This window comes from Hymenobacter glaciei, from assembly GCF_039539585.1.
GTDB lineage: Bacteria > Bacteroidota > Bacteroidia > Cytophagales > Hymenobacteraceae > Hymenobacter > Hymenobacter glaciei.
In genome coordinates this window covers 391774-449444 of the sequence record NZ_BAABDK010000010.1, presented here as the reverse complement: position 1 = coordinate 449444, position 57671 = coordinate 391774, and the positions used below count along the sequence as shown (strand labels likewise).

At 62.5% G+C, this 57671-nt stretch carries 46 protein-coding genes (1 of these 46 running past the window's edge); 24 read left to right on the top strand and 22 right to left on the bottom strand.

Features of this window, described 5'->3' with window-relative positions:
• Window positions 1–709: the 5' portion of a J domain-containing protein gene (locus ABD837_RS06705; RefSeq protein ID WP_345051913.1), read on the bottom strand. 29 nt of this gene lie to the left of the window's left edge; only the first 709 of its 738 coding nucleotides appear in the window; its start codon is at window positions 707–709; its stop codon lies beyond the left edge, outside the window.
• 139 nt (window positions 710–848) lie between these two features.
• Between ABD837_RS06705 and ABD837_RS06700 the strand changes: the two genes are divergently transcribed.
• On the top strand, window positions 849–1037 hold the full coding sequence (locus ABD837_RS06700) for a hypothetical protein (protein ID WP_345051911.1): 189 nt from the start codon (window positions 849–851) through the stop codon (window positions 1035–1037).
• Window positions 1038–1191: 154 nt separating this feature from the next.
• Here the strand turns inward: ABD837_RS06700 and ABD837_RS06695 are convergent, their stop codons facing one another.
• Entirely contained in the window at window positions 1192–3609 is a 2418-nt protein-coding gene (locus ABD837_RS06695) for a TonB-dependent receptor (RefSeq protein ID WP_345051908.1), read from the bottom strand.
• A 209-nt stretch (window positions 3610–3818) separates the two neighbouring features.
• On the opposite strand from ABD837_RS06695, the gene ABD837_RS06690 reads away from it, so the two are divergent.
• Both ABD837_RS06690 and ABD837_RS06685 read left to right on the top strand, forming a co-directional pair.
• Window positions 3819–4844 (top strand): sensor histidine kinase, encoded by a 1026-nt coding sequence (locus ABD837_RS06690; protein WP_345051905.1) that lies wholly within the window; start codon window positions 3819–3821, stop codon window positions 4842–4844.
• A 175-nt stretch (window positions 4845–5019) separates the two neighbouring features.
• A complete protein-coding gene (locus tag ABD837_RS06685) occupies window positions 5020–5754 on the top strand; it encodes a LytR/AlgR family response regulator transcription factor (RefSeq protein ID WP_345051903.1) in 735 nt (244 codons plus the stop codon).
• A 146-nt stretch (window positions 5755–5900) separates the two neighbouring features.
• Here ABD837_RS06685 and ABD837_RS06680 read toward each other — a convergent pair whose 3' ends face one another.
• The 6 genes from ABD837_RS06680 to ABD837_RS06655 form a co-directional block, all read right to left on the bottom strand.
• Window positions 5901–6290, bottom strand: coding sequence for a hypothetical protein (locus ABD837_RS06680; protein WP_345051988.1), 390 nt, complete (start codon window positions 6288–6290; stop codon window positions 5901–5903).
• A gap of 40 nt (window positions 6291–6330) precedes the next feature.
• Window positions 6331–6759, bottom strand: a complete 429-nt coding sequence (locus tag ABD837_RS06675; protein WP_345051900.1) for a hypothetical protein — start codon at window positions 6757–6759, stop codon at window positions 6331–6333.
• Window positions 6760–6770: 11 nt separating this feature from the next.
• Entirely contained in the window at window positions 6771–7079 is a 309-nt protein-coding gene (ureB, locus tag ABD837_RS06670; RefSeq protein WP_425554304.1) for an urease subunit beta, read from the bottom strand.
• A gap of 74 nt (window positions 7080–7153) precedes the next feature.
• Entirely contained in the window at window positions 7154–7492 is a 339-nt protein-coding gene (ureA, locus tag ABD837_RS06665; protein ID WP_345051898.1) for an urease subunit gamma, read from the bottom strand.
• Window positions 7493–7643: 151 nt separating this feature from the next.
• Window positions 7644–7952, bottom strand: a complete 309-nt coding sequence (locus ABD837_RS06660) for a hypothetical protein (RefSeq protein WP_345051895.1) — start codon at window positions 7950–7952, stop codon at window positions 7644–7646.
• An 18-nt stretch (window positions 7953–7970) separates the two neighbouring features.
• Window positions 7971–8252: a hypothetical protein gene (locus ABD837_RS06655; protein WP_345051892.1), complete on the bottom strand. Its 282-nt coding sequence runs from the start codon at window positions 8250–8252 to the stop codon at window positions 7971–7973.
• Between the two features lie 561 nt (window positions 8253–8813).
• Between ABD837_RS06655 and gltB the strand changes: the two genes are divergently transcribed.
• The 3 genes from gltB to ABD837_RS06640 all read left to right on the top strand — a co-directional run bounded on the left by gltB (window position 8814) and on the right by ABD837_RS06640 (window position 15465).
• Window positions 8814–13334, top strand: coding sequence for a glutamate synthase large subunit (gene gltB, locus ABD837_RS06650; RefSeq protein ID WP_345051889.1), 4521 nt, complete (start codon window positions 8814–8816; stop codon window positions 13332–13334).
• 145 nt (window positions 13335–13479) lie between these two features.
• The gene (locus tag ABD837_RS06645; protein WP_345051886.1) at window positions 13480–13773 is read left to right on the top strand and encodes a GIY-YIG nuclease family protein; all 294 of its coding nucleotides are present in this window, start codon (window positions 13480–13482) and stop codon (window positions 13771–13773) included.
• Window positions 13774–13995: 222 nt separating this feature from the next.
• Window positions 13996–15465 (top strand): glutamate synthase subunit beta, encoded by a 1470-nt coding sequence (locus ABD837_RS06640; protein WP_345051884.1) that lies wholly within the window; start codon window positions 13996–13998, stop codon window positions 15463–15465.
• A 110-nt stretch (window positions 15466–15575) separates the two neighbouring features.
• Here ABD837_RS06640 and ABD837_RS06635 read toward each other — a convergent pair whose 3' ends face one another.
• A complete protein-coding gene (locus ABD837_RS06635) occupies window positions 15576–16589 on the bottom strand; it encodes a hypothetical protein (protein WP_345051881.1) in 1014 nt (337 codons plus the stop codon).
• A 382-nt stretch (window positions 16590–16971) separates the two neighbouring features.
• On the opposite strand from ABD837_RS06635, the gene ABD837_RS06630 reads away from it, so the two are divergent.
• Window positions 16972–18267: an amidohydrolase family protein gene (locus ABD837_RS06630; RefSeq protein ID WP_345051879.1), complete on the top strand. Its 1296-nt coding sequence runs from the start codon at window positions 16972–16974 to the stop codon at window positions 18265–18267.
• Window positions 18268–18544: 277 nt separating this feature from the next.
• On the opposite strand, the gene ABD837_RS06625 is transcribed toward ABD837_RS06630, so the two are convergent.
• Both ABD837_RS06625 and ABD837_RS06620 read right to left on the bottom strand, forming a co-directional pair.
• Window positions 18545–19351 carry a peptidoglycan recognition protein family protein gene (locus ABD837_RS06625; protein WP_345051876.1) on the bottom strand — a complete coding sequence of 269 codons (807 nt, stop codon included), beginning with the start codon at window positions 19349–19351 and terminating at the stop codon, window positions 18545–18547.
• Window positions 19352–19514: 163 nt separating this feature from the next.
• A complete protein-coding gene (locus ABD837_RS06620; RefSeq protein WP_345051873.1) occupies window positions 19515–20654 on the bottom strand; it encodes a patatin-like phospholipase family protein in 1140 nt (379 codons plus the stop codon).
• A gap of 302 nt (window positions 20655–20956) precedes the next feature.
• Here ABD837_RS06620 and ABD837_RS06615 point away from each other — a divergent pair, with 302 nt between their 5' ends.
• Window positions 20957–21706, top strand: a complete 750-nt coding sequence (locus ABD837_RS06615; RefSeq protein ID WP_345051870.1) for a hypothetical protein — start codon at window positions 20957–20959, stop codon at window positions 21704–21706.
• 16 nt (window positions 21707–21722) lie between these two features.
• On the opposite strand, the gene ABD837_RS06610 is transcribed toward ABD837_RS06615, so the two are convergent.
• A complete protein-coding gene (locus ABD837_RS06610; RefSeq protein WP_345051868.1) occupies window positions 21723–22886 on the bottom strand; it encodes an NAD(P)/FAD-dependent oxidoreductase in 1164 nt (387 codons plus the stop codon).
• 186 nt (window positions 22887–23072) lie between these two features.
• On the opposite strand from ABD837_RS06610, the gene ABD837_RS06605 reads away from it, so the two are divergent.
• The 5 genes from ABD837_RS06605 to ABD837_RS06585 all read left to right on the top strand — a co-directional run bounded on the left by ABD837_RS06605 (window position 23073) and on the right by ABD837_RS06585 (window position 28226).
• Entirely contained in the window at window positions 23073–23777 is a 705-nt protein-coding gene (locus tag ABD837_RS06605; RefSeq protein WP_345051865.1) for a GAF domain-containing protein, read from the top strand.
• A gap of 196 nt (window positions 23778–23973) precedes the next feature.
• Window positions 23974–24684, top strand: coding sequence for a GAF domain-containing protein (locus ABD837_RS06600; protein WP_345051863.1), 711 nt, complete (start codon window positions 23974–23976; stop codon window positions 24682–24684).
• A 155-nt stretch (window positions 24685–24839) separates the two neighbouring features.
• Window positions 24840–26006, top strand: a complete 1167-nt coding sequence (locus ABD837_RS06595; RefSeq protein ID WP_345051860.1) for a 1-deoxy-D-xylulose-5-phosphate reductoisomerase — start codon at window positions 24840–24842, stop codon at window positions 26004–26006.
• Between the two features lie 171 nt (window positions 26007–26177).
• Window positions 26178–27524 (top strand): RIP metalloprotease RseP, encoded by a 1347-nt coding sequence (gene rseP / locus ABD837_RS06590; RefSeq protein ID WP_345051858.1) that lies wholly within the window; start codon window positions 26178–26180, stop codon window positions 27522–27524.
• 198 nt (window positions 27525–27722) lie between these two features.
• On the top strand, window positions 27723–28226 hold the full coding sequence (locus ABD837_RS06585) for a DUF6702 family protein (RefSeq protein ID WP_345051855.1): 504 nt from the start codon (window positions 27723–27725) through the stop codon (window positions 28224–28226).
• 92 nt (window positions 28227–28318) lie between these two features.
• Here ABD837_RS06585 and ABD837_RS06580 read toward each other — a convergent pair whose 3' ends face one another.
• The gene (locus ABD837_RS06580) at window positions 28319–28978 is read right to left on the bottom strand and encodes a DUF2461 domain-containing protein (protein WP_345051852.1); all 660 of its coding nucleotides are present in this window, start codon (window positions 28976–28978) and stop codon (window positions 28319–28321) included.
• Between the two features lie 158 nt (window positions 28979–29136).
• Window positions 29137–31608 carry a beta-propeller fold lactonase family protein gene (locus ABD837_RS06575; protein WP_345051851.1) on the bottom strand — a complete coding sequence of 824 codons (2472 nt, stop codon included), beginning with the start codon at window positions 31606–31608 and terminating at the stop codon, window positions 29137–29139.
• Window positions 31609–32126: 518 nt separating this feature from the next.
• Here ABD837_RS06575 and ABD837_RS06570 point away from each other — a divergent pair.
• From ABD837_RS06570 to ABD837_RS06560, 3 genes are all read left to right on the top strand, one after another.
• On the top strand, window positions 32127–32855 hold the full coding sequence (locus tag ABD837_RS06570; protein ID WP_345051849.1) for a L,D-transpeptidase family protein: 729 nt from the start codon (window positions 32127–32129) through the stop codon (window positions 32853–32855).
• A gap of 81 nt (window positions 32856–32936) precedes the next feature.
• Complete coding sequence (locus ABD837_RS06565; protein ID WP_345051847.1) at window positions 32937–34256, top strand: glycosyltransferase family 87 protein; 1320 nt, start codon at window positions 32937–32939, stop codon at window positions 34254–34256.
• A gap of 182 nt (window positions 34257–34438) precedes the next feature.
• The gene (locus ABD837_RS06560; protein ID WP_345051844.1) at window positions 34439–35527 is read left to right on the top strand and encodes a WD40 repeat domain-containing protein; all 1089 of its coding nucleotides are present in this window, start codon (window positions 34439–34441) and stop codon (window positions 35525–35527) included.
• Between the two features lie 169 nt (window positions 35528–35696).
• On the opposite strand, the gene ABD837_RS06555 is transcribed toward ABD837_RS06560, so the two are convergent.
• Entirely contained in the window at window positions 35697–37118 is a 1422-nt protein-coding gene (locus ABD837_RS06555) for a DUF5723 family protein (RefSeq protein WP_345051842.1), read from the bottom strand.
• 174 nt (window positions 37119–37292) lie between these two features.
• Here ABD837_RS06555 and meaB point away from each other — a divergent pair, with 174 nt between their 5' ends.
• The 5 genes from meaB (at window position 37293) to ABD837_RS06530 (ending at window position 44698) form a co-directional block, all read left to right on the top strand.
• Window positions 37293–38273, top strand: coding sequence for a methylmalonyl Co-A mutase-associated GTPase MeaB (gene meaB, locus ABD837_RS06550; protein WP_345051839.1), 981 nt, complete (start codon window positions 37293–37295; stop codon window positions 38271–38273).
• 105 nt (window positions 38274–38378) lie between these two features.
• Complete coding sequence (locus tag ABD837_RS06545; protein WP_345051837.1) at window positions 38379–38957, top strand: tetratricopeptide repeat protein; 579 nt, start codon at window positions 38379–38381, stop codon at window positions 38955–38957.
• 168 nt (window positions 38958–39125) lie between these two features.
• Complete coding sequence (locus ABD837_RS06540) at window positions 39126–40742, top strand: S8 family peptidase (protein ID WP_345051834.1); 1617 nt, start codon at window positions 39126–39128, stop codon at window positions 40740–40742.
• Between the two features lie 189 nt (window positions 40743–40931).
• Complete coding sequence (locus ABD837_RS06535; protein WP_345051831.1) at window positions 40932–44258, top strand: PAS domain-containing sensor histidine kinase; 3327 nt, start codon at window positions 40932–40934, stop codon at window positions 44256–44258.
• Window positions 44259–44281: 23 nt separating this feature from the next.
• Window positions 44282–44698, top strand: a complete 417-nt coding sequence (locus ABD837_RS06530; protein WP_345051828.1) for a response regulator — start codon at window positions 44282–44284, stop codon at window positions 44696–44698.
• A gap of 160 nt (window positions 44699–44858) precedes the next feature.
• On the opposite strand, the gene ABD837_RS06525 is transcribed toward ABD837_RS06530, so the two are convergent.
• The 4 genes from ABD837_RS06525 to ABD837_RS06510 form a co-directional block, all read right to left on the bottom strand.
• On the bottom strand, window positions 44859–46166 hold the full coding sequence (locus ABD837_RS06525; RefSeq protein ID WP_345051825.1) for a gliding motility protein GldB-related protein: 1308 nt from the start codon (window positions 46164–46166) through the stop codon (window positions 44859–44861).
• A gap of 124 nt (window positions 46167–46290) precedes the next feature.
• Window positions 46291–48918, bottom strand: coding sequence for a DUF5916 domain-containing protein (locus tag ABD837_RS06520; protein WP_345051822.1), 2628 nt, complete (start codon window positions 48916–48918; stop codon window positions 46291–46293).
• Window positions 48919–49181: 263 nt separating this feature from the next.
• Entirely contained in the window at window positions 49182–52118 is a 2937-nt protein-coding gene (locus tag ABD837_RS06515; RefSeq protein ID WP_345051819.1) for a M56 family metallopeptidase, read from the bottom strand.
• Window positions 52105–52530, bottom strand: a complete 426-nt coding sequence (locus ABD837_RS06510) for a BlaI/MecI/CopY family transcriptional regulator (protein ID WP_345051817.1) — start codon at window positions 52528–52530, stop codon at window positions 52105–52107. Before ABD837_RS06510 ends, ABD837_RS06515 begins: the two co-directional genes overlap by 14 nt.
• 154 nt (window positions 52531–52684) lie before the next feature.
• Here ABD837_RS06510 and ABD837_RS06505 point away from each other — a divergent pair, with 154 nt between their 5' ends.
• On the top strand, window positions 52685–53389 hold the full coding sequence (locus ABD837_RS06505; RefSeq protein WP_345051814.1) for a hypothetical protein: 705 nt from the start codon (window positions 52685–52687) through the stop codon (window positions 53387–53389).
• A gap of 4 nt (window positions 53390–53393) precedes the next feature.
• On the opposite strand, the gene folB is transcribed toward ABD837_RS06505, so the two are convergent.
• From folB to ABD837_RS06490, 3 genes are all read right to left on the bottom strand, one after another.
• Complete coding sequence (folB, locus tag ABD837_RS06500; RefSeq protein WP_345051811.1) at window positions 53394–53762, bottom strand: dihydroneopterin aldolase; 369 nt, start codon at window positions 53760–53762, stop codon at window positions 53394–53396.
• A 185-nt stretch (window positions 53763–53947) separates the two neighbouring features.
• Window positions 53948–55009, bottom strand: coding sequence for a DivIVA domain-containing protein (locus tag ABD837_RS06495; protein ID WP_345051808.1), 1062 nt, complete (start codon window positions 55007–55009; stop codon window positions 53948–53950).
• A 94-nt stretch (window positions 55010–55103) separates the two neighbouring features.
• Entirely contained in the window at window positions 55104–56042 is a 939-nt protein-coding gene (locus ABD837_RS06490) for a WD40 repeat domain-containing protein (RefSeq protein WP_345051805.1), read from the bottom strand.
• 125 nt (window positions 56043–56167) lie between these two features.
• Between ABD837_RS06490 and ABD837_RS06485 the strand changes: the two genes are divergently transcribed.
• Complete coding sequence (locus ABD837_RS06485; RefSeq protein WP_345051803.1) at window positions 56168–56851, top strand: 4'-phosphopantetheinyl transferase superfamily protein; 684 nt, start codon at window positions 56168–56170, stop codon at window positions 56849–56851.
• A 43-nt stretch (window positions 56852–56894) separates the two neighbouring features.
• Entirely contained in the window at window positions 56895–57476 is a 582-nt protein-coding gene (locus ABD837_RS06480; RefSeq protein ID WP_345051800.1) for a redoxin domain-containing protein, read from the top strand.
• The last annotated feature ends 195 nt before the right edge of the window (window positions 57477–57671 follow it).

Sequence of the window (57671 nt, the reverse complement as noted above, 5' to 3'; positions counted from 1 at the left end):
GCAGCGCCAGCAGGGCGGCTACGCCGGCGGTGTTCACCACCAGCTCGGGCGAGCGGCCGGGCCAGCAACCCACGGCAACCACAGCGGCCAACAGCAGCGGCAACAAGGCAAACGTGCCGTAGATGGTGCCGTCGTAGGGCCGAAACGGAGCCGGGCCGTCGGGCGAGGCGGGCGCGCTGATGCGCTGCACTACCCCCAAAAAGGGCGTTTGCCACACGTGCAAAGCGTCGCCCTCGCGCACCCGGTAGCCAATGGCACTGGGCAGCCGGAAACTCGTGTGCGGGGTGTGCACGCGGTAAGCCAGCTGCGGGTCGGACAGCGACGACGATACCGCAATAGGAAAACGGCTTCGCACGATTTCCGACGGGTATTCGCGCAGCGGCAAGGCCCAATCCAAGCCCAGCAGCAGGCACAAGGCCAGCAGGGCCGCGTTCAGGCGGCGGGCCCAGGGGGCCAGCGCCAGCAGGCGGGCTTCCGAAGCCGGGGGCGGCGGGGCAGGTTGCTGGGCCAGGAGCTGGTCGTACATCACGCGGCGGCGCGGGTGGGCCAGAATGCCGTAGCCGGCCTCTACCTCGGCCAGGCGGTGGCGCAGGGCCGGGTCGGCGGTGGCACGGTGGTGCAGGCGGGCGCGCTGCCGGGTATAGGCTTGCTCAATTTGCGCGGGCGTGGCCGTGGGGCCGATGCCCAGAAGGCGGTAGTAGTTCAGCATAAACCCGGGCGTGGCGAAAGCCCTAAAATACGAGTCGGCCGCCGGTATTGGAAACGGCGCGGACGGCGACCATATTGCACAGGGCAGCCCGCTCCTGCCGCAAGCAAATAGTCGCGTCCGGCCCGTTCTTAGCGCCCCGATGACTACTCGCCCCGCTGCCCCGCTCCTGTCCGCTACGCCTGCTGCCAACGTTTCGGCTCATCAGGCACCACCAGACGCCCGCGAGTGGAGCGTGCTGGAAGTGGCGCAGGTGCGCGGGAGAATGTGGGGTACTGCGCGGCGGCGCGGAGCAGAATGGAGCTGCAGCCGCTGGGCGATGCGCTGCTAGCAGGACTGGTGGATGCGCGGCTGCTGGAATATAACCCGTTGGCAAGGAGGTATTAGAGCGGTTTCGTGGCCAGTGTACAGGCGGAACAATGTACGACCCCGCCCCTACATCCACCGACTTCGAAACCGCTCTAAGGCAGCGTGTAAGCTACCGACTAATTCCCTACGCGGCCTTCCTCATCGGAGCTGGCGGCGGCGCGGCGGGCCTGGGTTTTGCCGTTGCCGATTTTGCAGGTGAAGGCGAGCGTTACGCGGCGGCTTTCCCACTGGTTGTTCCAGGTCTGGTTCACGTTGTTGTAGTTGAGCGTGCTGCGGAAGCGGCTGGTGTTGAACACGTCGGCGACGCGCAGGCTGAAGGTGGCGCGCTCGGCCCAGAGCTGCTTTTTCAGGCCCAGGTTCAGGGCGCCGTTGGCTTTGGTGTGGTAAAGGCCCATCACGGCAGGCGAGTCGTAGCTGCCGCCTACTTGTAGCTTGTAGCTGCGGGGCAGGGTAAAGGTGTGGTTGGAACTGGCCGACCAGCTGTAGCTGGCCAGGCTCACGGGCTGGTCTTGGATGATGGTATTGACCTGCGTGTAGCTGCCGCTTAATTGGTTATCGACGCCCCAAAACTTGGTGATGTCGGTGTGGCCGCCCGAGCTCAGGGTGAGGGTGCTGGTTTTGGCCAGGTTCTGCGGGGTGCTGGTCGATACGTTGGTGTCGTCGTTCTGGGCTATTACGTTGTTCACGGAGTTGGTTTCGCGCAGGTAGCTCAGGCTCAGCACCTGGAAGTCTTTATGCAGGTAGTTAAGCACGAGGGATTGGGAGAGCGAAGGCGCCAGAAAGGGGTTGCCCTGCTGGGCCGTGTAGAAGTCGGAGTAGTTGAGGAAGGGGTTCAGGTTCTGGTAGGCGGGGCGGGTGATGCGGCGGCTCACCGAGGCACTCACTTGGTTGTTTCCATCGACTTTATAGCTGGCGAAAGCGCTGGGAAACAACTGGAAGTAATTGCGGGCAATGCGCGGGCCGATAGCCGGCGTGCCAGTGGTTTGGGTGAGCTCGCCGCGCAGGCCGGCTTTCAGCTCCAGGCGGTTAAGGGTAGTATTCACGCTCACGTAACCGGCGCTAATGTGCTCGTCGTAGGCGAACTGGTTGGTGCGCAGAGCATCGAGCTGCCAGCCGCTGTTCATCAGCTTATCGAATTGGATGGCGCTGCGCGAGGTAACCCAGCTGGTTTTAGCGCCTACTTCGGCCCGCCACTTGGTGCCGGCAAAGGGGTGTACGTAGTCGATTTTGGCGGCCCGGATGGTGGTTTCTGACGAGGCGTTGCTGCGTAGCTGCTCGGCCGGACGGCCCTGCTCGGCGTTGGGCGCAAACACCACGTTGTTGAAGCTTTGGGCTTTGGTGCTGGTGTAGCGCACGTAGTCAACATCGGCACTCAACTCGCGGCCGGTGCTGTCGAGGGCGTAGCGGTAGTAGAGGTTCAGGGCCTGGTTGGTGCCGTTGGTGGTTTGGGGGTTGGTCATCTGGCGACGGCCGCCGGGGTTGCCGGCCCGGTCGGTGGTTACGGAGTTGCTGGTGCTCACGGCGTCGGTTTGGTCGAAACCGCCGCGCAGCTGGACGCCGATGCTTTGCTTGGCGGTGAGGGCCACGTCGGCACCGGTAGTGTAGTTGGCGGTGTAAGTGAGGGGCCGCCACACGTTTTCCTGGTTGAAGATGCTGTCGCGGATGTTGCGAATCATCGTGAGGCGGTTGAAGGAGTTGTAGCGGCCGGCGTCTAGGCGGGCGAACAGGCGCACTTTGCCCACATTGTAGGCCAGGTTGGTGCCGGCCCAGCTTTTCTCGTAGCGCCCCTGGCCGAGGCCCAGGTTGTAGGTACCGCTCAGGCCCGGCAGCTGGCTGCGGCGCAGCTTGATGTTGAGCACGCCGGCGGTGCCGGCGGCGTCCATCGAAGCGGGCGGGTTGGGCATCAGCTCAATCTGGCTGATGGCCGAGGCAGGCAGGGATTTCAGGTAGCTGCTTAGCGCCGCACCGCTCATGTAGGTGAGCTTGCCATCAATCATCACGTTTACGCCGGCACTGCCGCGGTACACCACGTTATCGTCCTTGTCGAGGGTAACGCCAGGGGCTTTTTTGAGGATATCGAGGGCTGTTTCGCCGGCCGTGTTCAGGCGGGCCACGTTCACCACAGTGCGGTCGGCGTGCTGCTCAAGCATGGGCGTATTGCCCACTACGGTTACTTCTTTCAGCGCCGTAGCGGCGGGCGCCAGGCGCAGGGACGGCACCGCAACGGCCTCCTGGCTCACTATAAAGGCGGCGCTGCGGGCACTGGTGTAGCTCATCAATAGGGCCTTCACACAGTAGCGGCCGGTCTTTACGCCGCCGAAGGTGTAGGCGCCTTGCTCAGTGGTAGTTTGGGAGTTGACGATGGTGGAATCGGGCAAATGCAGCAACACGGCGGTGGCGAAAGGCAACGGCTGGCCGGTGCGGTTCAGCACGGTGCCGGTGGCAGTAGCTTGAGCAGCGGCCCGCTGCGAAAGGGCCGGCAAAGCCAGGAGCAGCAGAACGAAAAGGCGGCGGACGCAGGCGAAGGTGTTCATCGGAAAGGGCGTTGGCTGGTTGATGGCTCAAAGGTGAGCCGGGCCATTTTCAGGGTAAAAAACATTATTCCAACGCCTCGAAACCCGCTGCAACCGCCCGAAAACGTCCTTTTCTGATTTCACATCCCAAAACCGGCCTTTCGCATAAAAAAGGTGTGGGCGCTGGCGGGGGGCGGTAGTTTTGGCTCTGCATTACTCTTCGCGCTACCATGGCCAATCTGCTCACCAAATCCGCTCTTCGCTGGCACATACTGGGCTGGCTGCTGTATGGCGGCTACGAATTTCTGGGCGTGTTTCTGCATCACCGGGCCGGGATGCGCATCGGCCTGTGGCTCACGGGCTCCGTTCTCTTCATCCGTTTCATTGAGTTTTACCTGTGCTATCTGGTGGTGTATCCGCGCCTGCTGCGCTCGGGCCGCGCGCCGCAGCTGGCAGCGGCGCTGCTGGGCGTGCTGGCGCTCTACATCGGTGCCCGGGCCCTGATTGAGGAAGTGATTTACCCCGCCGTGCTGGGCTTCCACAACTACTCGCCCGACACGTCGGTGACGTACTACATTTTCGACAACATGTTTTTCGGCAGCCCCATGATTGTGCTCAGTGCCGCGCTCTGGGCCGGCAGCGCGGCCGTGCGCCGCGAGCGCGAAAACCGGCAATTGCGCGAGGAAAAGCGCATTGCCGAAGTGGCTTTTCTCAAAACCCAAATCAACCCGCACTTCCTCTACAACACCCTGAACATGCTCTTCAGCATGGCCTACCCCGTGGCCAAACCCGTGGCCAACGCCATCCTGAAACTCTCGGAGCTGATGCGCTACATGCTGCACGAGAGTCCCGACGGCCAGGTAGCGCTGGAAAAGGAAATCGAGTACCTGCACAACTACCTGGACCTTTACCGCCTGCGCTTCCCCGACAGCTTCCACGTCGATTTCCGCGTGAGCGGCGAGCCGGCCGGCCGCCGCGTGGCCCCGCTGGTGCTCATCCCCTTCGTGGAAAACGCCATCAAGCACGGCGTGCATGACGACCCCGAACATCCCGTGCACATTCGCCTGAATATCGACGGCGAGCAGTTGCTTTTCACAGTAAAAAACCAGCGCAGCGACGACCAGAAAGATGCCACCACCGGCATCGGTCTCCCCAACCTCGTTCGCCGCCTGGAGCTGCTGTACCCTGAGCGCCACACGCTAAAAGTGGATTCGGCGGGCGAACAGTTCACGACATCGTTGCGGCTGGTGGGGTAATGCTATCTGTCATCCTGAGCATAGCGAAGGACCTTATTACCGATGAACGAGGCGCATTAACCAACTGATTTACTGCAAACCGTTTATTGGTGATAAGGTCCTTCGCTCCGCTCAGGATGACAAACGACTTGTTGTCTGCCGTTCTTTAGCCCTACAAACCTCACTCACCCCGCCCATGATTCGCTGCCTCGCCGTTGATGACGAAGCCCCGGCCCTGCTCATCCTGGCCGATTACATTGGCCAGGTGCCTTTCTTCACGCTGGTGGGCACTACCACCAACCCCATTGAGGCGCTGACGATGGTGCAGCAGGGCCAGGTCGACGTGGTGTTCCTGGATATCCAGATGCCCAAACTCACGGGCCTGCAATTCCTCAAGCTGGCTGGCAATAAGTGCAAAGTCATCCTTACCACTGCCTACCCCGAATACGCCCTCGAAGGCTACGAAAACGACGTAGTCGACTACCTGCTCAAACCCATTTCCTTCGAGCGGTTCTTCAAAGCTGCGCAAAAAGCGCTGGCGCTGCTGCCGGGCCCACCACTGCCTACTGTGCTGGCGCCAATTGCAGCTTCAGTTTCGCCCGCGCTGCCTGTCGCCGACCACATGTTCGTGAAGGGTGAGAGCAAGAACAAGTTCCTGCGCATCAACTACGCCGACATCCTCTACATCGAGGGGCTGAGCAACTACGTGTCCATCCACCTGCCTACGCAGCGCGTGGTCACCTACCAAACGTTGAAGGAGCTGGCCGAAACGCTGCCGCAGCCGCCGTTTCTGCGGGTGCACAAGTCCTTCATCGTGTCGCTGGATAAGATTCGGATGGTCGATGGCAACACGATTTACTTGCAGGACAAAGAGATTCCGGTGAGCGACACGTACCGCGAGCAGCTGTATCGCCTGATTCGGGAGGCGTAGGGTGCGGGGCTTGCCCCCGCCCGTCGTTGAACGATTCAGTCATAAGCCGTTCAACGACGGGCGGGGGCAAGCCCCGCACCCTACCGCCGGTCTTCGTGCACGGCGGCCAGCGCCCGCGCCGTGGCGGGCGGAGTACATCCTGACAATCAAATTAACCCACGGATGCTGATGTGGCAGTCGATGCCGCCGGCTGTGAGCAGTTGGCCTTCGCCGGCAATGACGCCGAGCATGATGTGCGGGTTGCCGGCCTTGCCGATGCCCACGATGCGCCCGCCCTTGATGCCGATGTCGGCCTTGTAGATGCCGGTGTAGTCAACCACCAGCGCGTTGGTAATCACGAAGTCCAGCGCATCGGGCGGCCCGATGCCGGCGGCCTGGCCCATACCGTCGCGCAGCACCTTGCCGCCGCCGAACTTGCATTCCTCGCCGTACACGCAGTAGTCTTTTTCTACCTGAATCAGCAGGTCGGTATCGTCGAGGCGCACCCGGTCGCCGGTGGTGGGGCCGTACATGTCGGCATACGCGCGGCGGGAGATGGGGAGGGATATGGGTTGGGATTAGCTTTTACTCAGTGAACTAGTCCATTCCTAGGTAAATAAATTCACCAGTTTTCTTATTTATTACACCAAAAGGGCCTTGATGACCATTATATGATATTGAAATTACCTCATCGTCTTTTTTAGTCCAGCTATAATTTTTAGTCAAATCATAAGTAAGTATGTTCAATGAGAATACATCGATAGTAGGTTGTTTTGCGTGGGTACGGGTATTTGAAGAGAGGTATTTTCTCCAAGGATTTGTCTGCCATAATTGTTTGCCGCTACTATCAATAGCTGTTATGTTCGTGTGAGTGCTATCAAGCACGTATTTGGTGCGAGTAACTTTATCAATTAACGTCACTCTTTCAAGCACTTCCGAGGACGACATTTTTGAATTTTGCTTACTGAGCGAACAAGCAGAAACAAAGAGACTCAAAGCAGTTAGAGCCCATTTATAGGTTTTCATAAGGTTCTGTTTTAAACGGAAATTTTCTCCAGCGCCTGCTGCTTCTTGCCAGCATCCTCCAGCTTCCCATCAATCCAGCCATTGCCGCCGTACACGATGCGCTCGCCGCTGAGGGCCACTAAAGTAACGTGCTTGCGTTCGGCGGGCTCGAATCGTACTGCTGTGCCGGCCGGGATGTTGAGGCGGAACCCGTAAGCCGCCGCGCGGTCGAAGTGCAGCGCGGCGTTGGTTTCGAAGAAGGGGTAGTGCGAGCCGACCTGCACGGGCCGGTCGCCCAGGTTCACGACGTCCGCCTCGACGGTGGCGCGGGTTTCGTTGATGAGGATGTCGCCGTCGGCCAGCAGGTATTCGCCGGGCGGCGGGGGGCTGGCGGGCGCCGGGGCCGTGGCACAGCTCAGGCCGGAGCTGTAGAGGGCCAGCGCAGCATCGCCGGTTTCGCGGTAGTGGGGTGGTGCACGGTCACGAGCTTGGTGCCGTCGGGGAAGGTGCCTTCAATCTGGACTTCGTGGAGCAGGTCGGCCACGCCGGGCAGCACGTCGGCCAGGCCCAGCAGCTGCTTGTCCATGGGCACCGCCACCCGCTCGCCGTCGCGGATAAACTCCAGCAGCTGCGTGGCGATGAGGGCCAGGGCTTCGGGGTAGTTCAGGAGCAGGCCGCGGGCGTAGCGTTTCTGGGCCACCACGCCGGCCTGGTGGAGGAAGAGCTTGTCGAGGTCTTTGGGGGTTAGGTGCATCTGCGTTAGGGTATGGGGGTAGGCGGGGATGCCTGGGTTGTAGAGACGCGACCCTTCGCGTCTCGGCGTTCGCGCCTTCTGGATGTCCTTTAGGCGCAGGTCGTTCAACTTGGAGACGCGAAGGGTCGCGTCTCTACATCGTTTTGGCGGTTCACCATCGCACATTCCCATAAATCATCCACCCCCCGTATCCGATACACAGCAGCGACGACAGCGTAACGGCACTGAACTTCACCACCCGGCTAATCCGCATGCGCTTCGTGAATGGCACGCTGCACAGCCCGGCCACGATGAACATGCCCAGGATAGAGCCGATGCCAAACACCAAGAAGTACAGCACGCTCAGCCACGGGTCATGAATTTCGCTCATTACCAGCAGCACCAGCGCCCCGCTGCCGGCTAGGCCGTGCAGCAACCCCACGGCGTAGGCCGCCCGCGAAGGCGTCGCGCCGGGGCGCACTTTCGGGGCGGCGCGGCGCTAGTCGAGCGGCGGCTGATGCCCATCACGACGAGCATAAGGCCCACGGCGGCTTCGAAGTAGCCCGCGAGGTGAGGACGGTGACGCGGCCCAGCAGGATGATACTCCCACGACGACCAGCGTGGTGGTGTGCCCCAGGTCCCAATAGATGCCGTCGCGCAGGGCTTCGGCCAGGGTATTACGGCGCGAAATGAGGTTGCCTACGGCCAGCAGAGGGTCGGGTTCAAATATGCACCCCATTCCGGCTACGGAAGCAATCAAAATGGGCAACAGGCTCTGCATTTGATGGGGTATTTTGGGTTTATAACCACCGAAAACGTTTGTGGTGTTTATATTTTAGGTCATTTCGTATTTTTTTGAAAAATCAGTCTATTTTTCCTGATTAGCTACTGAATTCAGATGCAACCCTTGTAACTTACCGCTCTGCAGCCCCTACACCACTAGGCAAAGCACTCATTCACAACGATTTTAATATTACAGGCGGTGCAATTGACGCACCCAGCATGTGGTGCTGATGCTAGGAACTTATCCAAAGCCTGCACCAAGCACAGGCGAGGCCAGAAGAAGAATTTGGCCCGGGCGAAGTACCCCTGCGACACCGGACAAGGCCCCAAACTGCTGGTTTTAACATTGTACAAACTCTGCGCATAACTTATTCTCCATCAACATTCTACTAGGAAATAACGCCATGTGGAAATAATAGCGCAACCGATACCACTATTTTTTCCTGCCAACGCCGGCCCAGTACTTGTCAATAACTGCATGAAATTGACAGCCTTACAGGACTTCAATTGCTGACATTACCGCCGAACGGTGGCCCTTCTTCTGACCTCTAGAACCGCTATGAACCCCGACGACGCCCAAGGCCTGTACCGCCCCGAATTCGAACACGATGCCTGCGGAACCGGCTTCATCACCTACCTCAACGGCCGCAAAACGCACCAGACTGTAGCCGACGCGCTCACCATGCTCGAAAACATGGAGCACCGCGGGGCCTGCGGCTGCGACACCGAATCCGGCGACGGGGCCGGCCTGCTGCTGCAAATTCCGCACTGGTTTCTGCTTGAAGAGTGCACCGCCCTCAGCATTCGCCTACCCGAGCCGGGCAGCTACGGCGTGGGCACCACCTTTTTGCCGAAGGACGACGCGCTGCGCGCCGCCTGCCACGAAGTGATAAATGGCGCGGCGGCGCGGCTGGGCTTCCCGTTGCTGGGCTACCGGCCGGTGCCGGTGAACCCGGCCGGCATCGGCCCCACGGCGCTGGCCGCCGAGCCGGTGATGGAACAGGTGTTTTTCGGCCGTCCGGCCGGCATTACCAACCCCGAAGACTTCGAGCGCAAGCTCTACGTGCTGCGCCGGTTGATTTTCAAGACCGTGCGCGAGACGGTGCCGGCCGCGATGGACATGTTCTACTTCGCCTCGCTGTCGTGCAAAACCATCGTGTATAAGGGCCAGCTCACCACCTACCAGGTGCGCGGCTACTTCCCCGACCTCAGCGACGAGCGGGTGGTGTCGGCTTTCGGGCTGGTGCATTCGCGGTTTTCGACCAACACGTTTCCGAGCTGGAAGCTGGCCCAGCCCTTCCGCTTTCTGGCGCACAACGGCGAAATCAACACGCTGCGCGGGAATTTGAACTGGTTTTACGCGGGCTTGCGCAACTACGTGTCGCCCTACTTCTCGGCTGAGGAAATGGACATGCTGCTGCCGGTAGTCGATGCCGGGCAGTCGGATTCGGCCTGCCTGGATAACGTGGTGGAAATCCTGCTGCACTCGGGCCGCCCGCTCTCCCACGTGATGATGATGCTGGTGCCCGAAGCCTGGGACGGCAACACCCAGATGGACCCGCTCAAAAAGGCCTTCTACGAGTTCCACGCCACGTTTATGGAGCCCTGGGACGGCCCGGCGGCCCTTATTTTCACCGACGGCCAGCAGATTGGGGCCATGCTCGACCGCAACGGCCTGCGCCCGCTGCGCTACCTCGAAACCACCGACGGCCGCGTGCTCGTCGCCTCCGAGGCCGGCGTACTCGACATCGACCCCGCCACTATCGTGCAGAAAGGCCGCCTCCAGCCCGGCAAGATGCTGCTGGTGGACACCGTGGCCGGCCGCATCATTACGGATGCCGAGCTGAAGGCCCAGGCCGCCGGCCGCCAGCCCTACGGCGAGTGGCTGAACGAGTACCAGATTCGCCTCGAAGAGCTGCCCGAGCCGCGCCAGATGTTCACGGATTTGGCAGCGGATGCCGTGTTCAAGTACCATCAAGTGTTCGGCTACACCCGCGAGGACATTGATGTGCTCATCACGCCCATGGCCGTGGAGGGCAAGGAGCCCATCGGCTCGATGGGCGTGGACGTGCCGCTGGCGGTGCTTTCTGACCAGCCGCAGCACCTGAGCAGCTACTTCAAGCAGTTTTTCGCGCAGGTCACCAACCCGCCCATCGACCCGATTCGGGAGCGGCTGGTGATGAGCCTGGCCACTTTCCTGGGCAACAACGGCAACATCCTCGACGAGGACAAGCACCACTGCCACTGCGTGGCCCTGCGCCAGCCCATCCTCAGCAACCACGAGTTGGAAAAGCTGCGCAGCATCGACACCGGCATGTTCAATGCCAAGACCCTGCAAACCTATTTCAAGGCCGACGGACTGCCCGGCGCGCTGGAGCGCGGCCTGTCGCGCCTCTGCCGCTACGCCGAGGACGCGGTGAACGACGGCTTCGAGGTGCTGATTTTGTCGGACCGCGCCGTGGATTCCGAGCACGCGCCCATTCCGTCGCTGCTGGCCGTGTCGGCGGTGCATCACCACCTCATTAAACTCGGTTTCCGGGGCTCGGTGGGGCTGGTGGTGGAGGCCGGCGACGTGTGGGAAGTGCACCATTTCGCCTGTCTGCTCTCGTTCGGGGCCACGGCCATCAACCCCTACCTGGCGCTGTCCACCATCCGGACCATGCAGGAGGCCGGCCAGCTGCACACCGCCCTGGACTTTCCGAAGCTGACTTACAACTACATCAAGGCGGTGTGCGACGGGCTGCTCAAGATTTTCTCCAAGATGGGAATTTCGACCTTGCAGAGCTACCACGGCGCGCAGGTATTCGAGATTCTGGGGCTGAACCAAGCCGTAGTCGATGCGTATTTCTGCGGCGGCGTGACCCGCATCGGTGGGCTGGGGCTCGACGAAATTGCCCGCGAAACCCTGTATAAGCACGCCCAGGGCTTCCGGAGCAGCACGCCCGAGGAGCAGACCCTGCTGCCCGAAGGCGGCGTGTACGCCTGGCGTCGGCGCGGCGAAGGGCACACCTTCAACCCCGAAACGGTGCACCTGCTGCAGCTGGCCACCCGCACCAACAACTACGCCACCTACCAGCGCTACGCCAAGCTCATCAACGAGCAGCCGGAGCGCCTGTTTACGCTGCGCGGGCTGCTCGATTTCGCCCACCACCGCGAGGCCATTTCGATTGACGAGGTGGAGCCGGCCGAGGGCATCATGAAGCGCTTTGCCACCGGGGCTATGTCGTTTGGCTCGATTTCGCACGAAGCCCACAGCACCCTGGCCATTGCCATGAACCGCATCGGCGGCAAAAGCAACACCGGCGAGGGCGGCGAGGACCCCATGCGCTACGAGCGGATGGCCAATGGCGACTCCATGCGCTCGGCCATCAAGCAGGTGGCCTCGGCCCGCTTCGGCGTCACGGCCCAGTACCTGACCAATGCCGACGAGCTGCAAATCAAGATGGCCCAGGGCGCCAAGCCCGGCGAGGGCGGCCAGCTGCCCGGCCACAAGGTGGACGAGTGGATTGCCAAGGTGCGCCACGCCACGCCTGGCGTGGGCCTGATTTCGCCCCCACCCCACCACGACATCTACTCCATCGAAGACCTCGCGCAGCTGATTTTCGACCTGAAAAACGCCAATCGCGTCGCCCGTATCAACGTGAAACTGGTGAGCAAGGCGGGCGTGGGTACCATTGCGGCCGGCGTGGCCAAGGCCCACGCCGACGTGATTCTGATTGCCGGCTACGACGGCGGCACGGGCGCGTCGCCCATCAGCTCCATCAAGCACGCGGGCCTGCCCTGGGAGCTGGGCCTGGCCGAAGCCCACCAGACCCTGGTGCGCAACCAGCTGCGCAGCCGCGTGGTGCTGCAAACCGACGGCCAGCTCAAAACCGGCCGCGACTTGGCCGTGGCGGCGCTTTTGGGGGCCGAGGAATGGGGCGTGGCCACGGCCGCGCTGGTAGCGGGCGGCTGCATCATGATGCGCAAGTGCCACCTCAACACCTGCCCCGTGGGCGTGGCCACGCAGGACCCCGACCTGCGCAAGCTCTTCACCGGCCAGCCCGAGCACATCGTGAACCTGTTCCGCTTCCTGGCCGAGGAGCTGCGCGAAATCATGGCCGAGCTGGGCTTCCGCACGATAAATGAGATGGTGGGCCGCACCCAGTTTCTGAAGGTGCGCGAGGGCCTCACCCACTGGAAAGCCCGCCACCTGGACCTGTCCGGTCTCCTGCACCCGGCCTCGAACGCCTCGGGCGGCACCCTCTACCACAGCGAGGACCAGGACCACGGCCTGGCCAACATTCTGGACTGGAAGCTGCTCGAATGTGCCCAGCCGGCCCTGCGCGATGCCACGCCCGTCGAGGCTTCTTTCGAGGTGCACAACACCGACCGCACCATTGGTACGCTGCTTTCGAACGAGATTACCAAGCTTTACCACGGCGTGGGCCTGCCGCCCGACACCATCCGGTTCAATTTCCGCGGCTCGGCGGGGCAGAGCTTTGGCGCGTTCAGCGTGCGCGGGCTGTCGTTTTCGCTCGAAGGCGAGGCCAACGACTACGTGGGCAAGGGCCTGAGCGGCGCGCAGCTGGCCATTTTCCCGTCGGCGGAGGCCCGGTTCGTGCCCGAGCAGAACATCATCATCGGCAACGTGGCGCTGTACGGGGCCACCTCGGGCGCGCTGTTTGTGCGCGGGCAGGCCGGCGAGCGGTTCGCCGTCCGCAACTCTGGGGCCACCGCCGTGGTGGAGGGCGTGGGCGACCACGGCTGCGAGTACATGACGGGCGGCCGCGCCCTCATCCTGGGCCAGACGGGCCGCAACTTCGCCGCCGGCATGAGCGGCGGCATCGCCTGGGTGTACGACCCCAACGGCACCCTGCCCCAGAACTGCAACCCCGAAATGGTAGAGCTCGACCCACTCGACACCGCCGACGAAGACGAGATTCAGGCGCTGCTGCGGCAGCACGTGGCCCTCACGGGCAGCCAGGTCGCCAGCTTCCTGCTCGACAACTGGCAGGAGGAAGCCGGGAAGTTCGTGAAAGTGTTCCCAAGCGACTACAAGAAGGTGCTGCAAAAGGCGCGGTACGCGGAGGTGGGGTAAGAACGTCATGCAGAGCGCAGCGAAGCATCTCGCGTGCCACCACTAATTCATTTCTTGCGATTGATTACTTCCACACGCGAGATGCTTCGCTGCGCTCTGCATGACGTTTTGATACTACCCAAATTCATCCAGTATGTACGTGTATATGCTCACCAATCCCAACCGCACCGTGCTCTACATCGGCGTGACCAACGATTTGAATCGGCGTCTCGCCGAGCATAGCGACGCACTGGGAAGTAGCGGCAGATTCACTGGCCGTTACCAAGCCAATCTACTGGTCTATTTTGAAATTCTTCCCGACCCTACGCAGGCTATTGCCCGCGAAAAAGAACTAAAAGGCTGGAGCCGTGCTAAGAAGGAAAAACTGATTGTTGGTTTTAATCCCAACTGGGAAGCCATCGATTTGGAAACCTGGACCGGCCCAGCCAATGAAATTTAACATATCCAGCACGTCATGCAGTAATGCGTCATGTAGTACTTCATACAGCACGTCATGCAGAGCGCAGCGAAGCATCTCGCGTGTGGTAGTAATTCAATCGCAAGAAAAAATTAGTGGTGGCACGCGAGATGCTTCGCTGCGCTCTGCATGACGTGCCGCTGTTTAACGTGCTGCTGCCTGACGCACCGCTGCCTGACGTTCTAAATACCTTAACATCAAATCATGGCTAACCCCACCGGTTTCAAAGAATTTACCCGTGAGCTGCCGCTTAAGGCCGCGCCGCAGGAACGCCTGGCCCACAGCCGCGAGTTTGTGGGCACCTACTCCGAAGGCCAGCTCACCCAGCAGGCGTCGCGCTGCATGGACTGCGGCATTCCGTTCTGCCATTCCGGCTGCCCGCTGGGCAACATCATCCCCGAGTTCAACGACGCCGTGCGCGTGCACGACTGGGAGGCGGCCTACGAGATTCTGGCTTCCACCAACAACTTCCCGGAGTTCACGGGCCGCATCTGCCCCGCGCCGTGCGAGTCGGCCTGCGTGCTGGGCATCAACCGCGCGCCGGTGGCCATCGAGGAAATCGAGAAGCACATCATCGAAATTGCTTTTTCGAAAGGCTACGTGCAGCCCACGGCCCCGCTGCTGAAGTCGGGCAAAACGGTAGCCGTGGTGGGCTCCGGCCCCGCCGGGCTGGCCGCCGCCGCGCAGCTGGCCAAGGCCGGCCACTCGGTCACGGTATTCGAGCGCCAAGACCGGCCCGGCGGGCTGCTGCGCTACGGCATCCCCGATTTCAAGCTGGACAAGTGGGTGATTGACCGCCGCATCAAGCTGATGGAAGACGATGGCATCGTGTTCCGCTGCAACACCGAAATTGGCCGCGACCTCTCGGCCGAGGAGCTGACCAGCGGCTTCGACGCCGTGGTGCTGGCCGGCGGAGCCAGCATCCCGCGCAACCTCGACATTCCGGGCCGCGAGCTGCCCGGCATTCATTTCGCCATGGAATACCTCACCCAGCACAACCGCCGGGTGGGCCGCCTCGACCTGACCGAGGAGCCCATCGTGGCCGATGGGCAGGACGTGGTGGTCATTGGCGGGGGCGACACGGGCTCCGACTGCGTGGGCACGGCCAACCGCCAGGGTGCGGCCTCGGTCACGCAGTTCGAGCTGCTGGCCCAGCCGCCCCGGGAGCGCACCGCCCACATGCCCTGGCCCAACTACCCGATGGTGCTCAAAACCACTTCCTCGCACGAGGAAGGCTGCCAGCGCCACTGGGGCGTGAACACCAAGGAGTTTCTCGCCGACGACCTGGGCCAGCTCCGCGCCCTGCTCGTGAACGAGGTGACCTGGGAAACCGACATCATGGGCCGCCCCCTGCGCTTCGAAGCCGTGCCCGGCACCGACCGCGAAATCCCCTGCCAGCGCGTGCTGCTGGCCATGGGCTTCACGGGCCCCCGCACCACCGGCCTCATTGCCGACCTGGGCCTGGACCTGGACGAGCGCGGCAATGTGCGCGCCACCGAATCGGCGTACCGCACCAGCCGGCCCAACGTATTCGCCGCCGGCGACATGCGCCGCGGCCAGTCGCTGGTCGTCTGGGCCATCTCGGAAGGCCGCGAAGCCGCCCGGCAAGTCGATATGTTTCTAATGGGCAAGACGGCGCTGCCGAGCAAGAATGCGGTGGGGATGTTTGCCTGAAGCTCAGAGCTTAAGACTTACCCAAAAGCCCCAAATAAAAATCAGCCTGCTGCAGTCCACGCGTTAGGTGCGTGGTTAGCAGCAGGCTGATTTTGGCTTGACAAGCGCGACTAAAACACCGCCTTCACAATCTTAAACCGCGGCGAGGTAGCGGTGTACGGATACAGCACGTAGGCATCGGAGCCGCGCTTGGTGATGGTGGTAGGGCTGACGGCGCCCGTGGCAAAAGTGCCCGTGGAGCGCACAGTGGCCCACGCATCGGTGCTGCTGAGGCGGTACACGGTTCTTTGGCTGCCCGAAACGAGCAGCAGCGTTTGCGGGTCGGTGAGGAGCAGGCCATCGGCCCCGGTCAGGCTCAGGCCGGTGGCGGCGGCGACGGTGGTGAAACTGCCGGGATTGGCAATGGGCACTTTGAAGAGCGTGCCGGAATTGGCCTTGGCCACCAGCAGGTAGCCATCGGGGTGGTACACGATGCCGTTCAGCCCGAAGGCCGTGCCGGCGTCGAACTGCGCATTTTCCAGAAACACCGACGCCACCCCTTGCAGGTCGACTTTGTAGATGATGGGCGCGCTGCTGTCCGTTACATAGGCGTTTCCGTCTTTATCCACGGCGATGTCGTTGGCAAAATGGTTGAGGGCCGGGCGCAGGCCACCCAGGTCCACGTAGTTGAGCAGCGCGCCGCTGGTGGAGTTGAAAATGGCCAGCGCGGCCCGCTTGCGTAGGGTAGCCGCCGTGGTACGCGTCGTGTTGGCACCGTTGTCGGACACGGCCACCAGCACGCGGTTTCGGCCGGCATCGAGGTTGACGCCGATGGTGGAAATCAGGCGGGGGTCGTCGGCCAGTTGCGCGAAGGTGCTGTCGTCGCGAACGGTGCTGAGGACGCCCTTGGTGCGCGAGCTCACGATGAAGCGCTTGTTGGCCTCGTCGTATTGAATGCCTTCGGGATGCGTAGCGGCCTGGGGCACAGATATCATCTCGGGGTTGGGGACGGCCATCACGGGTTCGTCGTCGTCTTTCGAGCAGCCGGGCGGCACGCCCAGCAAGCCGGCCGCCAAGGCAGCTAGCAACACGAAGCGGGGCAGCAGCACGGGCCGGTTAGTGGCCGCAAGGAATGAATGGTGCATAAGAAGCAGGTTTATAATTCAAAGACTGAACTATCTGCTGTACGCACAGCCGGAAAGAAGCTGCCCAGAATTCAGATTAAAATCGCGTTAAAATTCTGGTAACTACCACTCAAGCGCCGGGTTCATGGTAGCATCCAGCAGCGCAGGGCGTCTTCTGAACTCTTACACGCATGCCCCACCCTATCGCCCGCTGCACCCACGGCTTCAACCCCGGTACCCGGGCCAGGCGCACGGCCGCGTTCACCAGCCACGCCTTGTTGCTCAGGAAGCGCATGAGGCGGCAGCTTTTGGCCAGTGGCTTGCGGCATTTGGGGTTGAAGTGGTACCGTCGCTTTCTGTGTAGGTTTGCGCGCAGCAAGCAGCTGTTCACCGCAAACTTTCTATGCGTTTATTCTTCGTTTTCTGGTTGGCTTTTGGGCTGTTGTGCAGCAGTGAAAGTTCGGCGCAGCGGGCAGCTTCCCTGGCCATCACAAACGTGAACGTGGTGCCGATGACGACCAACACGGTGCTGACTAAGCAAACCGTGCTCATCGAAAATGGTCAGATTCGGGCCATTGGCAGCACGGGCAAGGTGCGCGTACCAGCGGGAACAGTAGTGGTTGATGGGGCCAATAAGTACCTGCTGCCGGGCCTTATCGACATGCACGCGCACCTGCCGGGCGAGGAAGGCACCCGCCACCCGTTGAATGATTATTTCCGGCTCAACCTAGCCAATGGTGTGACGGGCCTGCGCAGCATGCGTGGCGACTCCACGCATCTGCGCTGGCGCGACAGCCTGCGTCGCACCCAGGCTCTGGCCCCGCACCTGTACCTGGGCTCGCCGGTGCTCACCCGCGACAAAGCGTATTCCAGCCGCAAGGGCGAGCAGCTACTACGCCGCTACAAAGCCAGCGGCTACGATTTTGCCAAGTACCTCGGCGGCATGACCCCGCCGCAATACGACTCGCTGCTACTGGCCGCGCGCGCTTTGGGCTTGCCGGTGGCCGGCCACGCGCCTCGTAGTGGCCTGCGCGGCGCGGTAGCCGCCCGCATGTCGTCCATCGAGCACATCGAAGCATTTATAGAAGCCTACCAGCAGGACTCGGTGCAGTTGAAACAGTTGGCCCGGCAGATGGCGGCCGACCATCTCTTCAACTGCCCCGATTTTTATTGGTACCAGATTACCTGGCTGCAATATTCGCCGGAACGCCTGCAAAGCCTGCCTGGCCTGGCTTACCTGGCCCCCGCCGTGCGCACCGAATGGACGAGCTGGCTGGAAGCCAGAACCAAGCAGCTGTCCCCCGCGAGCGGGCCCAACCCGGTCGCCGGCCAGCTCACCGCTTACTTTCGCGCCTACCGTCGGGCCTTCCGCATCCTGCACGAGGCCGGCGTTCAGTTCCTGGTAAGCCCCGGCGATGGACCGTTTGTGGTGCCCGGCTTCAGCATGGCCGAAGAGTTGGGACTGTTGACGGAACTGGGCCTGAGCCCGTACGAAGCAATGCGCGCGGCTACCACCAACGCGGCTACCTGGCTAGGCGAACAGCGGCAGCGCGGCACCATCGAAACCGGCAAGGCGGCCGACCTGGTTTTACTGGAGGCCAACCCGCTGACCAACGTAGCCAACGTGCGCCGCGTGAGCGGGGTAGTGCTGGATGGCCGCTGGGTGCCGGTAAGCAAACTGCTCCCGCCCCGGCGATAATGCGTTTGTTCCCGGTTCGCGGCGGTAAGTGGCCAGTTCCGCGCCAACAGTCCGCACCAATTGGTCCCGATACCAGATCAAAAAATTGGTAGGAAAATTTGCTGGCGAATGAAAAATCCTACCAAGAGTTGGTAGGATTTTTCATTCGCCAGCAAATTTTCCTACCAAGCGACCCCGCATTCCTGTTGCCTCCGGTGCGCGCTGGAGGGTTGTCGTTTCAGTAATGACAACCGGTGAGCGAGCCCGAATACTAGATTTCCGCTCTGCGGGCGCGGTTTCAAGCGGGCACCGCGGCTCCGCTCCAGCAAAACTCGTTGTCCGGCAGCGCGTACCAGCGGGCGTTTCCAAGCACGCGCTCGCCCGGCACCCTGCCCACAAAGGGCAGCCGGGTGCCGGCGGGCACCAGCCGAGCCGGGGCCCGCCGGAAGGGCTCGCCCTTGCGGATGTTGAGGGGCGCGCGGGCTACCACCACCCCCTGCACCTCAATTCCAGAAGCCGGCGGGGCCTGGGCTTTGCCCGTGTAGTAGTCGTAGGCGGCGGGCACGTCGAGCAGGAGTTGGCGGTAGGAACGGTAGCTGCGGGCCAGGCCGGTTTGGGGGTCGGTTTTGCGGCCGGCATCAAGCAGGTGGTGGCCCACGATGTCGCGGCCGGGGTCGAGTTCAAATTTCCAGCAGGCGTAGGCCAGCACCCACACGAAGCGTCGGTAAGCCTCGTCGGCGTTGATGTGGGGGCCGAAGCAGTATTCGAAACCAATGGCCGCGTCGTTGGCCTTGCAGCCGTAGCGGCGCTTGTCCTCGGTGGTGCTGTAGCGCACGTGCCAGGCCTTCTCGGGTGGGCCGGTCAGGGCCGGCACGCACTCCAGAATCTGGCGGTCATCCACAAACAAGTGGGCCGATGCGCTCATGGCATTGCGCGAGGTTTGGTAGTAGCTCACGTTGGCCGCGGCCGTCGAGCCGCTGTTGCCGGTATCGTGCACCACCAGAAACCGCACCTTCTGGCGCATCAGCAGGCCCGCCCGCCGCTTGCTGGGCGCGGTAAGGTAGCGGGGCGTGATGGCGTATTCAAGTTCGGGAAACAGGCGCATGGCTCCGGGGTCAGGGCAAAGAAGGGGGCATGATTAGGCCAGAAGCCCGTCATGCAGAGCGCAGCGAAGCATCTCGCGTGTCGCCACTAATTCTGAAGAGTTGAATTACTACTCCACGCGAGATGCTTCGCTACGCTCTGCATGACGGACCAAGAAAGCATGCTTAACTCCCTAGAAAACCCTCGAAATGCGCCATATCAACCTCGCGGGCCACGGCCTGGCCCACCTGCTGCAATTGCGCGATGTACTTCACCGAATCCATCTGCTGCACGTCTTCGGGCTCGATGTTCTGCAGGCCCAGGGCGTCGAGGCCTTTGCGGGAGAGGTCGGCATTGTAGCGCAGGTAGGTGAAGAGCTTGCCCGGCAGCGAGCCCAGTCCGATGTCGCCTTTCAGGTCCAGTACTTCGTTGTCGAGCGTGGCCCCGTGCAGGCATTTGCCAAACACGCGGCAGAGCATGTCCTGCTCATTAGAAGCCGCAAACATCAGCGCCGAGGGGATGGAGCTGGCGTTGTAGAGCAGGTTCATCTCGTTGGGAGCCAGCTCGGCGTTGGCATTCGCGGCCGCGCCGGTACCGATGGATACGAGCAGCATCTGGTCGGTGCCGGTGGGCCATTCCAACTGGTAGGGCTTGAGCGTGGCCATGAGGAAAAGCTGAAACGCGGGGTTGTTGTACATGGTCACGCCGCCGTCCACGAATACGTACTCCTTGTCGCCCAGCGCCACCACCTCGGGCGGGAAGTAGGTGGGCGCGGCCGTGCTGGCCCGCACCAGCTGCCAGAGCGGCAGCTCGAGGTTGCTGTCGTGGCGGGTCAGGTCGTTGTACTTGGCCTGGGGGTTATTCGAGAGCGGCCAGGCCGAATCGGTGGTGGCATTGCGCAGAATCAGGAGCAGGTAGGTTCTCAGGGCCTGGCTGCCCAGCTTGGCCTCGGGCTCGCCGGTTTGCTGCCCAATTACTTCCCGCAGCTTCTCGGCCAGCTGCGTGTCCTTGTATTTGGCACGAAACCGTTTCAGCAGGCTGGCTTTGTCGAACATGGCCGGGCCGCTGTCCAGGTAAAACTTCCGCACATCGGCCACGCGCATGCCCAGGCTCAGGCAGGTCGCAATGATGGCCCCGGTGCTGGTGCCGGCCATGTAGTCGAAGTAGTTGGCCAGCACGAAGCCCGGCCCGGCTTTCAGCTGCTCCTGCAAGCTGGTTTCGAGCTTGGCCAGTATTTCCAGGGTGATAGTGCCACGGATGCCGCCACCGTCGAGGGCCAGCAGCTTACGCGGGCCGGTGAGCGCGTTTTTGTCTTGAATGGACATGCGAAAAAGAAGAAAGGAAACGCGGACAGCAAAATCAGCCTGGGCAGCGCGCAACCTGCAAAAAGCAGCCGCAACGGGGGTAGATGCCTAGACGGTAGTTGTCCAATGAGTCGCCAAGTAACAGGTTTAATTCAGCACGCCCAAACCAAAAGGAATAATTTCGCTATACCATAGTATAGCAATTGGTCACAATCCAGTTAAAATGCCGTGCTATGTCCCGGGCACCGCCTCCGAACGTATTGGAGAAACCAATTAGCTCGTCGGTCAGCGCATTCGTTTTTGACTGCGCTACTGCTTCCTCAATGAAAAGAATCACCTTACCCCTCCAAAGCCAGCCAGCCACGGCGTTATTTCCTTCCCAACACGCCAGCGCGGCTGAAATCAGCACCGCCCTGGGCCTGCCAACGCACAAGGCCGTGTTGCTGGTAGTGGGAGCCGCCGGCACCCTCAACCCGCTGCTTCGGCCGCAGCTCGCGCCGCTCTTCGATGAGGTAGCGCGGGTGGCCCGCGAGGCGGAAGCCATCCTGCTCGACGGCGGCACGCAGGCCGGCGTGATGGCGCTGCTGGGCGAAGCAGTGGCTCGCCAGGGCAACCACTCGGCCCTGGTTGGCGTGGTCCCGGCGGCCCTGGTAGCACACCCCGAAAACCCGGCCGCGCATGCCCCCCTGGAGCCGCACCACTCGCATTTTGTGCTGGTCGAGGGCCAGGAATGGGGCAATGAAACGGCCATGCTGTTGGCCCTTACCACCGCACTGGCCGCCGCGCCCGCCGGGCAGCTGCCGGTAGTAGTGCTGCTGGCCGGCGGGGGCAGCATCGCCCGCAACGAAATCGTGCAGGCAGTACGGCACCACTTGCCGGTGCTGGTACTAGCCGGCACCGGCGGGCTGGCCGATGAGCTGGCCGCTGCCTGGCCCACGCGTCAAACTCCGCCTGAAGAGCCAAAAATGGCCGAAATGCTGGCCGGTGGCAAGCTCCGGTTCTTCCCGCTCGATGGCTCAGCCGCTGCCCTGGGCCAGGAGCTGCGGCAATTGCTGGCAGTGCCTCAGCGCTAGGTTCTGCCTGTAGTCGCTAACCAATAGCTTGCTGCACCCACGGCTTAAGGCCCGGCACGCGGGCCAGGCGCACGGCCGCGTTCACCAGCCACGCCTTGTTGCTGAGGAAGCACATGAGGCGGTAGCTTTTGGCCAGCTTCCGGCCTATTTTGTGGGCTACCTCCGCGTCGTACTGCTGCATGCATTCGGCGCTGAAGTCCTGCTGCGCGAAGCAAGCCGCCGCCTGCGCCCCGGCCATAATTCCGCTCTGAATGGCCGTATCGATGCCGTGGCCCTGCAAGGGGTCAATCAGCGAAGCCGCATCGCCGCAAAGCATAAACCGGTGCCCGCTGATGGGCCGTTCGCGCCCACCGCCCAGCGGCAGGCCGAACCCCACAATGGGCCCAAGCTGCCGTGCCCCGGCGAAGCGGCCCGCCAGCTCGGGGTGGGTAGCCAGCACCCGCGTCAGAGTTTCCTTGAGGTCGACTTTATGCTTAGAAACGATTTCCGACAGCATGCCCAGGCCCACGTTGTAGCGCCCGTCGCCCACCGGAAACAGCCACACGTAGCCCGCCAGGTAGTCGCTGCTCAGGAAAAACTCGGTGGTGCCGCTGCTGGCTCCAGCCACGTTTTCGTAGTAGGCCCGCACCCCCGCGCAGTGGTGGGCGCGGTCGAGCGGCGCGGGCAGCAGCTTGCGGCCCACGGCCGAGTTGGCCCCGTCGCAACCAATAACCAGCCGGGCGGTGATTTCGCGGCCGTCGGTGGTGGTCAGGCGCGCGCAGTCGGCTTCAATGTGCAGGGTTTTAAGGCCGGTGTTTTCGAGAATTTCGGTGGTTGAATGCTGCTGCACCAGTTCCAGCAAGGCCGCATCAAACGTTTCGCGGGGGCTGTTGAAACTGGGCAGCTTCCATTGCAGCGTGAGGCTGGTCCCGCTAGGCGCCACCAGGCGAGAGTCGCGCACGTCGTCGCGCGGCTGCAGCTGCCAGAGCTGCTCCACGAAGCGGGGGTCGAGCTGGCGCAGGGCCTTGAAGGCCTGGCCAGGAATGGCATCGCCGCACACCTTATCGCGCGGAAACCGGGCCTTATCCAACAGCGCCACGCGCAGACCACGCTGGCGCAGGGCCAGCGCGCAGGCCGCCCCGGCCGGCCCGGCACCTACAATGGCGACGTCATAATCAAGAGCAGGCGGAACTGGCAACACAACTCAAAGGTAACGGGCGGCGCGGGTGCGAACGAAATGAGCTCGGGGGCCCGCGCCGGCGACACATCTTTATCGCAAGGCCACCGTAACATCATTCGAGATTCTATATATTACGCTACTGCAACGCGTGCTGCCCGCCTTGGCCAGGCTCCTGCCGTGGCGGTCCTACCCTACCCCTTCCCGGCTGTGAATACGCTGCCTCCCACCCTGCTTCCCGCCGACGATGCCGACCGACTGCGCGCCCTCGGCCGCTACCAGCTGCTCGATGCCCGCCGCGAAGCCATTCTCGACGAAGTGGTGGCCGCCACGGCCAAGCTGTTTCGGGTGCGCAACGCCATGCTCAGCATTGTGGAAGGAACTACCGTGCTGCTCAAAGCGCCTTATAACCTGCCGCCCGATTTTGAGCGGCTGCCGCGCCAGCAGAGCATGTGCTCGGCCACCATCATGCAAAACGATACGGCCGTGTTCGAAGACCTGCTGCAGAACAGTGCACCCGGCGTCGATATATCCGTGGTTCTGCAAATGGGCCTGCATTTTTACGCCGGCCACAACCTGCGCACCGCCGACGGCCACAACATTGGTACCCTGTGCCTGTTCGATGGCCCACCCCGCCAGTTCCCGTCCGCCGAGCGCCACCTGCTGGGCCAGCTGGCTGGCCTCACCATGCGCCTTTTGGAGCTGCGCCGCACGCTGGGGCCGCATTCCGGCCTCACGGCCCTGCTGTGGGAAACCATCTATCGGGGCATGGGCGAGCAGCTCGCCCGTCTTGCGGCCCTCACCGAGCGGGCCGGGGCCGCTAGTGGCTGCCTCAGCCCTGCCGTAGCCGAAGAGGCCGGCAGCCTCGTAGCGAGCCTCGACCAGTTGGTAACCGCCACGCTGCGGCGAAAGTGATGCCCGCATCAGGGCCACTCTAGACGCCGGCCTGCCAGGCCGGGAATTTGGGCCAAAGCCTGCGGCTGCCACAGCCTTCCGGCAACCTTGCTGCCCTGCTCACGGTACAAGCAGCAGGCTATTCCCCAGCCCTGCCGGCAGCCACTCTCGGGCCCGGTGCAGGCGGTGTTAGCCGCTTCTTCCTCAGCAAGCTATTGTGGTTAATAATTTTACTTCTCTGATACCGGCCAACGACGCGGCCCGGCTGCAGGCCCTCGCTGGCTACCAGCTGCTGGATGCGCGCAGCGAAAAAGTGCTCGATGACGTGGTAGCCGCCACCGCCCGGTTATTCGGCGTTTCCAACGCCATGCTTTCCATTGTGGAGAAAGACGAGGTGCTGGTGAAAGCGCCCTACAACCTGCCGGTAGCCATCGAGCGCATTCCGCGCGGGCAAAGCCTGTGCTCGGCGACCATTCTACAGGAGGATACGGCCGTGTTCGAAAACCTGAACCACGCCAGTGCGCCTGGCGTCGATATTTCCCTGCTGCAACAGCTGGGCCTGAGCTTTTACGCCGGCCACAACCTGCGCACGCCCGACGGCTACAACCTCGGTTCGCTGTGCGTATACGACGGGCCACCCCGCCAATTTTCGGCCATCGAGCGCTCCGTGCTTGCCACCCTGGCCGGCTTGGTGATGCGCCTGCTGGAGCTGCGCCGCACCCTCGGGGCCCACGCCGACAGCACCGCCGTGTTCTGGGAGCCCGTGTACCGGGCTATTGGCGGGCAGCTGGCTCGCCTGAGCGCTTTGGCGGAGCGCACCGCCGCCGCTGCCAGCCCCCCGGCCCTCACCGAAGCCGTGGCAGCCGAAGTGCAGACCATTGCCACCGCGGTCGACCAGTTTGTGGCCGCCACCCTCAAGCGGATATAGTCAATCGTCTTTCCCACGCAGGCAGAAGAATAACCGTCCGCGGGCTTTCCTCGGATTTCTCCTGTGTCGGGACGACAACCGGCTAAGCGGCCCGGGTGCAAACCAGTGAGCCCGGGGCCGGCGTACTTTTGCGCCGTTTCCGTGTTAGTCGCATTATGCTTGAAGAAAAGAAGGTAAAGACCCTGGCGCTGCTCGGCGCCACGGGCTCCATTGGCACCCAGGCCCTGGAAGTGGTGCGGCAGCAGCCCGGCCGCTTTCGGGTGGCCGTGCTGAGCGCCCAGCGGCAGTGGGAGCTGCTGGCGCAACAGGCCCGCGAGTTTCGGCCCGCCGTGGTGGTTATTGGCGACGACAGCCTGTATCAAAACCTGAAAGCGGCCCTGGCCGACCAGCCCGAAACCCAGGTGTTGGCCGGCACCGCCGCGCTGGCCGAAGTGGTAATGCGGCCCGAAATCGACATCGTACTTACGGCGCTAGTAGGCTACGCCGGGCTGCTGCCCACGGTGGCCGCCATCCGGGCGGGCAAAGACATTGCCCTGGCCAACAAGGAAACCCTGGTAGTGGCCGGCGAGCTCATCACCGGCCTCATCAAGCAGCACAACGTCCGGCTGCTACCCGTCGACTCCGAGCACTCGGCTATTTTCCAGTGCCTGGTAGGCGAGGAGCAGAACCCGATTGAAAAAATCATCCTCACGGCTTCGGGTGGCCCTTTCCGCGGCCGCTCGGCCCAGCAGATGGAAGCCGTAACCAAAGCCCAGGCCCTGAAGCACCCCAACTGGGACATGGGCGCCAAAATCACCATCGACTCGGCCTCGCTGATGAACAAAGGCCTCGAAGTGATTGAGGCCAAGTGGCTGTTCGGCCTCACCAACGAGCAGATTGACGTGGTGGTGCACCCGCAAAGCATCGTGCACTCGCTGGTGCAGTTCGCCGATGGCTCGCTGAAGGCCCAGCTCGGCCTGCCCGACATGAAGCTGCCCATTCAGTACGCGCTGGGTTACCCACAGCGGCTGGCCAATACGTTTCCGCGCTTCTCGTTTCTCGACTACCCCACGCTCACCTTCGAAGCGCCCGACCGGGTGGCATTTCCCAACCTGGAGCTGGCTTTTGGGGCCATGCGGCGGGGCGGCAACGCGCCGTGCGTGCTCAACGCGGCCAATGAAGTGGCCGTGGCTGCCTTTTTGCGGGACCAGGTGGGCTTCCGCCAGATGTCGGATTTGGTGGCCGAATGCCTGGCGCGGGTATCGTACCTTGCAGAGCCGATATTGGCCGACCTGGTGGCGACCGACGCGGAAACTCGCCGATTAGCCGAAACACTTGTGTAGCGTAATTGAAGCGTCATGCTGAGCGTAGTCGAAGCATCTCTACCGCGCAATGCAATCCATTCGTTTGATTTACTGTTGCGGTAGAGATGCTTCGGACTCTGCTTAATGCGCAGAATGCTCAGCATGACGGTCTGCCACCTTATTATTTCCCTTTAACTTCCCTCGTTTCCCTTGGCTATCCTCACCATGATTGGCCAGCTTGTGCTGGCCCTTTCCATCCTAGTTGGCTTGCACGAATTCGGCCATTTCGCCTTCGCCAAGCTTTTTAAAATCCGGGTCGATAAGTTCTATATCTTCTTCGACTTCCTGTTTCCGATGCCCAACGTGGCCAACTTCGCGCTGGTCAAAAAGAAGATTGGCGAGACGGAATACGGCATCGGCTGGTTCCCACTGGGCGGCTACGTGCAAATTCACGGCATGATTGACGAGACGCAGGACGCCTCGGCCCTGGCCGGCCCGCCAAAGCCCGACGAATTCCGGGGCAAGCCCGCCTGGCAGCGCCTGCTGGTCATGCTCGGCGGCATCATCATGAACGTGCTGCTGGGCATCACCATTTTCGCGGCCATGACGGCGTACTACGGCGAAACGTTCCTGCCGGCTTCGTCGGTGAAGTACGGCGTGCTGCCCAACGGGCTGGCCCGCCAGATTGGCTTCCAGACCGGCGACAAGGTGGTGAAAATTAACGGCCGCCCCTTCAAGGATTTCGACGATATCTACCAGCCCGACGTACTGCTTGGCGACAACACCTACTTCACCGTAGAGCGCGGCACCCAGCTGGCCGACGTGAAAATGCCCGCCAACTTCCTCGACCTGTCGAGCACCCAAACCGAGGACAGTGTGCTGCTGCGCCCGCGCGAAACCTTCGCCGTGGACCGCGTGACCCCGGGCGGTAATGCCTCAAAAGCTGGCCTGCTGGCCGGCGATGCGATTACAACGGTAGCGGGCCAGCCCGTGCATTTCTTCGATGAGTTACAGGGCGTGCTGCTCGCCAACAAAGGCAAAACGGTACCGGTACTGGTGCAGCGCACTGGTGCGGCCCAGCCGATGACGTTGAACATCCCGGTGGATGCAGAAGGCCGCATCGGCTTCGAGCGGAAGTCGACGCTGGACATTGGCACGCGCACGTACTCGCTGGCCGAGTCGCTGCCGCGCGGGGCCAAAAAGGCCTTTTCCATTGTGTGGGTGCAGGCCCGGGCTTTCGGTAAAATCTTCACCGGCAAGGCTTCGGCCAAAAACCTGGGCGGCCCGGTCGAGATTGCGCAGCAGTTTGGCGGCGTCTGGGACTGGCAGCACTTCTGGGGCCTGGCCGGCATTCTTAGCATGGTGCTCGCCTTCATGAACCTACTGCCGGTTCCGGCCCTCGACGGCGGCCACGTGGTGTTCCTGCTCTATGAGATGATTCTGCGCCGCAAGCCGTCGGATGCTTTCCTGGAGGGCGCGCAGCGCGTGGGCACGGTGCTGATTCTGGCGCTGATGGCTTATGTCATCGTTATCAAGCAGGTGCTGAAGTTCTTCTAGGCACCGAATTTGTTGAGGCGTAAAAGAACGTCATGCTGAGCATTCTGCGCATTAAGCAGAGTCCGAAGCATCTCTACCGCATTTGTAAGCCAGTTGGGTTACGTTGCGCGGCAGAGATGCTTCGACAAGCTCAGCATGACGTGCTTTAGTGTTTAGCCATTCCCGGTTTTCTATCCTATATCCCTTATTCCCTGCCTTATGCGCCTCCTCGCCCCCCTCGCCGCTGCGCTGCTGTTGTTTCCGCTGGCCGGGGCGCGGCCGGCGCGCCATGCCTACCACTCCACCCTCACGGAGCTGCGCTACAACGCTGCCAAAAAGCAGTTGGAGCTATCGGTGAAGGTGTTTGCGGATGACTTTGAGAAGGCGATTTCGCAAGGCCAGCCCACCCACGTCAACCTGACGGATGCGGGCCCGCGCCCGCTGGTGCTGGCCGATGCCTACTTCCAGCGCACGCTGCAAATCAGTACCGTGGCCGGGGCGCGGCTGCCCATGCAGGTGCTGGGCATGCAGGCCGAGAACGACGGCTACTGGTTCTACTGCAAGGTGCCGCTGCCGGGGCCAATAGCAGGCATAAAGCTCCGCCACGCCGTGCTTATTGACGCCTTTGCTGATGAGATGAACATCGTGAACGTGGAGGCCAATGGCCAAAAGCAGAGCGCGCTTTTCCGTGCCGGCCACGAAGAGGAATTGCTGAAATGGTAGTGTAGGCCGCAGCCTTTGCTGCGTCGGGCGGCAGCGCGAACTGTAGCCGCTTCAACAATCCCTCGCGCGCCCGACGCAGCAAAGGCTGCGTCCTACACCGCATTGCGCAGGAACTGGCAGAAGGGTACCATGGCGGCGAATACCTTCGGCACATGGGCTCGGAAGTCGGCATGGCTCAGCACTTCTGCGTCGCTGAGCGTGTGGCTGGCGGTGAAGCTTTTGTGCTTGAGCAGCTCGATTTCGGGGTGCGTAACGTCGTAGGCGGCGGGCGACTTTTTGAGCTTGTCGCCGCCCATCGTCCCGAAGTAGCGCTGGAAATCCGGCGCGGCGATAATGGCTTTCAGGTCGGCGGCATTGTAGTCGATTTCCTGGCGAATGGCGGCCAGCTGGTTTTTATCGGGCATGTACCAGCCGCCGCCGATGAGGGTGTTGCCGTTGGGCCCCACCTGCACGTAGTAGCCGGGCGTTTCAGTGTCCTTGCCGCTGGCGGTGAAGTAGGCCGAGAAGTGCAGCTTGTACGGGTCTTTGTTGTTGCTGAAGCGCACGTCGCGGTAGATGCGGAAAATGCTTTTGCGGCCCAGCGGCCCGGCCAGCGCAGGGTCGAGCTTCTGCAGCTCCTGGTACCAGAACTCGGCGTCTTCCTCAAACTGCTTGCGCAACTGGTCGTAGGTCGGCTTGCGCTCCTGAAACCAGGCGCGGTCGTTGTGCTTGGTGAGGGCGGTGAGAAAGGTGAAGAGCGGTTTAAGCTGCATGGGATGTGTTGAGAGTATACTAGTTTTTACATTGAATGTCATGCCGAGCGCAGCCGAGGCATCTCGCGTGTGGCAGTAATTCAATCGCTAGAGAAAGGAGTAGTGGTGGCACGCGAGATGCCTCGGCTGCGCTCGGCATGACCCTCCGTTCCATTCGTTCAATCCTCCCCTTCCTCCTCCTCACGCTCGGCCTTGGCCTCGCGCACGGCGGCGCTGCGACGTGGGGCAGGCATACGGCTGTGCTCGCCCCGCACAGCCTGCCAGATGTTCTCGTTGAAGGCCAAATCGGGCGCGGCGTCTTCGCGGCTCATATCAAACCGTTCGGCGCGACGGGCGGGGCCATTGTAGGCAGTGTTGCGCACGTCCTGCGGGGTGGTGGCAGGCCGCAGGGCATAGGGCCGGAAATCGGGCTTGGCGGTGAAGCAGGCCCAGAGCGGCAGCGCGGCGGCGTCGTACTGGCTCATGGGCGGCAGGCCGAGGATGAGCTCCAGGGTGCGCAGCATGCCCGAGGTGGTGTAGGCTGTGTGCACCACCGCGTGGCGACGGATGTAGGGCCCAACGAGGTAGGCCGTGGAGCGGTGCGCGTCGATGTGGTCGGGGCCGTTTTGGGCGTCGTCTTCCACTATCATCACCACCGATTCTTTCCAGACGGGGCTTTGGGAAAGGTGCTCAATCATGCGGCCCAGGGCCAGGTCGTTGTCGGCGGCGTAGCTCAGGGGGTTGAGCTCGCCTTTGCGGGCCCCGTAGGTATGGTCGTTGGGCAGGCGGAGGATGCTAAGGTCGGGAAGCTGGTTGGCGGCCACGAGGCGGTCGAAATCCTGCTCCCAGATGCGCTCCCGGTCCACGTCTTTCACGTGCAGGTCGAATCCGGCGTAGGGCTCGCAAAAGTGGCCCTCAATGGCCGGCAGACTGGCTTTGCCCTTGTACACGAACTCGCCGTAGCTGCGGTAGCTGCGGCCGGCACGGCGGCAATAGTCCCACAGGAAACCGTCTTTGGGTTCGGCCACTTCGCCCCGGTTGCCCTCAAAGTCGTACTCGCCGCCCCGGCCGCTGTAGTTGCTAGGCCAGCTTTTCTCCACAAAATCGTTGGCGTAGGCGGCCGTGCTCCAGTTGTGGCCATCGGCGCTCACCTCGGCATCGACGTAGAAATTATCGAGCAGCACAAACTCCCGGGTGAGGGCGTGGTGGTTGGGCGTCACCTTTTCGGGGAACAGGCAGAGGCTGGCGTCGCCATTGCCAGCCGGCACATCGCCCAATACCTGGTCGTAGGTGCGGTTTTCTTTGATGATGTAGAAGACGTGCTTGATGGGCGACTTCTCGCCCACGCGCTGGGGCACGGGGTTGCCGGCCGCTACTTCGGGCGCGGCCTCCCGGGTTTTGCTGAAGGGCGTGTTGGCGTACACCTGCGCCGAATAGGCCGCCAGGGCTTTTTCGTCGGGCAGCGGCAGGCGCGAGAGCGAGCCCGGCAGCAACCCGCCGATGTAGCCTTTGCCGACTTCGCCCACGTCGCGCCCCGGGTTGGGGCCGTTGGGGTTGGCTTTGGAAGTTGTGCCTTTGCCATTGGCGACCAGCAGCTGGCTGCCCACCACGCGCACCGCCGTGGGGTACCAGCCGGTGGGCACGAAGCCCAGCGGCCGGCTGGTGGCCGGGTCGCGCACGTCGAACACGGCCAGGCAGTTGTTGTCGGCGTTGGCAATGAAGAGCTGGCTGTCGTCGGCGCTCAGGGCGAGGCCGTCGGGGGTGCTACCGGCGGGCGAGGCCGGATACAGGGCCGTATTTAGGGTTTCGGTGACGAGGCCGGCGCGGGTATCAATCACGGAAACCGAGTTGCTGTTGGCGTTGGCCACGAACAGCCGGCGGCCGTCGCGGGTGATGGCGAGGTCGTTGGGGTGGCTCTCGACAGCAATACTGGCCAGCAACTGCTGCTTCTCGATGTCATACACCGCTACCGCGTGGCCACCCCAGAGGCTGATGTAGAGCCGGGCGCCGTCGGGGCTGAGCAGGGCATCGTAGGCCTCGGCCGGCAGCTTGAGGGTGCGCAGGATGCGGCGCGTTTTCAGGTCGAAGGTGTAAAGTGAATTGTCTTCGCGCGTGACGGCGTAGAGCACTTGGCGGCGGCCATCGACGGCGAGGCCAGCCACGCCAATTTTCTGTTTTGGCCATTTCTGGCCCAGCACAAACGCGCTGTCGGGCTGCAGCTGCTGGCCTTCAACTTTGAAGGAGTGGATGCGGTTGTGCTGCCCGCCCGAGGCATAGAGCGTGTGGCCATCGGGCGCCCAGGCAAGGCCGGCCCAGGCGGCCGGTACCACGCGGGTGTCGAGCAAGCGGCCGGTGGCGGCGTCGAGCAGCTGCACCGAGTTTTCGCCCCAGCCGCCGTTGGTGACGGCCGCCAGGCGGCCGTCGGGGCTGATTTCCAGGCTCAGGGGCAGGTCGCCGAGCGGGGTGGCGGTGCCGGCGGGGCTCAGTTTCCAGCCGTTGGGCAGTTGGGTTTGGGTGGTGCCGGCAATGGGGCCGGGCAGCACGCCCGGCGCTTCGGCCACCGGCTGGGAACCGGGGTTGCCCGAGCAGCTGAGCAGCGCCAGCAGCGGCAGGAATAGCGCGAGGCGGGAAGTTGTTGTTGAGAAAAGCATGGGAAACGAGGCGGTGCAGGGCCAAGCATAGGCTATGCGAAGGTAGCGGGCGGCAGCGGCAGCAGTAGGTACGGCCGCATGAGGGTGGCGCACGGCGGCCATGCGGCCGGGCACGGGGCTGCCCGGGCAAATGGCCGCTTTCGAGCTTAAGCAAGAGCGGGGGAAGCCAGCCAATTAGACTTTACCAAGACGAGAGGTGCGCGGGCGACTTTTGTGCCGTGTATAGTAGGTGTATACTTTGTTCGGACTCGGCTTATAGTAGGCCGCTAGCTGAAAATTGGACGCGAGCGGGAAAGCTCCCGGGAGTTGTCGGCCACCGGCAGGAACGTCCGTCGAGCCACGCCGCTTTGGGCCGGGCCAGCCGCCAGGCAACGGACACGCATTCGCAGAGCCGCCATATCCATCCAACTCCCGGGAGCTTTCCCCGGCCAGCCAAAATATTACTACCCACATACCGTTGTACGCGCATTCTCCATCGTTTCAAAAGATGCCCCATGCTGCGCCGTTTGCCGTGTTATTTGCTGTTGTTGTTTTCCGGGGGGCCACTGCTGGCCCAGTCCTGTACCACCCCCGCTCCCGTAGATAGCAGCGCGGCTTTCTGGCGGCAGCAGCTGCGGTTTCCGCGGGTGCGGGCGGCGCAGGCCACGGCCGGGCCGGTGGTAGCCGGCCGGCTGCGCCGCCGCTACCTCAACCCCGACCGGCTCGAAATCATGTTTCGCCTGCTGAAAACCCACCGCGAGCTGGAAGTGTGGGCACGCAACCGCAACGGCGGGCCGTTTGAGCTACTGCATGCCTACCCGCTGGCCGCTACTTCGGGCACGCTCGGGCCCAAGCGCCGGGCCGGCGACGGCCAGGTGCCGGAAGGATTCTACGAAATCGACCGCTTCAACCCGAAAAGTAATTTTCACCTCTCGCTGGGCCTCAACTACCCCACCGCCGCCGAGCGTACCCTCGGCGAACCCGACCCTGGCGGCGATATTTTTATTCACGGCGGGGAGGTAACCATCGGCTGCATGCCCATCACCGACGCCGGCATCGAGGAAGTGTACCTGCTGGCTGTGCTGGCCCGCGCCGCGGGGCAAGCAGCCATTCCGGTGCACATCTTTCCCTTCCCGATAACTGATGAGGAACTGGCCAAACGGGCCGGCAGCCCCCACCTGGACTACTGGCGCGGGCTGCAGCCGGGCTACGCGTATTTCGAGCAGCACCACGAACCAGCAGCGCCGTCAGCACTGGCGACGCAGTAATGCGAACGTACCGCACCAGGTAGCACGAGCGCAGCGAGTGAACTGCGAGGACGGGGTTGGCCCCGCATAGTCGCTACGCTCGTGTACGCAGCAAAGGCTGCGTGCTACGTGGCGCGCTACTACCTTGCCGGCGTGCCGCGCCTGCTCCTGCTGTTTTTGCTACTGATTGCCGCTTTCCACGCCAGCCGGGTGCTGCGCGAGCCCCGGCCCGGGCCAGACCGGCCCATGGATTTTCGCACCTGTTACGTGGGGCAGCATGTGCTGCGCCACGGCGAAAACCCCTACGACGACGCCACGCTGAAAGCCGGCTGGCAGCGCATTGCCCGGCGCGAGCACCTCGCCAGCCGCACCCAGCCGGGCCTGCCCAACCTGCCGTTCTTGTATCCGCCGTGGGCGGCGGCGCTGTTTGGCGTGTCCGTCGGCCAGGTGCCGTACGCGGTTGCCTGGCCCCTGTGGTACGCCCTGGCGCTGCTGAGCCTGGGGCTGCTGGCAAAGCTTTGGCCCCGAGTGTTGCGGCCTGAAAACGCGCCGGCGGTGCTCTGGTGGGAGTTTCTGCTATTCGCGCTGGCCCTCAAGGGCACGGTGCCGGCCCTGCTTACGGGGCAGCCCACGTTTGCAGCGCTGGCGTTGGGCGTGGGGGCGCTGGCAGTGGCGGGCGGCTCCTGGAAGGCCAACGTAACCGCAGGCAATGCCGCAACGCCGCTGCCCCGGTGGCGGCCGGTGGTGGCGGGGCTGTTGCTAGGGCTGGCTGCTTTTAAAGTCACACTGCTGCTGCCATTCGTGGCGTGGTTTCTTTGGCAGAAGCAATGGCGCGCACTGGTCGTGGCCGCCGCCGTAGTAGGGCTGCTGAGTGCGCTGGCCTGGCATTGGGCTGCCTTTCCTACTGACTTATTGCCGACCTACCAGCACCTGCTGGCGCAGGTACGCGCCCAGTCCTTCGACCCCGCCGACCCCGACTATCCCCTCACCCAGGGCCTGACCCTGCGGCTGGAGCTCGGCAACGTGTTGGAATGGCTGCGGCCTGGCAGCAGCGCCTGGCACCCGTGGCTGCACGGGGCGCTGTGGCTGGCCGCGTTGGGCTGGCTGGCCCGCCAGTGGCAGCGAGGCCAGCGGCTGGCTGGCTGGTATATGTTTCTGGTGGCGGGCACGCTCACGCTGCTTACCACCTACCACCTGTATTACGATGCCGTGCTGCTACTGCCGCTGCTGGCGTTTGCGCGGCATTTATCCCGGCGCGAACAGGGGCTGTTGCTGCTGGCGTTGCTGCCGCTGCTGCTGCCGCTTAATGGGGTTGCGCTGGCGCTCGGCAACCCGGTGGGGCTGCAGTTTCTGTATTTTCTGCCGCCGCTGGGGCTACTGGGCGTGCTGGCACTGCTGCTGGCGCGGCCGGTCAATGGTTAGTTGTCAAAGCGTCATGCTGAGCTTGCCGAAGCATCTCTACCGCAATAGTAAATCTGATTACTTGCGCGGTAGAGATGCTTCGGCAAGCTCAGCATGACGCTCTGACGATGACCTTGTGTCTCTGGACACCGCACGGCACGGTTTTTTCGTTAACCCGCCACATCACCTGTTTTGCTTACCCTATGAAACGCCTGCTCCTTGTCCTGTTGCCGCTACTACTCACCGTAGCCGCCCGTGCCCAGCGCCCCAATGATATCTGGTATTTCGGCCAGCAAGCCGGCCTGACTTTCGGCGAGGGCACGCCCAAGCCCCTGAACGACGGTAAGATGAGCACCTACGAGGGCAGCGCCGTGGCTACTACGGGCAAAGGCGAGCTGCTCTTTTATACCAACGGCGAAACCGTGTGGAACCGCCAGCACCGGGCCATGCCCAACGGCGTGCACCTCATGGGCAGCGGCAGCAGCACTCAGTCGGCCCTCATCGTGCCCGACCCCGGCTCGGGCAACATCTTCTACATCTTCACGGTGGCGCCGCAGGGCACGCCGCAGGGCCTGCGCTATTCCATTGTGGACATGACCCGCGACGATGGCTTCGGCGACCTGCCCCGCGTGAACATGCTGCTCATTCAGCCGGTGGCCGAGAAGCTGGCCGCCGTGCGCCACGCCAATGGCAAGGACGTCTGGATTGTGGCCCACCGCTGGAACTCCAACGCCTTCGTGAGCTACCTGCTCACGGCCGATGGCGTGGCCGGCAAACCCCTGATGAGCAACGTGGGCAGCATGAACGCCGGCCCGGGCCGCAACGCCATTGGCGCGCTTAAGTTCTCGCCCGATGGCAAGCAACTGGCCGCGGCCCTCTGGCGCGAAACCAACCGTTTCGAGCTCTATGATTTCGACCGCAACACCGGCAAGGTGAGCAACCCCAGCAGCTTCGGCCCCTTCGCCGAGGCCTACGGCGTTGAGTTTTCGCCCGATGGCAGCAAGCTCTACGGCACCTGCAACGGCGTGGGCGGTGGCGGAACCCAAATCTGGCAGTTCGACCTCAAAACCAAAACCAAAACCCTGGTGGGCAAGTCGGCCAACCGCAAAATCGGCGCCCTGCAGCTGGGGCCCGACGGCCGCATCTACGTGGCGCGCGAAGACAACCCCAACCTTGGCGTCATCGAGTTGCCCAATGCCCTGGGCAAGGACTGCAAATACGTGGACGAAGGCCTGAAGCTGGGCGGCCGCCGCAGCAAGCTAGGCCTGCCGGCGTTCGTGGTGAACCCGTAGTCGATAAGGAAGTCGAGAAAACAACGTCATGTCGAGCGCAGCCGAGGCATCTCGCGTGGGGTAGTAATCCTGATGAATGGATTTACTCACCCCACGCGAGATGCCTCGGCTACGCTCGGCATGACGGTCTATTTTAATTCTTCCAGCTGCCAATCGACAGCCGGGCCTCCTACTTCTCCCCGCCTATTTTGAAGCGCAGGAAACCGAAGGCCGCCGAGTAGTAGGGGTTCTTCTCGCTGATATAGCCCAGTACGTCGCGTGAGCTAACGCCGATGTCCCACACCGAGGACACGAAGGTGAGGCCCAGCGGCAGGCTGGCGCCGTAGCCCGCGCCGCCGCTCACGCCGCTGCTCACACGGAGCCAGCCCAGCGGCTTCGCATCGAAGCCCAGGCCGATGAAGGGCGCGGTGAGGTTGCCGGCCACCTTGTTAAGGGGCGCGGTGTAGTCGATGCCCGCTTCGAAGATGCTGCTGATGCGCACGCCCACGCCCAAACGCAGCTTGGCCGGCAGGTCGGCGGTGCGCTCCTGAGCCGCTTGGTAGCTGAACAGGTTGGTCTGGTCGGTATTGAATTGGTCGACCAGTTCCTTGAACACGTCGTAGCTCTGGATGCCGGTCGAGGACGTTGCCTGGAGCTTTTGGTCGCTGGCCGTTACCACGTTGCCGGTCCAGGTCATCGTGCCCAGTTCGGTCACCGACGCCCCCACCCGCACCACTTTGCCAATTTCGAAGGCCAGGCCCCCGTCGTAGCCGTTGCCGTGGCCTACGGGCTGCAACGCCGAGCCGGTTTTGGCGTTGAACTGGGGGCTGCTAGCCAGCGCGCCGTAGTCGATGCTGAACAGCGGCGACAGCGCCGAATAGGCTGACAGGTTGCCGCTGCTGGCCCGCACATCGGCCACGCCCAGGCCCTGAATGTAGCGGTAGCCCGCTCCTACCGAGGCCTTGAACATTGGCTGGTCAATCACGCGCACGCCGTAGGCGATGTTGTACTCGCTGGTAAACGCCAGCTGGATGGAAGTGCCGTCGAGGAAGTTAGACACCAGCGGCGGGGGCAGCGTGCCGGCCCCGCCGCCGCTGGGGTAGTAGGGCTGCAGGCTGGCGGCATACTGGCCGTTCACGAGCACATCGGCGGCGTTGTGGTTGAGGGCCACGTGCGTGTTCAGGCGCACGCGGTTGCTGAAAGCCACTCCACCCAGGCCGCTGGGCAGGGTGATGGACACGCCCAGGGTGGTGGCGTCGAAGTTTATGTTCAGGGCATTTTCACCCTCGAAGCCGGCCACCAGCTGGGCTTTTTCGGCGGGCCCGATGGGCTGGTTGCCATCGAAAATAATGTGCTTAAGCAGCGTTTTGCTGAGGCTGCGCGAGGCCAGGCCCGCCCCGGCTTCGCCCACGGTAAGGGCCACCACTGCCTCACCGGGCCGCCCCAGGTTGGCCGGGTTAACGCCAATTGCCTGATAGTCCTGCGCAAACGTGTTGACGACCCCGCCCCGGCCGGTGGCCGAGAAGTTGCTTAATTCGTTCTGGGCGCGGGCGGCAAGTGGCAGGGCAAGTCCAGCGGCCAGCAGCGAAATGGAAACAGCAGAAACTTTCATAGCAATGAGTAGCGCCGGCAAGGGCAGCGCCGCTACACAAAAGAACGCCTCTTGGCCGAAGCCGCCAACTTGCGTCGGCCAAAACGAGGATAAAGTCGGCCGATGCAGGCAGGCACAACAACCGAGGCCGCTAACCCGCGTTCTTTGCAATCCCACGCTCAACCGAATAGTCCCTTGCCTCCTTCCCGCCTTTCTGCCGCCGAGTATGCTGCCGGTATCCGGGCCGGCTCCCGCACCGTGCTGGGCCGCGCCATCACGCTGGTCGAAAGCACGCTGCCCACCGACCAGGCCCTGGCGCAGCAAGTGCTGCAGGAAATTCTGCCTGACACCGGCCGCAGCCTGCGGGTGGGCATCACGGGCGTGCCGGGCGTGGGCAAAAGCACGTTTATTGAGGCACTGGGCCGGCACTTGGTCGAAACCAAGGGCCTGAAGCTGGCCGTGCTGGCCGTGGACCCCAGCAGCCAGCGCGGCGGCGGCAGCATTCTGGGCGACAAAACGCGCATGCCGTGGCTGGCGGCCCAGCCGGCGGCCTTCATTCGGCCCTCGCCGGCCGGCCGCAACCTGGGTGGCGTGGCCCGCGCCACCCGCGAAGCCCTGCTGCTGTGCGAAGCAGCTGGCCACGACGTCATCATCGTGGAGACCGTGGGCGTGGGCCAGTCCGAAACGACCGTGCACGGCCTCGTCGATTTTTTCCTGCTGCTGATGCTGGCCGGGGCCGGCGACGAGCTGCAAGGGGTGAAGCGCGGCATCATGGAAATGGCCGACGCCCTGTGCATCACCAAGGCCGACCACGGCAACGAGCAGGCGGCCCGCCGCGCCCGCATCGACTACCTGAGCGCGCTGCACCTGTTTCCGGCCCCGCCCTCGGGGCAGGTGGTGCCGGTACTGCTCACCTCATCAGTGGCCGGTACTGGCATCGCCGAGGTGTGGCAAACCATCGAGGATTATGCGGCCGCCACCCGGGCCAGTGGCTATTTTGCGCAGCGGCGGCAGCAGCAGCAGCTGCAGTGGCTGCACCAAAGCGTAGCTCAGGCCCTGGAAGCCCGGTTTTACGCCGACCCGGCCGTGCGCGAGCGGCTGCCCGGCGTGCAAGTAGCCGTGGCCAGTGGGCAACTCACGCCGTGGGCGGCGGCTGAGGAGCTCTTGGGGCTTTAAGAGTCGATGGCATCCATCAGCTTTGTAATGAACAGGCAGCGCTTATACATTATAACCTACTTCTGAAGTAGGCTAATTAAACAGTCTTTTTGCTTTGTACGCTAGATGGAGTATTCATTACCCGCAGAATTGATTCCAGCATTTGATGCACATTTTGAGAAAGGCCATCAACTGTTACAATCAGTTATCATTTTGCATGGCGCAAGTGTACGCAAGCCCGGTTTCTGGGCTAAACGAAAGGGCAGGCAAGCCATCACTGAGTTTCAAAAGTGCCTGAAACTCGTGCCACACCATTGGCCGACACTTTGGTTATTGGGGAAAGCGTATCAAGGATTAGGGGAACATAGCACTGCTTTAAGGTGCTTCGTGCAAGCTTATGACCAGCAACCAAACAGTGCCGATGTTGTGCGTGAAGCGTCCATTGCTGCAATGGATTCTGGTCAACCCGTTGTTGCAGCTGAATACTCTGCTATTGCGTTGGCTTTAGCCCCACACGACGCGGGTCTATTATGTAACCACGCCGTGAACTTACTTGTGGCAGGGAAAGACCATGCTGCGTTAGAGTTCATTCAACAAGCCGTCAACTTAGCACCAGAAGACCCAATTAATCAGCATGCTTATAAACTAATTCAAGAAGTGACAAGCGGCACAAGTAAGCGCCCAACTTGGCAAGAGATAAATTGACAGCTCCATGAATCAATGCACAATACTGGTCGCTAAATTCATTAAGTGCCTGTAACCTTTACTTACACCTCGGTTCCTTAGGCGTTGCTAAAGCGTGAATAGCTTCGCAACTGGCTTTATCTTCGCTACCAAGCTTACCGGCCTTCGGCAGCTTTTTTCTGCTTGCATATGCAGCTCTCCTTCTCCCGCCTGGCCATGCTCGGCCTGTTATCCCTCGCTTCGCTGGCCGCCCGCGCCCAGGACCCACTCACGCCTGAGCAAATTCGCCGCTGGCAACTCCTCGATTTCAAGCTCGACGGCGTGCCCGGCATCAGCGCCGACCGGGCGTACCGCGAGCTGCTGGCGGGCCGCACCGCCACGCCCGTGCTGGTAGCCGTCATTGACTCGGGCATCGACTCGACCCACGAGGACTTGAAGCCGATTTTCTGGCGCAACCTGCGCGAAACCGCCGGCAACCAACTCGACGACGACCACAACGGCTACGCCGACGACGCGCGCGGCTGGAGCTTTCTGGGCGGCACCGACGGCCGCAACATCGCCGTCGAAACCCTGGAGCAAACCCGCATCTACGCCCGCTACCGGGCCCAGTTCGAAGGCAAGACCCGCAAGCAGTTGCCAGCGGCCGAGCGCGAAACCTATGACCTGTACCAGCGGGCCAAGGCGTCGTATGAGAAGGACAAGCAGGCCGAGCAAACCCGCTACGCCCGCATGACCGACGCCCAAACCCAGAACGCGGCCGTGTTCGAGCGCTTGAAACAGGCCTTGGGCACGACCACGCTCGACTCGGCCACGCTCCGCCGCGCCGCCGGCCGGGCCGACCTGCCCGAGGCCGGCGCCACCCACGCGTACTTGCGCCGCGCCGGCCTGGCCAGCGCCGAAGAAGCCAGCCAGAGCCTGAACGAAGCTGTGGGCCGCTCGCGCAAGCGCCTCGAGATGAGCCTCAACCCCGATTACAACCCGCGCGCCCTGGTGGGCGACCACGTCGACGACCTCACCGAAACCCGCTACGGCAACCCCGACACCCAGGGCCCCGACGCCGGCCACGGCACCCACTGCGCGGGCATTATTGGCGGGGTGCGCGGCAACGGGCGCGGGGCCGACGGCGTAGCCGATGCCGTGCGCATCATGAGTGTGCGCTCGACGCCCAGCGGCGACGAGCGCGACAAGGACGTGGCCAATTCTATCCGCTACGCGGTGGATAATGGGGCCCAGATTATCAGCATGAGCTTTGGCAAAGACTTTTCGCCCGAAAAAACGGTGGTGGATGCCGCTATGCGCTACGCCGCCCAGAAGGGCGTGCTGCTGGTGCACGCCGCCGGCAACAGCGGCGACAACACCGACCAGACCACGCACTTCCCTTCCACGCAATACCTGGGCGGCGAAGACATCCCGAACCTGCTGACGGTGGGCGCCAGCAGCCGCCAGAACACGCCGGAGCTGGCCGCCAGCTTCTCGAACTACGGCCGCAAAACGGTGGACGTGTTCGCCCCCGGCGTGGCCATTTATTCGTCTACGCCCGGCAACACCTACGCCACCTTCAGCGGCACGAGCATGGCTGCGCCGGTGGTGGCGGGCGAAGCAGCGGTGCTCAAGGCCTACTTCCCGCAGCTAACGGCCGCGCAGCTCAAGCAGATTATTATGCAATCCGCGGTGCCCTATCACACGCAGGTGCAGCAGCCGGGCAGCAAGAAAATGGTTGATTTCGCCACGCTTTCGCGCACCGGCGGCATCGTGAACCTGTACGAAGCCGTGAAACTAGCCCAGCAGCTGACGGTGGTGAAGTAACGGCGCGCGCAGCCTGCCGTTGGCTTTTTCGCAACGCTCTGAGCACCGCACACGTTGGCGAGTGGCGGCTAAAAAAGGCGTTGCGGGTCGCACGTTTCGTGTTTGCTGCATGTCTGGCTACGGTTCAGGTTGCTGATACTGGCCACGACACCGTGGTGCGTAACTTCGGGCGTCTTACTCTCTTTTGTTATGCCTGACTCTGTGGCTTCGGCTCTGCCCACCGACGACCTGCTGCACGCCGTGCTCGACGTTTCGCTCTCGGGCATCAACCTGCTCCGCCCCATCTATGCGGCCGAGGGCAGCGAGTTGGTCGACTTTTCCGTGGATTACCTCAACCCGGTAGCGCAGCAGCTGACGGGCCTGGCCGAGCAGCCGGGCGGCACCATCCGTTCGCGCTTTCCCGACACGTTCGCCAACGGAACCTTCGATTTTTACCGACGCGTGTTCGAGACGGGCAAAGCGGGGCAATACGACCTTCACTACCAGGCCGACGGGTTCGACAACTACCTCCACATAGCCGCCCGGCGGCACGGAGAGCGGTTGGTTGTGAGTTTTCTGGACGCGGAAACCTATGTACGCACCGGCGTGGAAACAGCTCTGCGCGAAAGCCAGGCCCGCGAGCAGGCCGCGCGCGCCGAGGCCAGGGCGCGGCAAGACACAGTGTCAAACGTTCTGGAGCAAGCTCCGGTGGCCATTGCCATTCTCATGGGCCCTGCCCACATCGTAACTTTTGCCAACCCCCGGATGGAAGAAATCTGGGGCCGGCCAGTGGGCCCGCTGCTCAACCGACCGCACTTTAAGGCGCTGCCCGACCTGGCCGGGCAGGGCTTTGAGGCCATTTTTGCCGAGGTGTACGATACCGGCCAGCCCTTCCGTTTGCAGGAGCAGTTGGTACGGGTGAGCCGCCACGACACCGGGCTGCTGGCCGAAGGCTACTTTAATATTGTGTACCAGCCGTTGCGCGACGGGCAGGGCCGCATCACGGGCATCATTGCCTCGGCGGTGAAAGTAACCGACCAGGTACTGGCGCGCCAGCAAGTGCAGCAGCTGAACGAGGAACTAGAGATGCGCGTGACGGCCCGCTCGGCCGAAGCCCGCGCGGCCCTGCACGAAGCCGAACACCAGCGCGAGCAGGCCCGCCTGCAGCAAGCCATGCTGAGCCAGATTCTGGGGCAGGTGCCGGCCGCTATTGCCACGCTCGTAGGCCCGGAGCACCGCTTTGCTTTTTTCAACGACAGCTACCAGGCATTTGCGGCAGGCCGCGCCCAACAAGGCCAAACCGCGGCCGAGGCCCTTCCGGAAGTGGTGGAGCAGGGCTTTATTGCGCTACTCGACCAGGTATACGCCACCGGCCAGCCCTTCATCGGCACCGAAACGCTGATTATGCTGGACAATGATGCGACCGGGCAGGCCGAACAGCGCTACGTTGATTTTATCTATCAGCCCCTGCTGGATGGCCAGCAGCAGCCGCAGGGCATCCTGGCCTTTATTCTGGACGTGACGGAGAAGGTGCGGGCCCGCAAGCAGGCCGAAACCCTGCAAACGGCCATGATGAGCGTGCTCAAGCGCCAGGCCCAGGCCCGGCAGGACCTGTTCCAGATATTTGAGCAAACCCCGGCCGCCATTGTGCTGCTGCGCGAACCCGACCACCGCATCGACTATTTCAACCCGGCGTTTGCCGAGTTGTTTCCGCCCGAGCAGTGGGCCGGCCCGCTGCAGGGCCACACCATTGCCGAAGTGTACCCGCGCGTGAAGCTGGCGGGGCTGGTGAAGCTGCTGGACCGGGTTTTCCTGACGGGCGAAAGCGAGATAGTAACGGAAATGCCGCTGGTCGAGCTGCAGCCCGGCAGCCCGCGCTACGTCACGTTCACCTACCAGGCTTACCGCGAGCAGGGCCGCATCGTGGGCGTGGCAGCCCTGGTGTACGACGTAACCGAACAGGTACTGGCCCGCCGCCACACCGAGGCGCTGCAGGCCGAGCTACTCGCCCGCGCCCGCCAGCAGCTGCAGGAGCGGGAAGGTTTCTACGATATTTTTGACCAGGCCCCCGCGCTCATTCAGTTTCTGCGGGCCCCCGCCCACCGCATTGAGTACGTTAATGCCGCTTACCAACGGCTTTTTGCAGGTCGGGAGCTGGTGGGCATGAACCTGGCCGTTGCCCTGCCCGAACTGGAAGAACAAGGCTTCATTGCCCTGCTAAACCAGGTGTACCAGACCGGCGAAACGTATTTTGGCGTGGAACTGCCTTTTACCGTGCCCGCCGTGGCCGACCAGCCGCCCCGGCTCGCCTATTTCACCTTCGTATACCAGGCCTACCGCCAGAACGGGCAAGTGGCCGGCATCTCTGTCTTTGCCTTCGAAGCAACGGAGCAGGTACTGGCCCGTCAGCAGCGCGATGCCCAGCAGGCCGAGCTCCAGCGGGTATTCGCCCAGGCCCCGGTACCCATTACCATTCTGCGCGGCCCCCAGCACATTGTGGAGCTGGCCAACGCGGCCGTTGCCAGAATATGGGGCCGGCCGGCAGCGCAGGTAGTGGGCCGGCCGTATTTCGAGGCTTTGCCGGAAACCGCGGGCCAGGGCTTCGAAGAGATTTTGGCCAATGTGCTGCGTACCGGCCAGCCGCACGCGGTAACCGAAGCCCCGGTGCTGTTGCCCCAACCCGGCACCGACGAGCGGCGGCAGGGCTACGTCAACTTCGCATTTCAGCCCCTTTTCGACGACCAGCAGCGCACCACCGGGCTCATGGCCATGGGCGTAGAGGTAACCGACCAGGTGCTGGCCCGCCAGCAGGTGCAGGCCGCCAACACCGAGCTGCACGATGCCAACCAGCGCCTCTCGCGCACCAACTCCGACCTGGACACGTTCGTGTACACGGCCTCCCACGACCTGAAAGCGCCTATTTCTAACATCGAAGGCCTGCTGATGGCGCTGCGCCACGACCTACCCGCCGCCGTATTGGAGCAGGGCATGATATCCCGCCTGCTCGACCTGATGCAGGGTTCGGTGACGCGCTTCCAGCAAACCATTGGCCACCTCACCGACATTGCGCAGCTGCAGCAGGCCGAAGCCGCTGAAACCGTGGATTTGGCGGCCCTCATCCGGAACGTGCAGCTGGATTTGGCCCCGCTTATTGAAGCCGCGTCGGCCCGGCTCACCATTGGCGTAGCCGGCTGCGAAACCGTGCGCGTGGCCCCCAAAACCCTGCGCTCGGTGGTGTACAACCTGCTCAGCAACGCCGTAAAATACCGCGCTCCCGGCCGAGCGGCCGAGGTGCAGCTGCGTGCTCAGTGCACTGCCCAAAGCGTGGTGCTCGAAGTGCAGGACAACGGCTTAGGGCTGAGCGAAGCGCAGCAGGGCCAGCTCTTCGGCATGTTTCGCCGGCTGCACACCCACGTCGAAGGCTCGGGGGTGGGCCTTTTCATGGTGAAGCGCCTCGTTGAAAACGCTGGCGGCACCATTGTTGTGAGCAGCCAGCCCGATACGGGTACTACATTTACCGTAACGCTGCCCGCTTAAGCGGGTTTTTTCCCCAATTTGCTATGGAAAAGCTCTCCAGCGTGCTGCTGGTCGACGACGACACGACCAACAATTTTTTGAACGAGTTGCTGTTTCAGCAGCTCAACGTAACCGACCGCCTACTTACCGCTGAGGACGGAGCCCGGGCGCTGGACCTCATCGAAAATGCCGCCGGCACCGACCAGCCTGCCCTCATCCTGCTCGATGTGAACATGCCCGGCATGGGCGGCATCGAGTTTCTGGAGGCCTACCGGCAGCTTCCGCAGCCCGAGCGCCGGGCCACGGTCATCATCATGCTCACCACCACCATGGACGCCCGCGACCTGAGCCGCCTCGAAGAGCTCAACATCGCCGGCCTGGTGAGCAAGCCGCTCACCAAGGAGAAAATCGACAGCATTTTGCAGCTGCACTTCCAGCGCCAACTGCCGGTAGAGGCATAAGGCACTATTGTTAAATGGAACGTCATGCAGAGCGCAGCGAAGCATCTCGCCCGCAACCACTAATCCCATCAAGTGGATTGCGTTGCGCGGGCGAGATGCTTCGCTGCGCTCTGCATGACAGGCTGGTTCCTGGTGTTCCGAATCCGCAGGCAACTTCCCGCTACCGGGTAGCCAGCTTCGCCTCGTAGCGGCTCGCAGCCAGAAAGGCGGGGTAGTCGCTGATATTTAGAATGTCGTGCACGGCCTGCTTTTTATCAGTCTGCTCTTCGTAATAAGCCTGGCAGATGCGGTAGCCCACGTAATAGCCGAGGTCGCCGGGCTTCTCTTCGGTTTCCTGGGTGCCTCCGTTGGCAATCCAGTTGTTCCAGTTGGTGCCGTCCATCTCCTTTGTGAAATCGGCCCACACTTGCTTTTCGTGGGCATCGCCGTAGGTGTAATAGCGCGAAGTGGGCCGGCAGCCGGTGGTAAGCTCCGCCAGAAAATCGGCCATGCCTTCGTTGATGGCGCCGCGCAGCAATGTGGAGGGCCCACCCTTTTTCTGGAGGTAGTGGACCTGCTCGTGGGCCACAATGTCGGGCAACGTTTCGATGGGGCCCAGCGTGTTGCGCTCCCACAGGCTAAGCTCGCCGCGGGGCGTGTCGGGCGCCCCGCTCATTTGGTCGGTGCCGATGAGCATGCCGTGCTGCGAGGCCGTGCCGCCGGAATTGAAGCGGCCAATTACGAAGTACACCGGCGGAAACTCAGCCGCTGGGTATAGCTCCTTCATTTTACGGAACCCGGCCCGGATTTGCGCCGTCATGGCCGCCACGCGCTGCGTGTTGGGCCGGATGCTGCGGTAGAAGTCCTTCTTGGCTTCTTGGTTCTGCACGAACAGTTTCGTGTCCTTGATTTTCAGCTCGTAGTAGTCCTGCAAGCCCACCGAGCCCTTGTCGAAATATTCCTGGTCGTAGATGGCCACAGCGCGGTCGGGCTGCCGTTGGGCATGGTCGTAGGCCCGCCAGAACCGGTCGATGTCGGCCGTCACAAGCAGGGCTTTTTCGGGGTCGGTGGGCACGGTTTCGGGGTGGGCTGCCAGCCGGCGCAGCAGCTGCTGGTAGCGCGGGGTGGCGCGCAGGCTGGCCAGGTCCGTATCGGATTGAATCTGGCTGGCGTCGCGGTAGCCGGCTTTCACCGCCGCTTCCAGCTCGCGCAGGGCAAGGTCGGTTTGGCCGACCAGGGCCCGGCAGCAGGCCGAGTTGTAGTGGGCGTTGCCCCGGCCGGTAGCAAAGCGCGCCCGCTGGCCCAGCATTTCGTAGCGCTCGGCCGCAAACACGTAGCCTTTGGCCTGGTAGGCCGAGTCGGCAGCGGCTTCGAGCTGCCGCAAGCTTTTAGGCGATACCGACACCGGCACCTGCGCCTGAACGGCTACCGGGACAAGAACACCGCCCAACACGGCGGCTGTGCAGATTGCAGAAAGGAAGGATTTCATAAACAGCAGAAAATGTTGAAAGGCAAAAAACGCAGTTTTTGAAATAAGAAATTGAAACGTCATGCCTCGGCTGCGCTCGGCCTGACGTTTCAATTTACGCATTGCCTATGGCCCATTCCCGCCCCTACCCGCGCCGCGGGCGCAGGGCCAGGTAATCGAGGTAGTAGAGCACCTTGATGGACACGTTGTTGTTGTGCGGCGTGTTGATGGTATTGTTCAGGTTATCGAAGTAGAGCGGCGTGGCCTCGTTGGCCCTGAAGAACGAAGCACTGGCGTTTTTCCACACCACACTCACCTGCGAGCCGGGTGCAAACCACCACGAGTACACCGCGTCGATGTTGAAGGCATTGAAGGTATTGTCGCGGTTGCGCTGGTAGGCAGGCTCGGGAGTTTCCCGGCCGTCGGGGTGCAGGCGGGCGTAGTCGCGGTAGTGCACGTTGCTCACGTAGTGCCGCAGGCGAATGTTGAACGACATGCGGTTGGTGAAGGTGTAAGTAGCCGTGGCCGTGTTAGTGATGGTGGCCACGTCGCGGCGGCCCAGCAACGGGTCCACGGTGCGGCCGTCGCTCAGGTAGCCGCCAAAGTGCCGGGCCGTGGGCGCATCCAGCGAATCGGTTTTGCTCAGCTCGCCCGCGAAGCCAATCTGCTTAAATACCTGGTTGAAGCCCAGCGAATACACAAAGCTCAGCTTGTCGTTCACCCGGTAGCGCGGGCCCAGCGTAATGGAATAGGTGTGGCGGCCGGTGCGGTCGCCGTCGGTGGCAAACCAGCGGGCACCGTAGTTGAGGTCCCAGGCAAATTTCTTGCGGTAGTCCGACGAGAAGAACCCGTTCAGGCCGGTAGTGGCAGGCTTGCGCACGTAGTAGCGGCCCAGTGGCGCGCGGCGCGGGTCGAAATAGTCGTGCGTCGTCGGCTGGGCATCGAAGTTGATGCCCAGGGTGAGGAAGCTCTTGGTGATGGTGGTGTTGGCGCCGGCGTAAAAGCCCGCGTCCTGGTACAGCCGGGGCTGCTCGAGCAGCGAATAGGAAACGGAAGCGTAGGAATTCAGGCGGTTGAGCTTCCAGAAGGGCTGGTAGATGCTATACCCCACGTTGGCCGACTGCGAGATGCTGTTGTTGGAAAACAGCAGGCCCAAATCGTTGGGGTTATAGGAATGCGACTCGATGCCGTGGTCGATGCTCCAGGTGAATTTGCCCGAGACTTTGCCAAAGTTCAGGTAGTATTTGTAGCCGTTCTGGTCGTTGATTTCCTCGTTGCGCCCAAAGGTCTGGCCTCGGCGGCGCGAGTACACCAGGCTCCCATTCACGGCGTAGCTGTTGGCCTTGTTGGCGAATTTGAACAGGCCGCCGGTTACATTAGCGTCGTAGGTGCTGCCGGCCCGGGTCACGTTGGTGTTCACCAGGCTCACATAAGAGTTATTTTTCAGGCTCTGGTCGAGCACCACAATGTTGTAGTTGGTGAAGGGCTGCGTAAGCACATCGCGCCGTGCGCCGGTGGTGCTGTCCTGCACCGTGGCATACACGTCGTTGCTGATGGCATTAAAGACGCCCACGCCCAGCCCCGCGCTGGTGCGCCCCGACACCTTGGTGGCATTCAGCAGCCGCGTGATGCCGGGGTTCTGCACCACAAACTCGCCGGCGTGACGCTTGCCGTCGGTGCCCATCGCGCCGGTTCGCAGCTGGCCATCTACCCCATAAAAGCCGATGGGCTGCGCCCCCACCCGGCGCGAATAAAACAACCCGCCTTTGTTGAACAGCTCGGTGCCTTCGGTAAAAAAGCCCCGGTTCTCGTTGTACTGCACCTCAAACGGCGACAGGTTGAGCACCTGGTTGTCGCTCTGCACCTGCCCGAAATCGGGCACCAGCGTGGCATCTAGCGTAAAGCTCTCGTTGATGCCCCACTTCACGTCGGCCCCGCCGTTGAAGCTGGTGGTGGCGTTTTTCTGGCCCGCTACGTTGTAGGGGTAGTGGTTCACGTAGGTACTCACGTAGGGCGTGAGCGAGAGGCGCAGCGGCGGTTTCAGGTTGCGCAGGCCCGTAAGCTGGCCCCACTGGTTCACAAAGCCGTCGACCTGGGGCCTGATTTCGTTCCAGAAAAACTTCTGGCGCGAGCTGCGCCGCTGGCGGGCAAAGTTGATGCCCCAAACCTGCTCGGCTGCCGAGCTAAAGCGAATGGCCGAAAACGGAATGCGCAGCTCGGCCACCCAGTCGGTGCCCCGCATCACGGTGCGCGACTCCCACACAGCGTTCCAGGCGCCGTCTTCGCCGTTGGTGGGCGAGGTGCGGGCATCGACCTGCACGCCGCCCGAACTCACCAGAAATTCGTAGCCGTTGAGCTGGTCGTTGTAGGTATCGATGAACACGCCGAACCAGTCGGTATTGCCAAAATCGTCGCGGGCGCTGAGCTGGTGCAGAATCGAGTCCGGCGACACGTCGTGCATCACCGCCCCAATGTAGAGCGCGGCATCATCGTAGAGCACGCGCACTTCGGTTTTATGCTTTTCGATGGGGCCCGGTGTGGGCTCGTTTTCATAGAAATCGGTGGCGATGGGGGCCGTCTGCCACACCGCCTCGTCGAGCACGCCATCCATCTTGGGCGCGCTGGTGCTAATGCGCACGGCCTGCAGCTGGCGCTTGGGCGCGGGCTTGGCCAAATTCAGCTGCACAGCGGCAGGGGCCTCAGCGGCCGGCGTCTGGGCGTGGGCGTAGCCCGTCAGATACAGCAGCCAACAAACAAGTAGAAAACGGCACATATAATTAACCCGAATAATAAGACCTTCGGAGGGGCCAAGAGATGCAGAACAAGGGCCAATAGTTGCTTGCCACCGCCCAGAATTCACAGTTTGTTCATATGTGCTGCTCTGCTTCACCCAACAGGAAAGCAGCTGCCGGGGATACTGCCGATGTGGCGTATTGCGACAGCCCAGTCCATGCTTTTATGGTGCTACTGGCCGCGCACGCAAACGGCCGGCTTCCCTCGCAGAAAACCGGCCGTGCGTCGCTCCGCCGCCCGGGGCTAGTCCTCCTGGGTCGAAATCGTCACGTTGAAGTCCTTGCCATCGGTGTGGCCAGTGAGTTTGCGGTACTTGGCGGCCAATTCGTCCGACTGCTTTTTGCCGTTCACCGTCAGCCCCGAGGGGTTGAGCTGGAACTGCAGGTTTTTGTCATCGGCTCCCAGCACGTTGTCCTTGCGCAGCGCGCGGCGCAACTCGTCGGCATTGAAACGCGGCGGCCGGGGTGGTGCGGGCGGAAATGGCAAAGCGCCCATCGACGGGGCTGGAGGGACCATACGCGGCGCGCGCGGCGGCCGGGGCGTGCGCGGTCCCTCGTCCCCGTCGGTGCTGTAGCGGAAGCTGCTATTGTTGCCGTCGCGGCGCATAACCATCACATCGTTGCCGCTCAGGGTGCGGCCTTCGGCTCCAGCGTGCAGCTTCAGGTACTTGTCGCGCAGTTTGGCCAGCTGCTCTTTGCCGTTTACCGTGAGGGTACTGGGGGTGAGGCGCAGCTGAAAATTGTCTTTGCTCTGAATCAGGCCATCTTTTTGCAGCTGGTCAATTAGGGCGCCGTCGCGCTCGGCACGTTTGCGGTCGCGGTCGGCCTGAGTGCGGTCGCGTTCCGCCTGGCCACGGTCGCGGGCAGCCTGGGCCCGGTCACGTTCGGCCTGGCTGCGGTCACGGTCAGTCTGGCTGCGGTCCTGCTCCATATCGCGCAGCTCCTGCTGCGACTCGCGGATGCGCTCCCGGATTTCCTGCTCGCGTTCCTTCATTTCCTGCCGATGCTCGCGCATTTTCTGCTCATGCTTGCGCATCTCCTGTTCGTGCTCGCGCATGTCGGGGTTCAGGTTCAAGCCCCCATTCAGCCGCTGCAGCTGGCCCGTGGCCGGCGTGCTTTCGGTCTTTTTGATTTGAGCGCGTACTTTTTCCAGCTCTGTGTTGATTTCCTTGCGCTGCGCAGCACTCAGCCCCTTGGCAGCGGCAGCGGTGCGCAGGCCGCGCTCCGCACTTCGCAGGGCTTCCAGGGTTGCCCGGCGGTTTTCGGGGTCCGAACCACCATTGTTGAGGCTGTTGAGCCGATACACTCGGCTAAGCGAGCTGCCGGGCGCCATCCGAAACGTCTTGTCGTACTGCTCGCCAGAATCGGAGAAGTTGAACTGAAAATCGCGGTTACGCACCATCTCACGGTTCATATTGCGCTGCACGTTGCGCTCCACATTCCGCTGAATATTGCGCTCTACTTCGCGGCGTATCTGCGGGTCAAGCTCGCCACCGTCGGTCCGGAAAGAGAAGCTGCGCACATCGGCCCCGCCATAGGGTGCCACCTGCACCACTTCGACCTGCTGGCCTTTGCTCTTGTTCTTTTTGCCTTTGCCGGCAGCCGTTTCCACATGCTGGCCATTCACCACCAGGTCGGTGAGGCGACCCTTTTTATCCTTCGTAATCACCACCGTGCCGGGGGTGCCCCGGAAAGGCGCACGCCCCATTTCGCGGCCATTCACGATGACGCGGTGCTCACGGCGCCGACCAGGGCGGCCATCGCCAGGGCCTTTGTCGTCGCTGTCATCACGGCCTTCCACTACTGCTTCACGCAACTCTTCAGCTGGCGGGGGCGGTGGGGCGGGCGCCACTGCAGCTTCGGGAGCCAGCGGGGCGACGGGCGCAACAGGGGCGACGGGCGCCACCGGAGCTACACGAGATGCGCGTTTATTGGTATCGGCTACGCCAGCAGCTTTTGGTTGCTGCGCGGGGCCGGTTTGCCCAGCGTGCTTGGTTTGGTTGCCGCTAACCAGCGGACCAGCCAGCGCCACGCTGCCACCTAACAGGCCCAGTCCGCCCAGCACCAGCGCGCCAGCCATCAGGCCTTCGGCCAGCGTAGGAGCGGCAGGGCGGCGCTGCACCAGCCGGCGCACGCGCAGCAGCAAGGCGCCGGACCGGTTCATGGCGGCCAGCGCGAGGCGCGGCGCAGCGGGTAACACGGCGCTCTGGCTCCACTCGGCCAGGGCGGTGAGAGCGCGGGCCAGCCGCAGTGGGTCGCCGCCCACGAGGGCCGTCGCGGTGTCGTCGCAGCAGTTTTCGCGCTCGGTGCGCACGCAGCTGGCCAAAAACCACACGGCCGGATGGTAGAAAAACAGCACCTCGGCCACGGTTTGCAGCAGGTTCACCAAGTAATCGCGGCGCAGCACGTGGGCCAGCTCATGCGCCAAAATAGCCTCCAGATACGCCGGCGACAACCCCGCCACCGTGCCCAGCGGCAGCAGAATCACGGGGCGCATGTGGCCCACCACCAGCGGCACCCGCACCAGCGCCGACTCCAGCAGCGCCACTGGCCGCTTAAGGCCGCTGCGGGCGGCCAGCGCGGCCAGCCGCTCCTGCCAAGCGGCGCTCAGGGGCCGTACCCGGTAGCGCCGCAGCCGCTGCACGTAGAGCAGCCCACCCAGCATGCGCAGGCTCATGGCTAACAAGCCCAACAGCCACGCCACCACCAGCAGCGGCAGGTGGTTGTCGAAATACCGTAGGCCAGCGGCCAGCCAGCTGGGCGTTGCTGATTGGGCAAGCGGGCCGGCAACAGTAGCCGAAGCCGGACGCGGCTGCACAGCACTGCCGGCTACTTCTACCGATTTTTTAGTTGCTTTTGACGCGACTGATTGGCCAGCTGCAATTGCCATTTGTGGCATTGGCACCGTCTGTTGCGTCGTTACCGGGCCGCCTTTCAGCAACGCACCCGGTGTTGGATTCGAATTAAAATACAGGCCAAACGTGATGCCGGCCAGCGCAACCACCGTGCCCAGCGCCCCGGCCGAGGCCGCGTAGCGCACTTCGGCCCGCTGCCGGCGCAGCAGCAGCAGCGCCCCGGCCAGCACGGCCGCTACCAGTGCACCCTGCCACAGCGAGTGCAGCAGCGTCCAACCCAAAGCCCGCGTGAGAGCGGGCGAAACGAATTGCTCAAGCGTGGTCATTATCGTCGGAATTAGGAGTGGAATTCTGGATTTCAATGTCGTTCAGCAGGCGGCGGATTTGCGCCAGCTCGTCGGCGGAGGTCTGGCGGCTGCCCAGCGCCTGCATGACCAGCTTCAGGGCCGAGCCACCGAAGGTGGCGTCCACGAACTTGTCGAGGAGCAGGCCTTGGGTTTCCTGCTCGCGCACCGCAGCGCGGTACACGTGGCTGCGGTCGGCATCGTCGCGCCGCACCAGCGCCTTTTCCAGCATCAACTGCAAAATCTTGAGCGTGGTGGTGTAGCCCACCTCTACCTGCCGGCGCTGGCTCAAGTGGTCGTTGATGGCCCGCACGGTGGCAGGCCCGTGCTGCCAGAGCACGTGCAGGATTTCCAACTCGGAATCCGTAGGTTTGGGGGGCGGTGCCTTGCTCATGTCGAAAGATACGAGGTTACTACGAATTATTTCGTAGGATGAGGCAAAGATTATACGAATACATTCGTAGTTCCAAGAAACATCTACGAAATAATTCGTAATTAAATACAACAACGTGATTACCAGAGTATTATTTATGACATACTCCTAATCGATGGATTCTACGACGCCCTTGGGTCACTTCCGCCAGTCTTATTTTGGCCCGGTTGGCCCTACCATGGGCTACTGGAATAGCTGGCATATCCGATACGAAACCGATGGCGCGGGCCTGGCCATACTCACGCTTATTGAACAGCAAGAGGCCAAAGCGGAACTGTTGCTGGCCGTACAAAATCCCCTAGACCCCCGCCCACTACTGGGGTTGGGCTATTTGAGCAGTGAAGCAGCCTTGCCGGCTCTACACCGTTGTCTGGCTGTGCAGGGCACGCATTCGTGGAGCACACATGCCATCCGGGCCATCGCCCAGATTGATCCGGCTGCTCTCCACCAAACGCAGTTGCTCCATAGCCTAACGTATAGCCCAGCGCATGAAAACCCGCTTAGCGACCCCCTGATTGACTTACTGCTGGGTTTACGGCTTTACTTCCCTCTTGTCCTGCTTGAGTCACCAGTAATCGAACAGATTATTAATCTGTTACATCATCCCAAAGGGTTAGTACGAGTCCATGCCTTGCAAATGCTTCGCGAGTTCTATGTATTTCCCACTGCCGCCCAGGAAACTGCCCAGGACATTGAGCGAAGCCAGTCTGACCCCATTTTTCAACTAATCCGACAAGACGGTAGTCCGCTCAGCTACCACGAGGCGGAGCGACTACTACGCATTGCCGCGCAAGCAACTTCTGGCGCGCCAGGGGCCTAGCTTGTTAAGCCTCTTTCCCCCGCCGCTTGCTGAGCGTAACGCGGGCACGATGGCAGATGCCGCCCAGCGGCGGGTTAAACTTGCTGACACTGATTTTCACCTTGCGCACGTGCGGCAATTCCGCCGTGATGCGGTCGAGCACGCGGTGGGCCACGTGCTCCAACAGGCGGGCGGGCGCGCGCATTTCCTCCGCTACCAGGCGGTACAGCACCTCATAGTTCACCGTCTGCTGCAGCTTATCAGACTCGCCAGCGGCCAGCAAATCGGTTTTGATGTAGAGGTCGACGCCGTATTTATTGCCGATTTTCTGCTCCTCGTCGTAGTAGCCGTGAAAGGCGAAAAACTCCAGCCCTTCGAGTGCGATTTGGCCCATGAGGTGAAATGGTGAGGTGGTAATATGATAAATGCCGCTTGGGTCGCAACGAGTAGCCAATGCTACAGTTGCGCCAATACCGCGTTGCTGCAAAGGTTGCCCCATAAAAACAGGAAAGCCCACCCCAAGGGCAGGCTTTCCTGTTTATCGGTTATTGAATTCGGGCAATCCGTAAAATCCGCGGGCTAGATTTCATCGAAGAACGACTTTTCTGCCACGGCCGCTTCGGTCGGCGCGGCAGTCATTCCGGGCTGGCCGGGGTGCGTTACGGGCGAAGGCTGGTTGATTTCGGGGTGGTTGGGGGCAACCGGCTGAAAATCGGGGGCAACTGGCTGCACGTAAGGCGGGTTGGGCTCGGGCACTTGCGACGGCGCGGGCTGGTCGATGCGTGGCGCAGGCGCAATGCCGGGGTTCTCGGCCGGAGCACTAGGACGCTCAATGTCGGGACGCGGAGCTTCGGCGGGTGCACCCGGGTCGGGCTGCTGGCCGGGTTTGGGGTTGTAGCCGGTGGTTTCGGCAGCGCGCTCCAGTGCCTCTTCGGCGCGGCCAAACGCAGTGGGAGCAAAAGAAGCGGGCGTGGCGGCGGCCACGGCAGCAGCCGATGAAACAGCAGAGGAAGAAGTGACTTGCATGGGGGAAGGACTTTCGGGCGTGGGTTCGGCGGCCGAATCCTTCGGACGCTCTACCTGTACGCGCGCCGCGCGCGAAAGGATGGCCGCCGTGCTGCCCTTGGGCCGGTTGCGGGCTTTCTCTACTTTGTCGAGCGCATCCGATGCCAGGTGGTGGAGGTCGCGCACGAGGCTGTCGAGGTGCTGCTCGAGGCGCTGGCATTCCTGGCCCAGGCCGCCTACTTCGCGCTGCATGTCGGCCACACTTTTTTCGGCCTGCTGGTAGGCGCCGTCCACTACTTCGCGGGCACGCTGACGGGCTTCGCTAAGAATGCCCTCCGCCTGAAACTGTGCTTCGCGGATGCGCAGGTCGGCCTCGCGCTGGGCCTGCTCGGTCATGTTGTTGCTGGTATCCTCGGCCGTTTTTAGGGTGCGGTACAGGCTGCTTTCCACTTCGCGCATCTTCTGCACGTCCTGCTGGGCATGTTCAAGCTTGAGGCGTAGCTCGCGGTTTTCGTCGCCCATGCGCTCCCACTGCTGCGACACGGTAGTCAAAAACGCTTGCACCTCGTCCCTATCAATCCCACGGAAGGATTTTTCAAACGTTTTCTGGCGGATATCTAGGGCAGTGAGTTTCATCTCAATTAATAATTAACTTATAAGCAGTGAACAAATAACAGGAACCAGCCGAAGCACTATAAAGTGGCTTTTCTTGGCTGAATGAGGCAATTAATCAGTGCTCATTGTCCATTGTTAATTGCCAAACGGCCAGGCTGCGGTCGTCGCTACACGAAACTAACCGGTTTTCGGTGCCCGGCCAAACCAGTCGGTTCACCGAGGTGCCGTGGCCGGCCGAGCGGGTGCGGTCGAGCACGCGCAGCAGCGTGAGCGTTTCAGAATCCCAGAGCTTGATGCTTTTATCGAGGCTGCACGACGCTAGGTAGCGGCCATCGGGGCTAAATGCCAGGTGGTTGATGGTGTACATGTGGGCCGGCACGGTGTCGGACAGCGTGTAGCCAGCCGCCACATCCCAGCGCCGAATCTGGGCATCGCGGCCGGCCGTGAGCAGGTGCGCGCCATCAGGCGAAAAGGCCACCGAGAAAACCGAATTCGTGCTTTCGGCCAGCGTAAACCTTGTTTCCAACGAATCCAGGTCGAGCACGCGCGTCAGGTGGTCGGAGCTGCCCACCACCAGTTCGCCGCGCCCCTCGTGCAGTACAAGCGTGCGCAAGCTTTTATCAGTAATGCGCAGTAGCTTTTCCAGCCGGAAATCGGGCAAGCTCAACACGGCCAGCGTACCGTCGGCCAGGCCCGCGTACAGCCGCTGCCGGCTGGCCGAAAACACGATTTCAAAAATAGCTACCGGCGGCAGGGCCGTGGCGTGAGCCAGTTGCTTCCCGCTTAAATCGATGGCCTGAATGCCCTGAAAATTGTGCCCCAGCACCAGCGTATCCAACTCCGGCAGGTGGCGCAGGGCATATACTGAGTTCTCGACGCGGGCCAGCAGCTCGCCGTCGCGGGCAGGTTCGGCGGCGTCCCAGCCTACTACCATGCCATCGGCGCTGCCAGAAAAAATCTGACTGCCGGGGCCGCCCGTGAGGGCGTATACGGCGTCGCGGTGGCCGGCAAGGGTGGCAATTCTGGTAACGGGTGGGCGGAAGATTTCGGACATAACGGGTAGCGCAAAGGTAGCTTCGCAGCTAGTTGCCGGTTGCTCGTTGTTCGTTTCCAGGCTTAAAAACACCTGTTCCGATTTCGTACCTGACAACGAACACCTGACAACTGACAACTAACAGTATGCCCCTGCACTCCATCCAGCGCCTCTGCCCTACCGCCGTGCTGGGCCTCTGGCACCTCACCGAAACACCCGCCGAGCTCTGGGCCGAGCTACCCAACCCAACTGCCTACCAACCGCTACTGCCCGCCACCGCCGATGCGAAGCGCCAGGCGCAGTGGCTGGCCGGCCGTCGGCTGGCGCATCGTCTGTTCGGCGAATTCCCCGAACTATCACCCAGCGAAGTGCTGGTGCAAAACGATGCCACCGGCCGCCCCTGGCTTGCTGGCGCGTCAACCGAAACCGTCGTTTCGCTGTCGCACTCCGGCGAATGGGTGGCCGCGGTGCTGGCTCGGGGGGGCCGGGCGGGGGTCGATGTCGAGTTCATCCGCGACAAAGCACAGCGGCTGGCCGGAAAATTTCTGGCCGAAAGCGAGTGGGAGCACGCCCGCGCTGTCACGGCAGATTCCGCCACCGAAACCCATTACACCCTGCTCTGGAGCGCCAAAGAAGCCCTATACAAGCTGGCCGCGCAGCGCGGTATTATTTTTCGACAACAGCTGCTTCTGCACGAATTTAGCCCGCAAACATCCGGCGAAATCCCCGCTACGTTAGTCTTGCACGGAGCCCAGACGCGGCACCGCATTTGCTATACCCAACCTGCACCCGGCTACGTGCTTACCTATTGCTACGAACCTGCTGGGTAGCCGCGACCCATTGGACCGCGACGTTTCGCCTTACCTTACCGCCATGTCTTTTCGCCGCATCTCTATCCTGACCGCCGTAGCCCTGCTCGCCATGACCCTCGCCGTGGGCGTGGCCCGTGCCCAGGGCAGTGGCACCGTCGCCGATTTTACCCTGAAAACCGCTGCCAATGCCGATGTGGCCCTGAAAAGCTACGCCAAAGACAAGGCCGTGGTAGTGGTATTTCTGAACCCGGCCTGCGCCTTTTCGCGCCTCTACCAGGAGCGCCTGGCCTCGCTCAGCAGTTTCTACCGCAGCCGGGGCGTGCAGTTTTTGTTCATCAATGTGCCCATCAACCTCGATGCGCCCGGCACCGCCACCCCCGGCGAAGTCGAACTGCCCACGCTCACCGATGCTAGCCAGCAGGTAGCCGGCCTGCTCGGCGTAACCAAAACAGCTGAGGCCGTGGTGCTCGAACCCGCCGCCGGGGGCTTTGCCGTCCGCTACCGCGGTGCTATCGACGACAACCCGCAAGTGGCCGGCAGCGTGCAACAGGCCTATTTAAAGCAAGTGCTGGAGAACGTACTGGCCGGCCGCCCCGCCGGCGTAGCCGACAAGCGCGCCGCTGGGTGCTTGATTAAGCGGTAAACGCACCGCCATGTAGTCGTCTGTTAAGAGGAAGATTCAACCGTCATTGCGAGGCCGCAGGCCGCGGCAATCCGTCCTTTTCTTGCGACCAGCTTCAAGATGTGACAATGCTTTTTTAGTACGGAAAGCCCCGGTACTGCATAGTGCTTGTCCTTACCCAACACTCGTTGCCTGCCTGCTGGCGGCACTTGAGCG

Excerpts from the sequence above, each read along its gene's own strand:
- ABD837_RS06700 (WP_345051911.1), top strand. The coding sequence starts at position 849 with ATGACTACTCGCCCCGCTGCCCCGCTCCTGTCCGCTACGCCTGCTGCC.
- ABD837_RS06695 (WP_345051908.1), bottom strand. The coding sequence starts at position 3,609 with ATGAACACCTTCGCCTGCGTCCGCCGCCTTTTCGTTCTGCTGCTCCTG.
- ABD837_RS06690 (WP_345051905.1), top strand. The coding sequence starts at position 3,819 with ATGGCCAATCTGCTCACCAAATCCGCTCTTCGCTGGCACATACTGGGC.
- ABD837_RS06685 (WP_345051903.1), top strand. The coding sequence starts at position 5,020 with ATGATTCGCTGCCTCGCCGTTGATGACGAAGCCCCGGCCCTGCTCATC.
- ABD837_RS06675 (WP_345051900.1), bottom strand. The coding sequence starts at position 6,759 with ATGAAAACCTATAAATGGGCTCTAACTGCTTTGAGTCTCTTTGTTTCT.
- ureA (WP_345051898.1), bottom strand. The coding sequence starts at position 7,492 with ATGCACCTAACCCCCAAAGACCTCGACAAGCTCTTCCTCCACCAGGCC.
- ABD837_RS06655 (WP_345051892.1), bottom strand. The coding sequence starts at position 8,252 with ATGCAGAGCCTGTTGCCCATTTTGATTGCTTCCGTAGCCGGAATGGGG.
- gltB (WP_345051889.1), top strand. The coding sequence starts at position 8,814 with ATGAACCCCGACGACGCCCAAGGCCTGTACCGCCCCGAATTCGAACAC.
- ABD837_RS06645 (WP_345051886.1), top strand. The coding sequence starts at position 13,480 with ATGCTCACCAATCCCAACCGCACCGTGCTCTACATCGGCGTGACCAAC.
- ABD837_RS06640 (WP_345051884.1), top strand. The coding sequence starts at position 13,996 with ATGGCTAACCCCACCGGTTTCAAAGAATTTACCCGTGAGCTGCCGCTT.
- ABD837_RS06635 (WP_345051881.1), bottom strand. The coding sequence starts at position 16,589 with ATGCACCATTCATTCCTTGCGGCCACTAACCGGCCCGTGCTGCTGCCC.
- ABD837_RS06630 (WP_345051879.1), top strand. The coding sequence starts at position 16,972 with ATGCGTTTATTCTTCGTTTTCTGGTTGGCTTTTGGGCTGTTGTGCAGC.
- ABD837_RS06625 (WP_345051876.1), bottom strand. The coding sequence starts at position 19,351 with ATGCGCCTGTTTCCCGAACTTGAATACGCCATCACGCCCCGCTACCTT.
- ABD837_RS06620 (WP_345051873.1), bottom strand. The coding sequence starts at position 20,654 with ATGTCCATTCAAGACAAAAACGCGCTCACCGGCCCGCGTAAGCTGCTG.
- ABD837_RS06615 (WP_345051870.1), top strand. The coding sequence starts at position 20,957 with ATGAAAAGAATCACCTTACCCCTCCAAAGCCAGCCAGCCACGGCGTTA.
- ABD837_RS06595 (WP_345051860.1), top strand. The coding sequence starts at position 24,840 with ATGCTTGAAGAAAAGAAGGTAAAGACCCTGGCGCTGCTCGGCGCCACG.
- ABD837_RS06585 (WP_345051855.1), top strand. The coding sequence starts at position 27,723 with ATGCGCCTCCTCGCCCCCCTCGCCGCTGCGCTGCTGTTGTTTCCGCTG.
- ABD837_RS06580 (WP_345051852.1), bottom strand. The coding sequence starts at position 28,978 with ATGCAGCTTAAACCGCTCTTCACCTTTCTCACCGCCCTCACCAAGCAC.
- ABD837_RS06575 (WP_345051851.1), bottom strand. The coding sequence starts at position 31,608 with ATGCTTTTCTCAACAACAACTTCCCGCCTCGCGCTATTCCTGCCGCTG.
- ABD837_RS06560 (WP_345051844.1), top strand. The coding sequence starts at position 34,439 with ATGAAACGCCTGCTCCTTGTCCTGTTGCCGCTACTACTCACCGTAGCC.
- ABD837_RS06555 (WP_345051842.1), bottom strand. The coding sequence starts at position 37,118 with ATGAAAGTTTCTGCTGTTTCCATTTCGCTGCTGGCCGCTGGACTTGCC.
- ABD837_RS06545 (WP_345051837.1), top strand. The coding sequence starts at position 38,379 with ATGGAGTATTCATTACCCGCAGAATTGATTCCAGCATTTGATGCACAT.
- ABD837_RS06540 (WP_345051834.1), top strand. The coding sequence starts at position 39,126 with ATGCAGCTCTCCTTCTCCCGCCTGGCCATGCTCGGCCTGTTATCCCTC.
- ABD837_RS06535 (WP_345051831.1), top strand. The coding sequence starts at position 40,932 with ATGCCTGACTCTGTGGCTTCGGCTCTGCCCACCGACGACCTGCTGCAC.
- ABD837_RS06530 (WP_345051828.1), top strand. The coding sequence starts at position 44,282 with ATGGAAAAGCTCTCCAGCGTGCTGCTGGTCGACGACGACACGACCAAC.
- ABD837_RS06525 (WP_345051825.1), bottom strand. The coding sequence starts at position 46,166 with ATGAAATCCTTCCTTTCTGCAATCTGCACAGCCGCCGTGTTGGGCGGT.
- ABD837_RS06520 (WP_345051822.1), bottom strand. The coding sequence starts at position 48,918 with ATGTGCCGTTTTCTACTTGTTTGTTGGCTGCTGTATCTGACGGGCTAC.
- ABD837_RS06515 (WP_345051819.1), bottom strand. The coding sequence starts at position 52,118 with ATGACCACGCTTGAGCAATTCGTTTCGCCCGCTCTCACGCGGGCTTTG.
- ABD837_RS06510 (WP_345051817.1), bottom strand. The coding sequence starts at position 52,530 with ATGAGCAAGGCACCGCCCCCCAAACCTACGGATTCCGAGTTGGAAATC.
- ABD837_RS06505 (WP_345051814.1), top strand. The coding sequence starts at position 52,685 with ATGGATTCTACGACGCCCTTGGGTCACTTCCGCCAGTCTTATTTTGGC.
- folB (WP_345051811.1), bottom strand. The coding sequence starts at position 53,762 with ATGGGCCAAATCGCACTCGAAGGGCTGGAGTTTTTCGCCTTTCACGGC.
- ABD837_RS06495 (WP_345051808.1), bottom strand. The coding sequence starts at position 55,009 with ATGAAACTCACTGCCCTAGATATCCGCCAGAAAACGTTTGAAAAATCC.
- ABD837_RS06490 (WP_345051805.1), bottom strand. The coding sequence starts at position 56,042 with ATGTCCGAAATCTTCCGCCCACCCGTTACCAGAATTGCCACCCTTGCC.
- ABD837_RS06485 (WP_345051803.1), top strand. The coding sequence starts at position 56,168 with ATGCCCCTGCACTCCATCCAGCGCCTCTGCCCTACCGCCGTGCTGGGC.
- ABD837_RS06480 (WP_345051800.1), top strand. The coding sequence starts at position 56,895 with ATGTCTTTTCGCCGCATCTCTATCCTGACCGCCGTAGCCCTGCTCGCC.